The organism is Caproiciproducens sp., from assembly GCF_053840905.1.
On sequence record NZ_JBNLXQ010000008.1, the window covers coordinates 1 to 57671 of the forward strand.

At 44.0% G+C, this 57671-nt stretch carries 47 protein-coding genes and 1 pseudogene (1 of these 48 running past the window's edge); 22 read left to right on the forward strand and 26 right to left on the reverse strand.

Translation table 11 applies throughout. The annotated features are described in order from the left end of the window. The first annotated feature begins 41 nt into the window (after positions 1 to 41). From ACQGQ5_RS09625 to ACQGQ5_RS09645, 5 genes are all read left to right on the forward strand, one after another. A complete protein-coding gene (locus ACQGQ5_RS09625) occupies positions 42 to 2102 on the forward strand; it encodes a DNA topoisomerase 3 (protein ID WP_455736311.1) in 2061 nt (686 codons plus the stop codon). Beyond that, positions 2099 to 2401, forward strand: a complete 303-nt coding sequence (locus ACQGQ5_RS09630; protein ID WP_455736312.1) for an immunoglobulin — start codon at positions 2099 to 2101, stop codon at positions 2399 to 2401. The genes ACQGQ5_RS09625 and ACQGQ5_RS09630 overlap by 4 nt, the downstream gene beginning before the upstream one ends. Positions 2402 to 2484: 83 nt before the next feature. Beyond that, positions 2485 to 4932 carry a YodL domain-containing protein gene (locus ACQGQ5_RS09635; protein WP_455736313.1) on the forward strand — a complete coding sequence of 816 codons (2448 nt, stop codon included), beginning with the start codon at positions 2485 to 2487 and terminating at the stop codon, positions 4930 to 4932. A gap of 1 nt (position 4933) precedes the next feature. Next, positions 4934 to 5143 (forward strand): transposon-transfer assisting family protein, encoded by a 210-nt coding sequence (locus tag ACQGQ5_RS09640; protein WP_455736314.1) that lies wholly within the window; start codon positions 4934 to 4936, stop codon positions 5141 to 5143. Positions 5144 to 5267: 124 nt separating this feature from the next. Further along, positions 5268 to 6119, forward strand: coding sequence for a MerR family transcriptional regulator (locus tag ACQGQ5_RS09645; RefSeq protein WP_455736315.1), 852 nt, complete (start codon positions 5268 to 5270; stop codon positions 6117 to 6119). On the opposite strand, the gene ACQGQ5_RS09650 is transcribed toward ACQGQ5_RS09645, so the two are convergent. Further along, on the reverse strand, positions 6096 to 6686 hold the full coding sequence (locus ACQGQ5_RS09650) for a hypothetical protein (RefSeq protein ID WP_455736316.1): 591 nt from the start codon (positions 6684 to 6686) through the stop codon (positions 6096 to 6098). The two genes, ACQGQ5_RS09645 and ACQGQ5_RS09650, sit on opposite strands and share 24 nt — an antisense overlap. A gap of 18 nt (positions 6687 to 6704) precedes the next feature. Next, positions 6705 to 6953 (reverse strand): hypothetical protein, encoded by a 249-nt coding sequence (locus ACQGQ5_RS09655; protein WP_455736317.1) that lies wholly within the window; start codon positions 6951 to 6953, stop codon positions 6705 to 6707. A 22-nt stretch (positions 6954 to 6975) separates the two neighbouring features. Here ACQGQ5_RS09655 and ACQGQ5_RS09660 point away from each other — a divergent pair, with 22 nt between their 5' ends. From ACQGQ5_RS09660 to ACQGQ5_RS09680, 5 genes are all read left to right on the forward strand, one after another. Continuing rightward, positions 6976 to 7329, forward strand: coding sequence for a TnpV protein (locus ACQGQ5_RS09660; protein ID WP_455736318.1), 354 nt, complete (start codon positions 6976 to 6978; stop codon positions 7327 to 7329). Positions 7330 to 7514: 185 nt separating this feature from the next. Further along, positions 7515 to 13592 carry a DEAD/DEAH box helicase family protein gene (locus tag ACQGQ5_RS09665; RefSeq protein ID WP_455736419.1) on the forward strand — a complete coding sequence of 2026 codons (6078 nt, stop codon included), beginning with the start codon at positions 7515 to 7517 and terminating at the stop codon, positions 13590 to 13592. A gap of 3 nt (positions 13593 to 13595) precedes the next feature. Then, positions 13596 to 14357 (forward strand): DUF3849 domain-containing protein, encoded by a 762-nt coding sequence (locus tag ACQGQ5_RS09670; RefSeq protein WP_455736319.1) that lies wholly within the window; start codon positions 13596 to 13598, stop codon positions 14355 to 14357. 2 nt (positions 14358 to 14359) lie between these two features. Beyond that, positions 14360 to 14698 (forward strand): plasmid mobilization protein, encoded by a 339-nt coding sequence (locus ACQGQ5_RS09675; protein ID WP_455736320.1) that lies wholly within the window; start codon positions 14360 to 14362, stop codon positions 14696 to 14698. Between the two features lie 128 nt (positions 14699 to 14826). After that, positions 14827 to 15129 (forward strand): CD1845 family protein, encoded by a 303-nt coding sequence (locus ACQGQ5_RS09680; protein WP_455736321.1) that lies wholly within the window; start codon positions 14827 to 14829, stop codon positions 15127 to 15129. 122 nt (positions 15130 to 15251) lie between these two features. On the opposite strand, the gene ACQGQ5_RS09685 is transcribed toward ACQGQ5_RS09680, so the two are convergent. From ACQGQ5_RS09685 to ACQGQ5_RS09760, 16 genes are all read right to left on the reverse strand, one after another. After that, the gene (locus ACQGQ5_RS09685; protein ID WP_455736322.1) at positions 15252 to 15926 is read right to left on the reverse strand and encodes a class I SAM-dependent methyltransferase; all 675 of its coding nucleotides are present in this window, start codon (positions 15924 to 15926) and stop codon (positions 15252 to 15254) included. A 13-nt stretch (positions 15927 to 15939) separates the two neighbouring features. Further along, positions 15940 to 16482 carry an HNH endonuclease domain-containing protein gene (locus ACQGQ5_RS09690; protein WP_455736323.1) on the reverse strand — a complete coding sequence of 181 codons (543 nt, stop codon included), beginning with the start codon at positions 16480 to 16482 and terminating at the stop codon, positions 15940 to 15942. Positions 16483 to 16640: 158 nt separating this feature from the next. After that, entirely contained in the window at positions 16641 to 17840 is a 1200-nt protein-coding gene (locus ACQGQ5_RS09695) for an IS110 family RNA-guided transposase (protein WP_455736324.1), read from the reverse strand. 231 nt (positions 17841 to 18071) lie between these two features. Next, complete coding sequence (locus tag ACQGQ5_RS09700; protein WP_455736325.1) at positions 18072 to 18677, reverse strand: hypothetical protein; 606 nt, start codon at positions 18675 to 18677, stop codon at positions 18072 to 18074. A gap of 14 nt (positions 18678 to 18691) precedes the next feature. Further along, positions 18692 to 19843 (reverse strand): cysteine desulfurase family protein, encoded by a 1152-nt coding sequence (locus ACQGQ5_RS09705; RefSeq protein ID WP_455736326.1) that lies wholly within the window; start codon positions 19841 to 19843, stop codon positions 18692 to 18694. A 1-nt stretch (position 19844) separates the two neighbouring features. Next, positions 19845 to 20225 carry a DNA sulfur modification protein DndE gene (gene dndE / locus ACQGQ5_RS09710; RefSeq protein ID WP_455736327.1) on the reverse strand — a complete coding sequence of 127 codons (381 nt, stop codon included), beginning with the start codon at positions 20223 to 20225 and terminating at the stop codon, positions 19845 to 19847. Continuing rightward, the gene (gene dndD / locus ACQGQ5_RS09715) at positions 20222 to 22168 is read right to left on the reverse strand and encodes a DNA sulfur modification protein DndD (RefSeq protein ID WP_455736328.1); all 1947 of its coding nucleotides are present in this window, start codon (positions 22166 to 22168) and stop codon (positions 20222 to 20224) included. Before dndD ends, dndE begins: the two co-directional genes overlap by 4 nt. Next, positions 22168 to 23676, reverse strand: a complete 1509-nt coding sequence (gene dndC / locus ACQGQ5_RS09720) for a DNA phosphorothioation system sulfurtransferase DndC (RefSeq protein WP_455736329.1) — start codon at positions 23674 to 23676, stop codon at positions 22168 to 22170. The genes dndD and dndC overlap by 1 nt, the downstream gene beginning before the upstream one ends. A 13-nt stretch (positions 23677 to 23689) precedes the next feature. Beyond that, positions 23690 to 24760: a DNA sulfur modification protein DndB gene (gene dndB, locus ACQGQ5_RS09725; protein ID WP_455736330.1), complete on the reverse strand. Its 1071-nt coding sequence runs from the start codon at positions 24758 to 24760 to the stop codon at positions 23690 to 23692. 96 nt (positions 24761 to 24856) lie between these two features. Continuing rightward, on the reverse strand, positions 24857 to 25513 hold the full coding sequence (locus ACQGQ5_RS09730) for a hypothetical protein (protein ID WP_455736331.1): 657 nt from the start codon (positions 25511 to 25513) through the stop codon (positions 24857 to 24859). Positions 25514 to 25518: 5 nt separating this feature from the next. Then, the gene (locus ACQGQ5_RS09735; RefSeq protein WP_455736332.1) at positions 25519 to 28602 is read right to left on the reverse strand and encodes an ATP-binding protein; all 3084 of its coding nucleotides are present in this window, start codon (positions 28600 to 28602) and stop codon (positions 25519 to 25521) included. Between the two features lie 10 nt (positions 28603 to 28612). Continuing rightward, positions 28613 to 29392 (reverse strand): hypothetical protein, encoded by a 780-nt coding sequence (locus tag ACQGQ5_RS09740; RefSeq protein WP_455736333.1) that lies wholly within the window; start codon positions 29390 to 29392, stop codon positions 28613 to 28615. 9 nt (positions 29393 to 29401) lie between these two features. Further along, positions 29402 to 31879 carry a DEAD/DEAH box helicase gene (locus ACQGQ5_RS09745; RefSeq protein ID WP_455736334.1) on the reverse strand — a complete coding sequence of 826 codons (2478 nt, stop codon included), beginning with the start codon at positions 31877 to 31879 and terminating at the stop codon, positions 29402 to 29404. Continuing rightward, the gene (locus tag ACQGQ5_RS09750; protein ID WP_455736335.1) at positions 31860 to 35237 is read right to left on the reverse strand and encodes an SNF2-related protein; all 3378 of its coding nucleotides are present in this window, start codon (positions 35235 to 35237) and stop codon (positions 31860 to 31862) included. Before ACQGQ5_RS09750 ends, ACQGQ5_RS09745 begins: the two co-directional genes overlap by 20 nt. 10 nt (positions 35238 to 35247) lie before the next feature. After that, the gene (locus ACQGQ5_RS09755; protein ID WP_455736336.1) at positions 35248 to 37911 is read right to left on the reverse strand and encodes a hypothetical protein; all 2664 of its coding nucleotides are present in this window, start codon (positions 37909 to 37911) and stop codon (positions 35248 to 35250) included. Position 37912: 1 nt separating this feature from the next. After that, the gene (locus tag ACQGQ5_RS09760) at positions 37913 to 41041 is read right to left on the reverse strand and encodes a UvrD-helicase domain-containing protein (RefSeq protein WP_455736337.1); all 3129 of its coding nucleotides are present in this window, start codon (positions 41039 to 41041) and stop codon (positions 37913 to 37915) included. Positions 41042 to 41316: 275 nt separating this feature from the next. Here ACQGQ5_RS09760 and ACQGQ5_RS09765 point away from each other — a divergent pair, with 275 nt between their 5' ends. After that, complete coding sequence (locus ACQGQ5_RS09765) at positions 41317 to 42723, forward strand: relaxase/mobilization nuclease domain-containing protein (protein ID WP_455736338.1); 1407 nt, start codon at positions 41317 to 41319, stop codon at positions 42721 to 42723. A gap of 368 nt (positions 42724 to 43091) precedes the next feature. After that, a pseudogene (locus ACQGQ5_RS09770) lies at positions 43092 to 43253 on the forward strand (transposase); the annotation flags it as partial. Between the two features lie 328 nt (positions 43254 to 43581). On the opposite strand, the gene ACQGQ5_RS09775 reads toward ACQGQ5_RS09770, so the two are convergent. Next, the gene (locus tag ACQGQ5_RS09775) at positions 43582 to 43851 is read right to left on the reverse strand and encodes a TIGR04076 family protein (protein ID WP_195464795.1); all 270 of its coding nucleotides are present in this window, start codon (positions 43849 to 43851) and stop codon (positions 43582 to 43584) included. A gap of 160 nt (positions 43852 to 44011) precedes the next feature. Here ACQGQ5_RS09775 and ACQGQ5_RS09780 point away from each other — a divergent pair, with 160 nt between their 5' ends. Together ACQGQ5_RS09780 and ACQGQ5_RS09785 are read left to right on the forward strand one after the other, a co-directional pair. Continuing rightward, on the forward strand, positions 44012 to 44626 hold the full coding sequence (locus ACQGQ5_RS09780; protein ID WP_266161651.1) for a pyridoxamine 5'-phosphate oxidase family protein: 615 nt from the start codon (positions 44012 to 44014) through the stop codon (positions 44624 to 44626). A 171-nt stretch (positions 44627 to 44797) separates the two neighbouring features. Next, positions 44798 to 45466, forward strand: a complete 669-nt coding sequence (locus tag ACQGQ5_RS09785) for a Crp/Fnr family transcriptional regulator (protein WP_195464790.1) — start codon at positions 44798 to 44800, stop codon at positions 45464 to 45466. A 56-nt stretch (positions 45467 to 45522) separates the two neighbouring features. On the opposite strand, the gene ACQGQ5_RS09790 is transcribed toward ACQGQ5_RS09785, so the two are convergent. Further along, positions 45523 to 46038 (reverse strand): hypothetical protein, encoded by a 516-nt coding sequence (locus ACQGQ5_RS09790; protein ID WP_266161649.1) that lies wholly within the window; start codon positions 46036 to 46038, stop codon positions 45523 to 45525. A 165-nt stretch (positions 46039 to 46203) separates the two neighbouring features. Between ACQGQ5_RS09790 and asrA the strand changes: the two genes are divergently transcribed. The 6 genes from asrA to ACQGQ5_RS09820 all read left to right on the forward strand — a co-directional run bounded on the left by asrA (position 46204) and on the right by ACQGQ5_RS09820 (position 51475). After that, a complete protein-coding gene (gene asrA, locus ACQGQ5_RS09795) occupies positions 46204 to 47073 on the forward strand; it encodes an anaerobic sulfite reductase subunit AsrA (RefSeq protein ID WP_455736339.1) in 870 nt (289 codons plus the stop codon). 72 nt (positions 47074 to 47145) lie between these two features. After that, on the forward strand, positions 47146 to 47589 hold the full coding sequence (locus tag ACQGQ5_RS09800) for a DUF488 family protein, N3 subclade (protein WP_266161644.1): 444 nt from the start codon (positions 47146 to 47148) through the stop codon (positions 47587 to 47589). A 62-nt stretch (positions 47590 to 47651) separates the two neighbouring features. Beyond that, complete coding sequence (gene hcp / locus ACQGQ5_RS09805) at positions 47652 to 49499, forward strand: hydroxylamine reductase (RefSeq protein ID WP_326975662.1); 1848 nt, start codon at positions 47652 to 47654, stop codon at positions 49497 to 49499. A 57-nt stretch (positions 49500 to 49556) separates the two neighbouring features. Beyond that, positions 49557 to 50171 carry a hypothetical protein gene (locus tag ACQGQ5_RS09810; protein ID WP_326975376.1) on the forward strand — a complete coding sequence of 205 codons (615 nt, stop codon included), beginning with the start codon at positions 49557 to 49559 and terminating at the stop codon, positions 50169 to 50171. 1 nt (position 50172) lies between these two features. Next, positions 50173 to 50709, forward strand: coding sequence for a hemerythrin domain-containing protein (locus ACQGQ5_RS09815; protein WP_326975375.1), 537 nt, complete (start codon positions 50173 to 50175; stop codon positions 50707 to 50709). 67 nt (positions 50710 to 50776) lie between these two features. After that, positions 50777 to 51475 (forward strand): FprA family A-type flavoprotein, encoded by a 699-nt coding sequence (locus ACQGQ5_RS09820; protein ID WP_195464773.1) that lies wholly within the window; start codon positions 50777 to 50779, stop codon positions 51473 to 51475. A gap of 143 nt (positions 51476 to 51618) precedes the next feature. Here ACQGQ5_RS09820 and ACQGQ5_RS09825 read toward each other — a convergent pair whose 3' ends face one another. From ACQGQ5_RS09825 to ACQGQ5_RS09850, 6 genes are all read right to left on the reverse strand, one after another. After that, positions 51619 to 52029: a hemerythrin domain-containing protein gene (locus tag ACQGQ5_RS09825; protein ID WP_195464771.1), complete on the reverse strand. Its 411-nt coding sequence runs from the start codon at positions 52027 to 52029 to the stop codon at positions 51619 to 51621. A gap of 188 nt (positions 52030 to 52217) precedes the next feature. Next, a complete protein-coding gene (locus tag ACQGQ5_RS09830) occupies positions 52218 to 52406 on the reverse strand; it encodes a ferredoxin (protein ID WP_195464769.1) in 189 nt (62 codons plus the stop codon). Positions 52407 to 52459: 53 nt separating this feature from the next. Further along, positions 52460 to 52801: a cupin domain-containing protein gene (locus tag ACQGQ5_RS09835; protein ID WP_326975373.1), complete on the reverse strand. Its 342-nt coding sequence runs from the start codon at positions 52799 to 52801 to the stop codon at positions 52460 to 52462. A 33-nt stretch (positions 52802 to 52834) separates the two neighbouring features. Continuing rightward, the gene (locus ACQGQ5_RS09840; RefSeq protein WP_326975372.1) at positions 52835 to 54028 is read right to left on the reverse strand and encodes a DUF438 domain-containing protein; all 1194 of its coding nucleotides are present in this window, start codon (positions 54026 to 54028) and stop codon (positions 52835 to 52837) included. A gap of 327 nt (positions 54029 to 54355) precedes the next feature. Next, the gene (locus ACQGQ5_RS09845; RefSeq protein ID WP_455736340.1) at positions 54356 to 55084 is read right to left on the reverse strand and encodes a Crp/Fnr family transcriptional regulator; all 729 of its coding nucleotides are present in this window, start codon (positions 55082 to 55084) and stop codon (positions 54356 to 54358) included. A gap of 40 nt (positions 55085 to 55124) precedes the next feature. Then, on the reverse strand, positions 55125 to 55805 hold the full coding sequence (locus ACQGQ5_RS09850) for a Crp/Fnr family transcriptional regulator (protein ID WP_455736341.1): 681 nt from the start codon (positions 55803 to 55805) through the stop codon (positions 55125 to 55127). Between the two features lie 200 nt (positions 55806 to 56005). Here ACQGQ5_RS09850 and ACQGQ5_RS09855 point away from each other — a divergent pair, with 200 nt between their 5' ends. Both ACQGQ5_RS09855 and ACQGQ5_RS09860 read left to right on the forward strand, forming a co-directional pair. Beyond that, complete coding sequence (locus ACQGQ5_RS09855) at positions 56006 to 56707, forward strand: ABC transporter ATP-binding protein (RefSeq protein ID WP_455736342.1); 702 nt, start codon at positions 56006 to 56008, stop codon at positions 56705 to 56707. Then, positions 56701 to 57671, forward strand: the start of a protein-coding gene (locus ACQGQ5_RS09860) for an ABC transporter permease (RefSeq protein WP_455736343.1). Its footprint extends 1348 nt past the window's final position; 971 of the gene's 2319 nt are visible here — the first part of the coding sequence; the start codon lies at positions 56701 to 56703; the stop codon falls past the right edge of the window. The genes ACQGQ5_RS09855 and ACQGQ5_RS09860 overlap by 7 nt, the downstream gene beginning before the upstream one ends.

Below are 57671 nucleotides of genomic sequence, written 5' to 3' on the forward strand. Positions count from 1 at the left end.
ATCGGTTGTCCTTTTTCTATGTCCGATGAAAGGAGAAAAAATTGAAACTTGTAATCAGTGAAAAGCCATCGGTTGCTCAAAGTATTGCCGCCGTGATCGGCGCGAAACAGCGCGGCGACGGGTTCCTGGAGGGCAGCGGCTATCTTGTTTCATGGTGCCTCGGCCACCTCGCGGAGCTGGCAAGCGCCGACGTCTATGATGAGAAATATGCGAAATGGCGGCGCGAAGATTTACCCATTCTGCCGAATAACTGGCGTTTTATCATAAGCAGAGACAAACACAAACAGTTCGATATTCTCCGCGCCCTGATGCGCCGCGACGATGTAGACGAGGTAATCAATGCCTGCGACGCCGGACGCGAGGGCGAACTGATCTTCCGCACCGTGTATGACATGACAGGCTGCGCAAAGCCAATGAAACGGCTCTGGATTTCTTCTATGGAAGACGAGGCTATCCGGCAGGGCTTTGCCAACCTGAAACCGGGCCGGGATTACGACGGGCTGCATCAGTCCGCACTCTGCCGCTCTAAGGCCGACTGGCTAGTGGGCATCAACGCGACGCGCTTGTTCAGTGTCCTTTACCACCGAACCCTGAACGTCGGGCGCGTCATGTCCCCGACGCTTGCCCTCATCGTGCAGCGGGAAGCTGAAATTTCCGCATTCCAGCCGGAGCCGTTCTATACGGTCAGCCTCGATTGCGGCGGCTTCACCGCCACCGGCGACAAGTTCAAACAGAAACCGGAGGCCGAAGCCATTGCCGCCGCCTGCAAAGGGAAAACGGCAACAGTCAGGACCGTGGAGCGGAAAGAAAAAGCCGAGAAAACTCCCGCCCTCTACGACCTGACCACCCTCCAGCGCGACGCCAACCGTCTGCTCGGCTACACGGCCCAGCAGACGCTCGACTATCTGCAATCGCTTTACGAAAAGAAGCTCTGCACCTATCCGCGCACCGACAGCCGGTTCCTGACAAACGATATGGAGGGAACCGTCCCGGCACTTGTCTCCGTCGCCGCCGGTATTTGCGGCGCGGATGTTCCTGAAAAGCTCAACGCCGGTCAGGTCTGCGACAGCGCGAAGGTCAGCGACCACCACGCCGTCGTTCCCACCTCCGTCGCGGGTAAAGCGGACATTTCCGCGCTGCCCGCCGGAGAACGGGAAATTCTGCGTCTCGTCTCCCGACAGCTTCTCTGCGCAGTCAGTGAGCCGCACCGATACGACGAAACTGCCGTCACGCTGGACTGTGCAGGGTATGGATTTACTGCCAAGGGCAAAACGATCCTCGTTCCGGGCTGGAAAACCTATTTGCAGGAACAGTCCGACAAACCTTTGCCTGAGTTAAAAGAAGGACAGGACATCCCTATTTCCGCTTTTTCAGTCAAAGAGGGAAAAACCTCGCCGCCCAAACACTACACGGAGGACACCCTGCTTTCCGCGATGGAGACGGCGGGCGCGAAGGATATGCCGGATGATGCGGAACGCAAGGGCCTCGGCACCCCCGCCACCCGCGCGGCCATTCTGGAAAAGCTCGTTACTACCGGATTCGTGGAACGGAAAAAGGCCAAGAAAACCGTCAACCTCATCCCGTCTCAGGTCGGCGTGTCGCTCGTCACCGTTCTGCCGGAACAGCTTCAATCCCCGCTGCTGACCGCCGAATGGGAAAACCGGCTCAAACAGGTAGAACGTAGCGAACTGGGACCGAACGCTTTTATGAACGGCATCGCCGGGATGCTCCGGGAGCTTATACAAACCTATACGCCGGTCAAGGGCGCGGAGGTGCTGTTCCCATCCGGGCGCGAGGTAATCGGCAAATGCCCACGCTGCGGCGGCAGCGTGAACGAGAGCAAGAAAGGCTTTTTCTGCGAAAACGACGGTTGCCGGTTCGGGCTTTGGAAAGACAACCGATTTTTCGCCGCCAAGAAAAAGACGCTGACAAAAGCTGTTGCCGCCGCGCTTCTGAAGGACGGGCGCGCGAGGCTCACCGGATGCTATTCCGAGAAAACCGGCAAGACTTACGACGCGACGGTGATTTTGGAGGATACCGGCGAACGCGTCAATTTCAGGCTGGAATTTGATTCGGAGGCGAAAAGGCGGGACGGATCATGAAACTTTCAAAATATGAGCGGGAGACGATTATCTGCTATAACGAGGAAGAAGCGACGGCCAGCGTTTACACGCATAATAAGAAACTTATCCAAAAACTCAAACGGCTTTCGGAGAAATATCCCGATAAAGTGAAGCCGGAGCGCTCGGAGCATTGCGGGGCCGTCAGCTATTTTGTCCCCAAACGCTGTGTTTCCGTCCGGGAACCGTACAGCGACCGACGTCGTGAAACCGACAGTTTGCGGGCTAAAACAGCGAAAATACGCCCTCCAGACAGGGGCATACGATCCGAAAATGAATAACGGGCGCGCTCCCGCATAGGTTTATCCTAGCCTGTGCGGGGGCGCGCTTTTTTCGATTTTACGAGCCGCGAAAGGAGCATACTATGGCTGAAAAAAACAAGGAACGCTTGAAAGAAATCACCGACAGCATTGAACAGGGCATCCAAGACCTGTTCCAGAGCGACCGATACGCGCAGTACCTCCGCACCATGTCTCGTTTTCACCGCTACTCCGTCAACAATACCATGCTCATCTACATGCAGAAGCCGGGCGCTACCCTTGTAGCTGGGTTCAACAAGTGGCACGATCAATTCAGCCGGAACGTGATGAGGGGCGAAAAGGGTATCAAAATCATCGCGCCCACGCCGTTCAAAAAGAAAATTGAGGAAGAAAAGCTCGATCCCGATACCAAAATTCCCATGCGGGACGCGGACGGCAGCATCATCATGGAGGAAAAGGAAATCAAAATCCCCATGTACAAGGTGGTATCGGTGTTCGACGTGTCGCAGACCGAGGGGAAGCCGCTGCCGACGCTGGTAAACGGTCTTACCGGGAATGTGAAGCAATATGAGATTTTCATGGAGGCGCTGAAGCGCTCGTCCCCCGTTCCGCTTGCTTTTGAGGGGATGGAACCGAGTACGGACAGCTATTTCAGCGAAAAAAACCAGCGTATCGCCATCCGGTCCGACATGAGCGAGGTGCAGACCGTCTCCGCTGCCGTCCACGAAATCACTCACGCCACGCTACACAACTATGAGCAGGCCCGCCTTGCCGCCGCCAAGGGCGACGAAACCGCCGAGCCGCCCAAACCGAAGGACCGGCGCACCGAGGAAGTGGAGGCCGAAAGCGTGTCCTACGCTGTCTGCCAGTATTACGGCATCCAGACCGGCGAAAACAGCTTCGGCTATATTGCGTCGTGGAGCAAGGACAAGGAACTGCCGGAATTGCGGGCTTCTCTGGAAACCATCAACAAGACTGCTTCCGGCCTGATTTCCGACATTGACCAAAACTTCCGCGAAGTGCTGAAAGAATATGACAGCGTACTGGAACAGTTCGCCGGGGACGCATACCGGTACACGGCTTCCGTCATGAAACCGCCGTTTCCTCTGAATTCCATTGAGGAAGAAATCCCGGCCACCGTGGAAGATTTGAAAAGCGGTTACGGAAAGGACACCCGCGACGCCATCCGGAGCGCCGCGAAGGTTGAGGGCGTTGCCTCCCCGGACGAGCTTCTGCGGCGGCTGGACGAAATCGAGAAAATCTACCCGCCGAGGGAAACCGAGGCGATGTATCTGCTGGATAACTCCGCCTATCTTTATTTGAAGGAAAATGAGGACGGATATGGCTATACCTTTTACGATAAGGAAAATCTGCGGGAAACGGTAAGCGGGTTTGCCGATGAGGGCGTCAGTTCTATTCCAACCGCTTACGAACAGGCGCTTTCCCTTGAACATCTGACCCCTGCGACCTCGGAAAAGGTGCCGCTTGACATTTTAAGCAAGATTGCCGCCGTGCGTGAACAGGATGTACAGGAATATATCCGTGAAAATAATTTGAGCAATCATGAGCAAATTGAGCCGGAAGTGCAAACAGCGCCCGACCAGCCAAAAGCGCCGGATATGCTGCCGGAGGCCCCGGAACAGGCGCTCGACGAATATCCCATGCCGGATTCGGACCTGACCGTGGCCGATCTGAAAGCCTGCGGGTATCTGGACGGCGATCTGCTGCCCCTCTCCAAAGAACGTGCGCTGGAGCTTTTTGAGCAGGACTTCACCGTTTACATGATTGAGGACGGCGGCGCAAGCATGGCTTTCGACCCGGATGAGATTCAGGCCCACAGTGGCCTGTTCGCCGTGAGCCGCGAGGAATGGGAGGAAAACCGGGAGTTCTCCGCAGCCATAGAGGATCGGATGAAGCATCAGGAGCAGCGGGAAGCCGCTTTTCTGAAAACCTCTCAGGACGCTTTCGCCATCTATCAGGTGAAGGACAACGATGAGTTGCGGGACATCCATTTCGAGCCGCTAAGTTGGCTGGAATCCAAAGGCATTTCCGTGGATCACGGCAATTATGATCTTGCCTATACCGCTCCGCTTACCGATACCGGCAATACGGAGGAAAAACTGGCCGTTTTGTGGGATAGGTTTAACAACGACCATCCCGCCGACTATCACAGGCCGAGCCTGTCCGTCAGCGACATCGTTGCGCTCAAACAGAACGGCGTTGTATCCTGTCATTACGTGGACAGCTTCGGTTTTAAGGAGATTCCGGCCTTTCTGAAACCGGAAAACTACCTGAAAAGCGCGGAAATGTCGGTAGAGGACGATTACGACATGATCGACGGCATCATCGACAACGGAAAAAATCCCACCGTCGCGGATCTGGAGCAGCAAGCCAAAACCGGCCAGCCGATTTCCCTTCTGGAGCTTGCCGAGGCGTCGCGGCGGGAAAGCGACGAAAAGAAAAAATCCGTCGTGGAACAGCTCCGAAACCAGCCGGTCAGCCGGGAACACAAAAAAGCAGCGCCCGACAGGAGCGCGGAAATGGAGAGATAATATGTTTACCAACGATGAAATCAACCTGATGTGCATTTACAACACCGGGACGCGGGAGGGCCTGATCGCGGAGCTGACGCAAATGCGCGGCTATCTCGGCGCGGAAGAAACGGAACTTCTGGCCCTGACGGATTCCGCGCTGGGAAAACTCCGGAATATGAGTGATGAGGAATACGCCTCGCTTGACCTGTTTCCGGACTTTGATACGTAGACAGAATCATAATCCATTCTTTCACTTAATAGCTTTTTTGTGTGCTAAACTATATAAAATGCCATAAAAGCTCTTGACTGTTCCCTTGGGGATTGGTGTATGGTGAGCGCAGGAGGTTGGAATAATGCGTATAAATGAAGTGTGCTCACAAATTGGCACAACGAAAAAAGCTATCAATTGGTATGAAAACCAAGGGTTAATTCACGTCAGAACCGATGAAAACGGATACCGTAATTTCAGTGATGAGGATGTTTCTCGTATCAAAGAAATTCATTTGCTGCGCCTTTTGGATATATCGGCCAAGGACATTAAATCCATTTTGAACAGCAAAGATAAACAAGGGGTTTTGCGTACCATCCGCATAAACAAGCAAATAGAAGCCAAGGAAATGAATGATCGTCTCATGATTTTGGATAAGCTGATTGCAAATTACGATTTAACGATTTTGGATTCACCGGAGGCCACACAATTGGTCAGCCCTGTAGAAGAAAAACTGATTTTAGCATTCCCCGGTTTTTGGGGAGAGTATCTGGCCAGACATTTTGGCCCATATTTGCAGGAAGTTATTAAGACCCCACAACAAGCTGAAGCTTACGAGTGCATGGTACAATGGTTAGATAATGCAGAAGTAAAACTGCCGCTATTCCTGAGACTTATGCAACGTTTTTCCAAGAGCACTTTTCCTGTGGGAACTGTTGACCCGGATCAAGGCATCAACAAAATTGTAAATGCGGACGAACATGAAATCAAACAATTTATTGAAACTGTTCGTCTCCAGCAGGAGCAACAAAAGAAATGGCGTGTACGGTTGAATCCTGTAGTTGCATTTGTTAGGCACAATAATCGGGTAATGCGTGAGCGTCTAACAAAAACGGGTTATTACGACACGTTTATTCCGGCATTGCGTCGGCTTAGCTCGGCATACAACGCCTATTGCTCCCGACTGGAAGAACTAGATAAGCTGGTTAAGGCATAATTGTTTTATAGCTTTTATTGAGAGGACAGCCTTGGGGCTGTCCTCTTTTTTACCCAAAAGACCGAAAGGAGGATTTTCAATATGCCAAGTAATGTGCAGGCTCTGGCTCAGATGGCCGACCACGCGGCGACGCAGATCACTGCCAGTCATGAAAGCTGGACGGATTTTCTGAAAACCGTCGCGCGGCTCTACAAGTACCCCTATCATGAGCAGCTCATGATTCATGTCCAGCGCCCCGACGCGACGGCCTGCGCCGGATATGAGCTTTGGAACGGAAAAATGCACCGGTATATCCGGCGCGGCAGCAAAGGGATTGCGCTCATCGACGCATCCGGTGACAAGCCGAGAATCCGGTACGTCTTTGATATTTCCGACACAGGAGACAGTGAGAATTCCCGCCGTCCTTATCTTTGGCAATATCGCCCGGAACATGAGGACGCGGTTACGGCAGCGCTGGAACGGGAGTATGCCGTTTCCGGCGAAAAAGGTCTTGCCTACCAGTTGGAGCAGATCGCCGGACAGTTGGCAAACGAATATTGGCAGGACCATCAGTACGATATTCTCCATACCGTTGACGGCAGCTTTTTAGAAGAATATGATGAATTCAACATCGGAGCGCAGTTGCGAAGCGCCGCAGCCGTCAGCATCACCTACGCGGTTCTGTTCCGCTGTGGGCTGGAACCTGACAAATACTTTGAGCATGAGGATTTTCTGAGCATCTTTGATTTCAACACGCCGGATACCGTCGCCGCCCTCGGCACGGTGGTCAGCGAACAGTCGGAACGGGTACTGCGGCAGATTGAAGTTACCGTCAAAAAATACGAACGCGAACATCTCGCGGAAAGGAGCGCCTCACATGGAGAACAACCTGACCTACATGAAGAACGGGGATTACCTGATTCCCGACCTGACAATTACGGAACCGACGGAGAGCATCGGCAAGTACGGGAGGATGCGGAAGAATTACCTGAAGGAGCACCGTCCGGTCCTGTACAGCAGCCTGCTGCTGTCGGAGAAGCTGTACCCGCACCTGCTGGAGACCGAACGGACGGCGACGGCGCGGCTGGAACGCATGATGCCGGAACTGATGAAATCGGCGGGCGTGACGGAGAACCTGAAGGTCTCCGACCCGATGCGCTGGGTGGGTCTCATGAACAGCCTGAAAGCCCAGGCAGAGGAAACGATTCTGACGGAGCTTATCTACAGCTAAGTTTTTTCCCGTCGGAACAGGAGCAAATACAGCGGATTAACGAAGCGGAGAGCGAAAAGCCCTCCGCTTTTTCCATGCCCGCGCCGCAGAAGCCGGAAACAAGCGGCCCGATACAACCTGACATTGACGCCGCCCTTCAGGAGTGGAACGGCAATATCGAAAGTAAACGCGCCGTTGTCCTCTACATGCGGGAACATGCCCGCGACAAGGATACGGCGGCGTTTCTGCGCAACGAGTATGGCGACGATCTCCCAGCTTTTCCCGTAACCGTTGGCCACACATCGACGGATTTACCTTGGCCGAAGGTGCAGCGGCGCATCGCCCAGATCATCCGGGAGAATCGGTTTTACACACAGGAAGAACAGGCAGCGCCCGATCTGAGCGGTCAGCCGATTACCCACACCGGCAACACCATTGAGAACGGCATCACTTTCCATAATGTGGTCTTGACGCTTTCCGGCGAGCAGAGGGAAGATGCCAAGCGAGCGATTCCAGACAGCAACGAAATTCCGCTCCCCTACAAGGTGGGCGACATGGTATATCTGGACAATAAGCCCTTTGAAATCACGGATATCGGCAGTTCGGACGTCCAGCTCCGTGACCCGGCACTTGCCTATCCCATCTTCCGCGCCGAAAGCCGGGAAAACTTTGAAAATCTGCTGCGCCGGGATTCACGGAACGGCCCCATCACGGAGTTTCTGGCTGTGGACTTGGAACACACGGACGCGGATCTGCGGGAGGCCCTGACCTCCGGCCTGCTGGAACAGCGGGACAAAGAGCATATCGCGGGATATTTCCGTAAAAACGAGGGCAACACCCGCGTGGCCCAGCGCCTTTCCGATACCTATGCCGGGACTTCCGAAACGATGGATCTGGCCACCGGCGATACGGCAGATTTTTTTGCCACCACCACGGGGGTCGAGGTCGATATCCACGACAAATACAACAGCAAGCGGAGCGCTCAGTGGGGAGAAATTGCTCCTATCCTCCGCGCCCTGTACCAACGGGAGCAGGACGGATTTTCCCATGAACTGGTTCTGAGGGAGTCTGCCAATCTGGACGGTAAGCCGTCCTATGAAGTTGGCGATCAGGCGGTGCTGGATTACGGCGGGCAGGAACTGTCCAGCACCGTGGGCTATGTCGGGGAAAAAGACGTGCGCATCGACACCGGCCCCTATTCGTGGAGCCATGAAGTGATCAGCCGCGACGCCTTTGAAAGCGGCATCCGGCAGGACGAACGCAACGCCGCTCTGTTTACGCCGGAGCAGCCTGCCGCCGAAAACTTCCGCATCACCGACGATCATTTGGGAGAGGGCGGCGCGAAAACCAAGTACGGGTACAATATCGCCGCCATCCATACCCTGAAAAACATCGAGGCCGAGGGCCGCACGGCAACGCCGGAGGAACAGGAAACGCTCTCCCGGTATGTGGGATGGGGCGGCATTCCGCAGACGTTCGACCCGGACAACACTTCGTGGTCAAAGGAATACACCGAATTGGTCGGTGCGCTGAACGCCAAAGAATACGAAATGGCGCGGGCTTCCACCCTGAACGCCCATTACACCAGCCCCACGGTGATCCGGGCTATCTATGAGGCTATCGGCAACATGGGCTTTCAGACCGGCAACATTCTGGAACCGGCCTGCGGCGTCGGCAATTTCTTCGGCCTGCTGCCGGAGAGCATGGCGGCGTCCCGGCTCTATGGTGTGGAACTGGACAATATTACGGGCCGGATTGCCAAACAACTTTACCCGAACGCCAACATCACCGTGGCGGGATTTGAAACCACCGACCGGAAAGACTTTTTCGACCTTGCCGTTGGCAACGTGCCGTTCGGCAGCTACAAGGTTTCCGACCGTGCTTACGACAAACTCGGTTTCCCCATCCACGATTACTTTTTCGCCAAAACGCTCGATCAGGTGCGTCCGGGTGGTGTGATCGCGTTCGTAACCAGCCGCTACACGATGGACAAACAATCGCCGGAAGTGCGGCGGTACATCGCGCAGCGCGCGGATTTACTCGGCGCAATTCGTCTGCCCAGCAATGCTTTCAAGGCCAACGCCGGAACGGAAGTCACCACCGACATCGTCTTTCTCCAAAAGCGCGACCGCCCCATCGTCATCGAACCGGATTGGGTGCATCTCGGTCAGACCGGGGACGGCATTCCCGTCAACAGCTATTTTGCCGATCATCCCGAAATGGTGCTGGGGACGATCAAGTGGGACGATAAAATGCACGGCGATAAAAAGGAAACGACCTGTGAGCCGTTTTCCGACGCCGATCTTGCCCAACAGCTCCATGAGGCGGTTTCTCATATTCAGGGACAGATTGCCGAAACGGAGCTGCCCGATCTCGGTGAAGATGAGGAAATCGACGATTCCATCCCGGCAGACCCCGATGTAAAAAACTATTCCTATACCGTCGTGGACGGCGAGGTGTACTACCGGGAAAACTCCCGCATGGTGCGGCCGGAGTTGAACGAAACCGCCAAAGCCCGCGTCATGGGCATGGTGGGACTACGGGACTGTGTGCAAAAGCTTATCAGCCAACAGCTCGACGAATCTGCTTCCGATGCGGAAATCAAAAACACACAAACGGAATTGAACCAACTCTATGACGTTTTTTCCGCCAAATACGGTCTCATCAACTCGCGCGGCAACAGCCTCGCGTTCGCGGAGGATTCTTCGTACTATTTGCTCTGCTCTCTGGAAGTCATCGACGAGGACGGCAATCTGGAACGCAAGGCCGATATGTTCACCAAACGTACCATCCGGCAGAGGAAAATCGTCACTTCTGTGGACACGGCGTCGGAAGCCCTCGCGCTCTCCATTGCGGAAAAAGCGCGGGTGGACATGGACTACATGGCTTCCCTCACCGGAAAAACACCAGAGGCGCTGGCCGACGAATTGCGGGGCGTCATTTTCCGCGATTTGGGCGAACAGGACCCGGCAAGCGTTCCGAAAGCCTTTTACAAGCTGGACAATATCCCGTTTGTCACCGCCGACAAGTACCTTTCCGGCAACGTGCGCCGCAAGCTGCAGCTGGCAAAAGCTTTGGCGGAAATGCGGCCCGACCTTGCCGAAAAAATCGCCCCCAATATTGCGGCGCTGGAAGCCGCCCAGCCGAAAGACCTCGACGCCTCGGAAATTGAAGTGCGCCTTGGCGCGACCTGGATTGATAAGGAGTACATTCAACAGTTCATGGAGGAACTGTTGAACCCGCCGTCCGGTGTGCGCGGCGGCATCCGGGTAAACTATTCCTCATTCACGGCAGAGTGGGCTATCTCGGGCAAAAACAGCGTCGGCTACAATAACGTGGCGGCTTTCGTCACCTACGGCACCGACCGGGCCAACGCTTACCGGATTTTGGAGGATACACTCAATCTCCGGGATACGAGGATTTATGATACCGTGACCGACCCGGACGGCAAGGAGCGCCGCGTCCTCAATTCCAAGGAAACGACTCTTGCCCAGCAGAAACAGCAGTCCATTAAGGACGCTTTCCGCGACTGGATATGGAAAGACCCGGAGCGCCGTCAGACCCTGACGAAAAAATACAACGAGCTGTTTAATTCCAGCCGCCCGCGTGAATACGACGGGCGGCATCTTGTATTCCCCGGCATGAACCCCGAAATCAAGCTGCGGGAGCATCAGCTCAACGCCGTGGCGCACCAGCTTTACGGCGGGAACACCCTGCTGGCGCATGTCGTGGGCGCGGGCAAAACCTATGAAATGATCGCCGCCGCGATGGAAGGCAAGCGGTTGGGGCTGTGCCAAAAATCTCTGTTTGCCGTCCCGAACCATCTGACGGAGCAGTGGGCTTCCGAATTCCTGCGGCTATATCCCTCTGCCAACATTCTGGTCACCACCAAAAAGGATTTTGAGAAGCGCAACCGCAAGAAGTTCTGCGCCCGCATCGCTACCGGCGATTATGACGCGATTATCATGGGCCACAGCCAATTTGAAAAAATCCCGGTGTCTCTGGAACGGCAGAAAAGGCTGATTCAGGAACAGATATGGGAAATTGAAAACGGGCTGGAAGAACTCAAAGACAGCGGAGCGGAGCAGTTTACCATCAAACAGTTGGAGCGCACCAAAAAGGGACTTGAGGCCCGGCTGAAACGGCTGAACGATAACTCCCGCAAGGATGATGTCGTCACTTTCGAACAGCTCGGCGTGGACCGCCTGTTCGTGGATGAGGCGCACAACTACAAAAATCTGTTTCTCTACACCAAAATGCGCAACGTGGCGGGCCTCTCCACCACCGACGCGCAGAAGTCCAGCGACATGTTTCTGAAATGCCGGTATCTCGACGAAATCACGCACAGCCGGGGTATTGTGTTCGCCACCGGGACGCCGGTCAGCAATTCAATGACCGAGCTTTACACGATGATGCGCTACCTCCAGTACGAAACCCTGAAAGAGCAGAACCTCGTCCATTTCGACTGCTGGGCATCCACCTTTGGGGAAACCGTGACGGCTATTGAGCTGGCCCCGGAGGGGACCGGCTACCGGGCGCGGACGCGCTTTGCCCGCTTCTACAATCTGCCGGAGCTGATGCTGCTGTTCAAGGAGGCAGCGGATATCAAGACCGCCGACCAACTCAACCTTCCCACACCGAAAGCCGTGTACCACAACGAAGTTGCGCAGCCCTCTGAGATTCAAAAGGAAATGGTGAAAAAACTCTCTGAGCGAGCCGCCGCCGTCCATTCCGGTTCCGTCGATCCAACCGTGGACAACATGCTGAAGATTACATCGGACGGGCGCAAGCTCGGCCTCGATCAGCGCGTCATCAACCCCATGCTTCCCGACAATCCCGGCAGCAAGGTCAACATGTGCGTCAACAACGTTTTTCAATTCTGGCATGACGGACAGGACAAGAAACTCACGCAGCTTGTTTTCTGCGATATTTCCACTCCAAAGGGCCGCACCGCCGCCAAAGAAGAACGGGCGATTCGGGCCGGTGGAAAGCTCACGGGCGGCACAGAGCTTCACGCTTTGCAGGACACTACAACGGAGGCCGACGCGCCGGAAGCGTTCAGCGTCTACTCGGACATCCGCGATAAGCTCATCGCGCGGGGCGTCCCCGCCAGTGAGATTGCGTTCATTCACGACGCCGATACCGAAGTCAAGAAAAAAGAGTTGTTCGCCAAGGTCCGCACCGGACAGGTGCGCGTCCTGATGGGCAGCACCGCCAAAATGGGAGCCGGGATGAACGTACAGGATCTTCTGATTGCCTCCCACGATCTCGATTGCCCGTGGAGGCCGGGAGATTTGGAGCAAAGATCAGGCCGTATCATCCGGCAGTACAACACCAACCCCGAAGGACACATTTTCCGTTATGTCACCGAAGGGACATTTGACAGCTATTTGTGGCAGACCGTGGAAAATAAGCAAAAATTTATTTCGCAGATCATGACCAGCACAAGCCCTGTCCGCTCCTGTGAGGACATCGACGAGACGGCGCTCTCCTACGCCGAAATCAAGGCCCTGTGCGCCGGGGACGAGCGGATCAAGGAGAAGATGGACCTAGATATGGATGTGGCCAAGCTGAAACTCATGAAAGCCAACCATCAGAGTCAACAATTCCGGTTAGAGGATAACCTACTTAAATATTTCCCGGAGGAAATCGAGCGAAACAAAGGCTTCATCAAGGGTCTGGAAACGGATATGGCGACGCTGGAAACACACCCGCACCCCAAGGACGGGTTCGCCGGAATGGTGGTGCGGGGCGATTCCCTCACCGACAAAGACAACGCCGGTGCTGCCATTCTGGAAGCCTGCAAAGAAGTCAAGGGGCTGGACCCTCTGGGGATCGGCAGTTACCGGGGCTTTACCATGTCGCTGTCGGTAGAAGGGTTCGGAACGGAGTTCGTTCTGACGCTCAAAGGGCAGATGGCACACCGCGTCACGCTCGGCACGGACGCGCGCGGCAATCTGATTCGCATCGACAACGCCCTTGCCGATATGCCGAAGCGGTTGCAGAATGTCCACGCACAGCTTGATAATCTCCATTTGCAGATGGATGCGGCAAAAGCCGAGATCGGCAAGCCGTTCCCGCAGGAAGCGGAACTTGAGCAAAAGAGCGCCCGCCTCGCAGAGCTGAACGCGCTGCTGGACATTGACAGCCGCGCCCCCGCCCAGCGGCAGGCATCGGAGGTTCTGGAGAAAAGCGAAAGGTCCTCCGTACTGGAGAGCCTGAAAACGCCCTGCGTTTGTGGGACGCAGGGCAGAAAACCAAAGCATGAATTGGAGGTAAGATAATTAATGGACAAAACACCGTTATACAAATATCCCGCCGCCTATGCGCGGGAAAACAATGAGCTGGAGCAATACCGCGCGTCCTATAAAGCAAACGTAGCCTGCAAAAGCGCAATCGAAACAGCCATCCGGGACAATTACCGCGATAACCGTCTCGGAAAAGAAGCCGTAAAACAGGTGGCCGATCAGTTCGGCTATGAACGGATGTTTTATGTGTTGGCAAATACGGTACAGCGAAAGGATTTCGACGGGCGTATTTCCCGCGATAACAAGGATTGGGCGAAAACCATTCCCGTCCTTGAAGATAAGAATTATTTCGGGGATGATCGGCGTTCATCGTTTGAAGTGGATTCGTGTAACCCCGGCCTCACGGATATTTTCATCAATCAGACGCGGCGCGAATATCTGCTGGCCCAGCCTCTGACCAAGCAGGACATTCAGGCGGAGGCCGCACGGCTGCTCGGGCGGCTGCAATCCGAGCGTGAACCGAACAGTCCCGGCGGTACGCATTTCATGGCGCAGATTTCGCCGGATTTTCTGATCCGTGCTTCCACCAAAGACCAAGACCGTCTGTTCGCGTTGCTGCCTTTCAAGTCCCTGTCATTTTCCACACTCAAGGATCGGAAAGGGATTTTCGCGTTCATCCAGAAGGATGAAAACCGCGATCAGCCGCTTCGCCAGCGCAAGCCGTCCGTCCGAAAAAAGCTGGAGAACATCAAGACGGTAGATACGTCGTCCCCTGTGAAGCGGGATGTGCCGGAGCGTTGACGATGGCAAAACGAGAACGGGAAATTCAGCTCAAGTTCCGCGTTACCCCGCAGGAGCGTGAAATGATCGAACAGAAGATGGCGCAGCTCGGCACGAAAAATATGGCGGCGTATCTCCGCAAAATCTCCATTGACGGCTATGTCATCAGACTGGAACTGCCGGAGCTGAAGGAGACGATTTCCCTCCTGCGCCGGTCCAGCAACAACTTAAACCAGCTTACAAAGCGGGTGCATGAAACGGGGCGCGTTTACGGCGCGGATTTGGAGGATATTGTCCAGAATCAGGAACGACTGTGGCAGGCGGCAAATGATATTCTCGCCGTACTTGCGAAATTAAAATAGGGGCGTATGCCCCGAAAAGTGAGGCGGTTTACGACGTGTAAGCCGCCCCACCATTTTTTGCCGCATCCTTGCAAAAAACGGCATAGGCGTTATAGTTATATTAGAAATTGTAAAGGGGGGCCGATACTATGAGACTGATACTGAAAATGCTCGTCGCTCCGATCATTATGGCTCTGACCGTTTTCGTCTGGATCTGCTCCGGTCTGCTGTACTGCTCGGCGTGGGTGTTCGGCCTTGCTGGAACGGTCCTCGGCATCTTCGGTGTGCTGGCGCTGATTAATCATCAGGTAACGAACGGGATCATTCTGCTGGTGATGGCGTTCCTCGTCAGTCCGTATGGAATCCCGATGGCGGCGGCGTGGCTGATCGGCAAGATACAGGATTTGCGGTATGCGATTCAGGACTGGGTTTACGGTAAACAGATCATTTAAGGATCTATGCCCATAAATTAACCCAAAATTCCTTACAAGTAGATACAGAAAATAAATAGTCTGTTATGAACAATATAATCTGCCATATATTTAAAGTCCTTTGTGACCTCCTAGTTTCCAGGTTAATGGCTATCATTTGGCTTCCCATTACAATCTAGCAAATGATAAACTTTTTTATCCACTGTTTTCTGGTTTGCCTTTCGAATAATAACATTCAACCATTTCTGAGAATACATACTCTCTCGAACATCTTGAGATATCCAAATTTCCTCCATAACAATTCCGTCAATCCGGCTTAAACACCTTTTTAGGCGGTATTCATTCATATCGCAAAAGAAACGGTCATTATCGCATCTTTCACTATCTCCATATTTCCAAGAAGCATAGAGTATACCATCATGTTTAAGAGCTGCAATTAATTTCAACAACACGGTAGAAAGAGTTTCTTCTGATACATGCACAAGAGAAGCGCAAGCCCATATTCCATCAAATTGATCATCAAATGTCATTTGATCAAACGTCAGGTGAAGGACTTCAGTATTTAAAAGTTTCTGTGCCAATATACATAAATTTTCCGATGCATCCATAGATATAACCTGGAAACCAAGTTCAGAAAACTTTAAACTATCACGTCCACTTCCGCATCCTGCGTCCAATATCATGCCGCCGACAGGCAACTTATTTACAAAATGGGAATAAGCATGACTCATGTTTACTGATAATGTGCTAGATACAAATTCATCAGCATGCGCATCATAATAAGCTATGGTTTTATCCTCATTCAACCCTTTTTCCAAACCGCTCACTCCATTAAATAGCTAAAGATTCTGGCAGTTTCCATAAGCCATATCCCTGTAAATATGCAGAATCGTATAATGGCTTTAAATTATGTTCCAGAATATTCTTAAACTGTTCTTCTGAATTACCCCCAACATACAGTGTTTCTGCAGCCCATATTGCATTTAAATTATCTCGTCTACAATTTTCGAATTTTCTGCGGACTTCTGGAAACGCAAATACTGTTCGGTACAGTGCATATTGTGTAGATGCCATACTATTAAAATAGATATTCCAATCAGGCAATCGATTACTCTTACTTGAATTAAGCCGTTTCTCCATTGGAATAAGATTCCACAGTTCGTCATTTGCAATATATGACCATGGGACGAAATGATCCAATTCAAACTTTTGTATATTCAACTCCGTCCCAGAATATATATCTCGAAAAGGAACTTCGCCAGTTTTTGCTGCACACTTCCATAAATCTCGGGCATTTGATAGTTTACGAACATTTTCATTCTCTTGAGATAACTTATAGATAACTCCGGGGACGCCAGGGTTACGATCCTGCAAAAAACGTATTTTCTTAAGTTGAATCCAACTAATGATAATCCTGCTAATAAAAGTCAAGAAGAAATTTTCAGTATAGCAACCATATATCCGTAGTGAAAATGGGTACAGCAAAGCTGACCGGCAGCGATCCAGCTTCTGGCCTTTGCAGCAAGTTATTCTTAGCAATATAGCTCTTTTACTCTAGCATAGTAGATTCTTAGAAACTTGTTGAGCGCAGCAATCTTGGCGACGCGAGGTGGTTTCCCCTCAGCTTCCTTCTTCAATAAATAATCGTACACAGCAGTATCGGTTGTGGGCTTAGAGCATTTCACAAATCGAATAATTTCGTAGCCTGTTTTTCTCAAAGTAGAAGATCCTCTTTTTGAGATATGCCTGTTGGTTCCTGTGAATGTACCGGATTGATACGGCGGTGCGTCTAACCCCGCATATGCAACCAGTGCACTTGCACTATGGAAGCGCCTTACATCGCCAATCTCGGCTATAATTCTGGGTCCGAGAATATTCCCCACTCCTGGCATTGCCATAACTGTTTCATACTCTTTAAGTTCACTTGCAAGGCCTCGCATCTGCGCTAAAATGGCAGCTAGAGTCGTGTCAATCATTTGTAAGACTCTAACGGATTCCAAAACAAGCATTTTGGTCGATGACGTTTTGGAGGACATGGTTGGGATACCGTCCAGAGCCATGGCATAGATCACTTTCGCTTTTTGCGTACTGGCGCGGTATCCCTTCTTTTTAGCCCATCTGTTGTAATGAGAGACAAACCGATCCTCGGACATTTTGGTAATGTTATCATAATGCCAGTACTCACGGAGAAAGTCACATAGCTTATCTTTTTCTGGCACATCTGAACGATTCCATAGCACCGTTTTAATTCCAGGCATTGTTCTGTCAATCAGATTTGTCATCGCCTGTTTCGCCTTCACTCTCATTGATAAGTAGGTCAGATATTGCCGATTCAAATCTTTTAGCTGCTGATAGATCTCCTCTGCGGGTTTAAAATCGACTAACCTGTACCAATAATCAATGCCGTAATTAGCAATTTTTATTGAGTCAAGTGGATCTGTTTTTCCTTTACGAATTGCTACCGTAGAATACTTTTTCATGAGGTATGCATTCACAACGCAAACATATACTCCATGCTCCTTCAAAAATGCTAGTATTGGAAAATGATATGCACCTGTTGACTCCATGACGACTCGGACCTCGTCATTCAGCTTATGTATCTGCTCAACCAGCTGGCTCAATTCATTTTCACAATGCTGCACTTCATATGGAGAAATCAGGATTTCACCATATGGCTTCACAAAACAAACTGTACTTTTCCCTTTGGAAACGTCGACTCCAACACTTATCATAGAATTCCTCCTTGGTATTTCATGGCGTCCATCCTTGCTTATTACCATTCAGATTGGTTTGTGACACGAAAGCCATAGGGTTTCAACCTGCTAAATCGAATGCTCATAACAAGGGGATGGCTGGCAGATTATTGCACGGATGCGAAATCCAATGGGAAGTACGCCAGACCATGTTTCCCCTTATTATAAAGAATAAGCACAAACACCACCAGTTCAGGCGAATGTCTGTGCTTATATAGTACCAACTGGGAAGTTATCCATTATCAATTGCTTCCAATATTTGTTTATATGTATTTTTTTGTTTATGCCCCGTCCATCGACAATAGTATATGGGAGGTTTTGTTGCTCATTAATTTTTTCAATATAAGCAATTAACCTGCGGTGCTGATCCCACATATGATCTCCGCCGCTGAGTTCATCTAAAAAAGAAGATATCAATCTGTACGGAACATATATTGTCAGATTATTCTTATCACTTTTTAGTTTCGCTTCTTTTCGAGCAATCGCCGCTAGTATGTCAATTTTGGTTGCCGATTGTGGTAAATCGGCATCACTTTCGACAACTTTAACGGCATGCTCCAAGAAATTTTCAGATTTACCTTTAATTGCTGGACCGAGATGTAAATGATATCGTGTTACAGAGTACCAGGCCTCGAAAATCATTTCATTAATGATTTGATCAAAACAAAGGTCATTATCTGTTGTTGTGATCAGGTTGATAATAGCCTCTAGCCAATAAAACTTATAGCACTGAGATGGATCATCCAGCATCCGAGCAAACTTATCAGTGTCTAAGTTATTTGTGTAGATTAAATCAGAGCAAAGATCTAATTTCAAGCCAACAACCCCTTTTACTGTGCTAGTCTTTTCGCTACATTTAAAAGGTTTGTAAATTCTATTTGAAATTGTTCTAAATCCGTCTCTGGTCCCCAGCTAATACGGATCGAGTTTTCAATATTTTCTACCGGAATATTCATAGCCATAAGTACATAACTGGGAGAATAGCTTTTCGATGTACAAGCCGACCCATTTGAAAGGCTACAATAACGCTTAGTAGAAATCATTAATGCTTCTGAAGAAACTCCATGTAAGCACAGATTCAACGTATTATCCAAACAATAATTTTGGTCCCCATTACATGAGTAAGTAATCCCGGATTTATCAAGCAACTCAAGTAACTTTTTCTTGATTGAGCGCAGTTTCTTTTCATTGCTTTGATATTCAAGTTCAGCAATCTGACAGGCTTTACCGCACCCACCTACGAGAGCAACCGGAATAGTTCCCGGGCGAATGCCATGTTCTTGTTGTCCGCCATACATGATTGCTTTAGCTGGCGGATACTTGTAATTTTTCTTTCTTAAAACCAAAACGCCAATTCCTTGTGGGCCCCGCAATTTGTGGGCACTAAAAGAAAGCATCGTATATTTTAGGGAACGAAGCTCATCTACCAGTTTTCCGCAACTTTGTGTAGCATCGACATGAAAAAAGACGTTCCGTTCTTCTAGAGCAGTTCCTAATTCTTGAACCGGTTGGATTATTCCTGTCTCGTTATTCACATGCATCAAACTGACTAAAAGAGTATTGTCTTTTACTTTCTCAAGTATTTTCTTTGCATCTACTCTACCAGAAGACTCCGGATCCACAATATCAACTTCAAACCCTCTATGCTGCATTGCTTTAACGGTTTCCAGGACAGCTTTATGTTCTATAGATGATGTAATAATATGATTTCGCCCACTCTCCTTGGCATAAGCCTCTAGTCCTTGGATAGCAATATTGTTACTTTCAGTGGCCCCACTGGTGAAAAATACTTCAGATGAAGTTATACCCAGCAACGAAGCAACTTGCTTTCTGGCATTCTCAACTATATTTCGTGCTTGGTCTCCGTAATCATGTGTCCTACTGTCTGCATTTCCAATGTAATTCTGATAAATGTCGATCATACATTCTAATACTCTAGGTTCTATTGGTGCAGACGCATTGTAATCCAAATAAATACTCATGTTATTTCTTCACCGCTAAATATAATAAGTCATCGATGCTTTTGATAAATCCTGTGCCGCAAAGATGAGCAATTCCTCGCTCTAGGTTTAGGCGGAAGTACTTTGCGACTGTATCATCATCTGTTGGTAAGTTCATATTTAGACACCATGCCTTAACAAGCGCCATATATATTTCATAATAGTCACCGCCAAAAGTATACCACGACATCTCTAAATTGCTGTCAGTTACTAATGGAATATCTGTTGGTATGGTTTTTTCAGCCAAGGAATAAGATAATGCCCATCTACACAGAATATTCCAGTTTCTAATCCCAGTTTTTGCTTTTAGCCTGGAAAGTTGATCTTTCGCCTGTTGAGACAGACGTACTTGCTTAATAGTCATTTTTCCTGAAAATATCCTTTCAAAATAGTGGTACTCTTTGTTTCCTCGCAATAATTCAAAGTGAACTCATCACCAACAGAATCCTTCATCATGTCATAGTATTTATGATCAATTTCAGAGTCTGTTGATAAGATAATGGTCTGATCGCTGGCTTGAGGGAAATAAGTAGTTACCAATGAAGTTCTGTGCATCGAATCCAAACGTGACAATGGCGTGTCTATTATCACGGGCAATTTTTTCTTTGAGCATATTGCTAACGCCCATAGAATTGCAATTACCATGAGCTGCTTCTCACCAGCAGATAAAGAATCCTTGGATACTTCAACGCCATTTTCATCAAGATAGGTAATATCCAAAGTTCTGGAATTCATGACAATGTGCTGAATCAAATTTTTTTTATTTGCTAACTTCTTGTAACAAGACGTAATTGTTTCTCCAAGGACTCCTGTTTTACGTTTTTGGAGCTCCGTAGAATATTCCTCTACAATTCGAAGGGCCATGTTTGAATATTTGACCATTCGATCTGAGTCATCATGCATCTCAGCCTCGTGCAAGTAAGCCTCAACAGTCCTGTTGAACTCTGATGTTTTGGAGATTAGCTCCGCATTTACAGAGCTGCGTTCCTGCTGCATGGCAGTAAGTTCAACTTTTAACTGCACTAATGTATCTTCTTGCTCGCGTATTGCTGCAAAGATATTGCTCAGTTCTCTTTCATTTATATCAAGAGAAAGGTAGCTGTCTACTTCATCCAATTTTTTCTGTAGTTCTACTTTTTGCAAGAGAATTTTTCTTGCGTTTTCCTTACTCTGGGCTAAAAGACTGTCCAGCAAAGCATTTAATTGAAACAACGCATGATCTGAAACTTGATAAATTACTTCTGTAGACTCGCTAAGGGCCTTTTCTTTTACGAACTCAACAAAACCTTGGTTAGCACTGGATGCTTCCCTATGACTCACAGAATATTCTTCAAGCAAAAATTCAATTTGCTCCATTGCCTGTTGCATGATGAAATCATTGTGTTCATCTTCAGCCTGGAGTTTTATTTTGCTGATCAAATCTCTTACTAATACTAAAGGTAGCTCTCCAGACGCAATTTCTATTAATGCATTTTGATTCTGGTCAATTTCCGCTAAAAGATTGGATCGCTGTTGAATTAACGACTGTCGCTGCTCTACAACATCGCCACCCTTAATTTCATATTGATGGTGAAGTTCGTCAATATTGGCTTGCTTGCCAGCTATAAATTCGTTGTACTCAGCTATTTTATTGTCAATCATTGACAGATGGTCTGTTAAATCATCCCGTTCCTGTCGAGTTATTTGTAAAGTTTCTGCAGAATGATTCTCATTCGCTATTTTTGAGTTTCTTTTTAAGCTTCTGCCTAAATCATTTTTCAATACATCCAGTACACTAATGCCAAGCATCGAACGAATTGATTCTTTCATCTGCGCATTAGTTTTATCAACCGCAAGCTCAGCAATTTTTTCGCCGTCAAAGAAATAAAAGCTGGAGAGAGCACTCGGTAAAATGTTTTCTACAAACATTGCCCAGTTCTTAGTTAAGAAATCACTATAGATTCCATTTTCTTTAACTGTAATGCTTTCTATTGTTCTTTTTGAGAGAGCATCCCATTCCCTACGAACTAAGTATTCATTGCATGAACTTTCATTCATTATGAATTCAAGTTCAACAAAGGTAGGCTGGCTCCAGTTTCCTTTGTTCACATAAGAACGCAGATATTTTCCATATGTATTACAGTTACTTTCATTGTAGGCGCTAGAATTTTCCCCATACAATGCCAATAAAATTGCTTCAAGAAAAGTCGTCTTTCCTCGGCCGTTCATTCCGCCTATTAAAACAATTGGATGCGTATGGGAGAATTCAAAAGTATTTTCTCCAGCATAAACTCCAAAATTATTCATTGTGAGTCGTTTAATTATCATTAACCTTCGCCCTCAGCATCTCCATCATCCTCGGAGTCCTCTACGGCATAATCCAAGAATTTTTCATTGTACCGGCCACCCAGTTCTTTTTTTCGAATCATTTTATCCGAATAGTACTGTGTAGCGTCTGCCTCATTCCGATAAAAAGTTCTGGTAATAGCTGCTTCCAAATCATCAATAATCCCTTTTCGATCATTCAATCCGGCAGAATGATTTTCTATATCTACAAGGTTGTACATCATTTCAAATGCCAGTTCTTCGTCTCCGTAAAGTCTTCTGCAAACAGATTGCAAGATATCCCATTCTTCCTGTCCAAAGTTTTCAGAGTGGATCCATTCCGGATCCGAGAATGGAATACCCATAACTTCTTCATAAATACGAGGAACGGAGTCGTCAAACTCATGCTTTCCCTGAACCCAAACTCTTCGAATTGCACGCAGTTCCTCAATCCTGATCAATTCAAGGCCATGGAAATCTTCTGGGCCGGTTTCATTAATATTCTTTTGAATTTGTAGTAGCTTTCGTAACCATTCCTCGCGAACTTCCTTTTTATATGGACCATGAAATAGCTTTCCATAATTGCCCTGAAGGTTACCGTGCATCCTTCTAAAACTTCTTCGCTCTCGGTCACCCTCTTCATTGCCAAATTCATTTCGAAATTCAAGAAGAGGAGTCATCCATTCCTTTTCTTCATCATTTGCTATCATGGCTTCCATTGATTTGTCTTTTTCAACCATGGTACAAACCCAACAACCAAAACGACTCTTTCCACAAGAAGGCAAGCTTTTATCCACCATTAATGGGCATTCATTATCAGCGGTTGCTCCACGATACATTGTTAGTAAATCCATGTTTGAATAACCCCATGGATTTTTATACTGCATCAAAAACACCCACACATCATCGTCGGACCAAGCCTCTAATGGAGAGAATACCAATTCATTTTCCAATGTTGGATTCGGACTCAAAAGTTCTCGAACACGCTTTTTTTCCAAATTGGTCATTGTTCTATTTCGGCGGGTACTCTCTTGTTTTCTCGTTCCTAAGACAAGTATGATTTCACCATGTTCCGCAATTTTACTCTTTATAAAATTGTTCACTGGTTGAATCTTCAGGCGATCTGTGCACCAACGATATTTCATTCTGGGGAAGGGGTAGCCCCGTCCAATTAGATTCACCCAAAAAGTATTATTATAGTCAGGGGTTAACCTTTCTGGAATAAACGGCAATTGTTTCTCAGCTGCTGCCATACGCATTGAATCTAAAGACTTTTCCACCCATTTTGATACCACAGGAGATTCTACCAAGGTATCAGTATTCATGATATGTATTGGCTTTTTTCGTTGATCACCCGGCAATCTTTCAATCGCCATCCACACTAATTGAACTGCGGCGGTACTGTCTTTTCCTCCAGAATAACCAATCATCCATGGAATATCATCTGATAAATATAAGTTTTGAACCGTAGTTATCAGTCCATTGATGCTGACTTTCGTTATATTACTCATGCATGATATCTTCCTATTCTGTTAATGACCTTGATAATTGATCTTCAGCTGCAAATTCATCCGCTGTCAAAGGCAATCCAAGTTCTTTCTTTATTACATTTGAAATCAGTAGTGATGCTTTCTTATTGGTAATAATACGCCCGTTTTGATTAATTGCTCGTAAATACCATTTCCTAGAATTACGATTCCAATTTACTTTTTCCAAATTCACCAGGCACTGTTCCGGACTAATATCTTCATGCATATGCAAATAGTTTCCAATCCTTCCAAATGATTGAATTACTATGCTTTGAGTCGCAATGTAGTTTTCTCTCAAATCGACTTTCGTTATTTCTTTATGTTCGAGCTCCTGCCACTGTAACATATGCACCGAAACATTATTCCAAAATTTATATAGGAAATCATCGATACCAGCATCTAGGCTACGTCCAACAATTACTTTATTAGCTGTGTAGAAGGTGTTTAATGTAAACAAACTAGATGAGAATTTTCCTAGAATATCTTTTTCTTTGTCAGTATATGTATTTAAAAAGTCAATTCTTTGAATAACATCCCTAGTAATAACTGCCATTCGGTCTCGCGAATCGTATAACTCTGATATTGAATTCGACGTTTTTACTGCGTTCTTATTCAGATCTGTAAAAATCTGCTGGCTTCTTTCTAGCCCTTTATCTGCGAAAAACACAATAGGAATAGTTTCATCACCTAAGGACGGATCTTCTTGCAGTGCCTCCAATATGGCGGATTTTCTATGTTGACCATCATTAATTAAAAATATAGCATCCATGGCAACCTCAAGGACCCCAACATCCGGAATTCCTTCAGCTTGGCAAAATTGAAAATTTCCGTCTATAGAAGCTGCCAAAGCAGAAAAAACATATGAGTTTCTATTATCTAGAATATATTTGCTGATAATTGGAATTCGTGCCCCATTTAATTTCCTTTGAGCACGATACTCAGGTAAAACATATTCGTCATCTGAAGGGAATAAACGTGACAACATTTTTAAAGGGACCATTGCTATGTAATAGTCTCTTGAAGCCTGTATGCCTTTTACAACCGGGAATTTATACACATAATCCATTTTTTACTCCTCATAAAAAGGATATACTTAAGTACATACTTAAGTATATCCAATGCAGTACGTAAAGTCAATCTCGAGAAGAAAAATTTTAGTTTTTTAACGAGAGCTGAATAAGAGCTTGATTTTTCCTTCTAAAGACTCCTTATGGATCCATGCCAATACATTCTCATTCAGATCCGCAATTGTTGCTTTTCCTACCGTCATACTTGTTAAAAACTGTATTATTTCTTGATCAAGGCTCAAACTTTGAATTAAAGAATCCGCATTATCCAACGCTGATTTTAAGCTAACAAAGGTATTTTTGTCTGTTACCCAAACTTCTGCAGCTTTAATGTCTGCTAAGCAATTCGCAACTTTCTCTGTGCCAATACCGCTAATTACCTTTAACGTGTCGGTTATGGTTGAAGTTAAAGCGACAAAGTGCTTTGTCCAGTCTTTCTTTACTGCTGTCTGTATTGACTTAAAATCTGTATCAGTGGAAGAGACTGTATCTTTATCAGCATATCCGGTTTTAACAGTATCCTGAAGTTTTATCAACAGCGCTTCCAAATCAGCCTTTATAGTATCCGCCAAGGCAAACTGTAGATGGTCTTGAACATAATCCAATACTTCAATATAACCACTTACCTGATTTACGAGGATTCGATACTTGTTATCTGTTGCCTCTTGCTGAGCTCGATTTGCTTTAATTCCTTCAAGGCGATGCAGCTCTTTCATTTCTTTGATTCGACGATCTATCTTATCAAAAATCATAAAAATTACTGCCTCCCTTCAAGGGATGTACTGATTGCCATAAGAGTTTTTAATTCATCTGCATAACGTGAGCTAGACTGTTCATTCCCAACTACATCGCCCAACGCGCTCTTCCTAGTAACTAACTGCTTATCGACTTTATCAATATCAGCATCGATCTGTTTTAAGAAGTCAATCAATGGCTGTAAGTCGGAAAGAGGATCTCCTGAAAAAGTCATAAGAATAGTTAAAGGGTCATCCTCATCCAAGACCTCGCCTATGTCACTAATTGCTTTAGCAATTTGCTTTGCATTTCTCTTTACTGTGTCAGATGATACAACAGCAACGTTAATTTGTGCATTGTTAATCTCAGTATAAAACGTTTTACTCTTCGTCACTAGTTCAAGAATATCGTCTTCATCAATCTCATCACTATCAAAATAGTCATAAATGCATTGAACAACAGTCCGCGCAGCGGCGACTTCTGCCCTAGTTACACTACCAATTCGATCAACAATATCCTTAAGGTAAGCAAAAACATTTCGTCTAAGTGTTACTGCATCTTGTGATTGTAAATCTTCTTCTGGGATAGCAAGCTTATTCGTTTTAACCTTGCGGAAAACATGCATTAAGTTAGGCTCATCAAGAACAATTACAGAACTGCCGCCACCTTGGGGTAAATTAAAATACTGTCGAATGGTTTCTCTATTGGTATTATCAGCACCTTTCTGAGAAAGAAGAGAAACTATGGAATTCCATTCTGGAGAATGATTTGTTTTACCTGATTTTGCAGTTTTAGCCTGAAATAGGTACTTAACAGTTAAGTTCTTTAGACTTCGCTCTCTGAATTCCCCACACAATATCATACGATACATTTCAGCAGCAATTGCAGCTTCAATATAACTGGTTTTTGAGGGAACATTTTCACTTACTACCTTGACAAGATCATTCTTTATCCTTGATGACCATGCAGTAACAAGGTATGCATCCAAATCAGAATCGGGATAGTTCCAACTTTGATTTCCATATTCTCGCCAACGTATAAAGGCACAAATTACGTTCATTGAATCCCAGTTCGCAGGCATTGTATAAAAGCCAGTACCTTTAGTCTGATTTTCAAACATAATTAGCGTAGCCCTTGCAGATTTTAACTTGGATATATTATCCATAGAGATTCCTTCTGCCTGCCAGTTTATCGACGAAAACAAATATGAACACATATCTCCTTGTGCTGCACGAAGTATACCGCTTGTACCAACATTTGCTGAAATATCAATTACTTGTCCACTAGACCAGTTCGTTAATACCGCATTCGCCTTACTCATACGTTCTTGTATTTTTACTGGAATAGGAGACGGATTTGTAGCCGAGTTCGGAACCAGAACCGGATCCGGTTCTGGATTCGGATTAACTACTGAGTTAGGATTCGGCGGCTGAACTTCAGACAGGCTTAATGAGGGGAGTCCAAGTTCTTCAATAATATTTTTCTTTACTGCGGCAATATAAGTTACACCATCTTTAGTATATTGATCAGGATTACCATCGCCCCAAATACTCAAGAATCTCAACAGACGATCTGCCTGAGATTCATCTTTGATCTGATTATGAATACGATAGCTTAATGTAGTATTCACATTTACAATATTGTACTTTAAGCTCGGAAAATTATCTTTATTACTCAAAATATCATTCACGACTGGTTCAATAATATCTCGAAGAATATATCTAGGCGTTTGATGTCCCTTTGTTAATTCATATTTGTAAAGATAGCGGATGCTATTTTTAGTAAAGGGATACAAACATAATTGCTTGCCAGATTCAATAGAAACAAATTCCCAGTTCGCACCTTCTTTGACTTCGTGAACAGGATAATCTGATGCAGCTGCGTGATTGTCTAACCACGTAGTAATTGTTGAGTTAGGGAGAGACATGGTATTTATATATCTTCCTATGAACTCAAAAATTCCATCCTCATCAAAGACATCACTTGGAATATATACATACTGTGTAATACGATCCTTATGATTATCCCTAAAATTATTTTGGAGATAGCTGCTGGTGGTGCCAACAATAGAAGAGATTCGACAAATTTTGTCGACCGCATTCATACCTGTATGTTCAACGATCAATGCATCAAGCAAAGCATTATCAATACCAGTAAAGGAAGTAACATCTTCGATAAATAGAGTCAGATTCTTCCCAATGCGATACAGCTCTTTTCGAATATCCTGGATGATCTGCCTAATATCACCTGGCTCAATTCCGGCACACCGCTGAATAACATCATTTACAAACTGATTTAAATAATTTGCTATTTTTTTTGCATCTTCTGCGCCACTCTCGTCTGCCATTAATTCGCGAGCCATCTTTTCAGCTTTTGGATCAGCGCCCGCTCTATGAATATCCTCAAACAAATCGGTGGAAATTATGAAATCATCGGCAACAAATTGAGCAACCGTATCTCGGTCAACAAGGGTATGTTCTGCAATTTTTGAATACATGCGTTCAATAGGTCCTGTTGCAGACATCAAATAGTCATGAACTACTTCATTGTTTAAAAATGCTTCCAGACGTTTTCTTTTTACATTGGTTATTCTTATAGAATGGCTTTCATCATCATGCTCAATTTCGATAATGAAATTATGGTAGATCATGTCCTTAAGCTTGTCTTCGTCTACGAAAACAGAGGCACGCATCAATCTTTCATATATATCTTTATTGGCTATACCCTGAACTTCCGGCATCTCAAGGAGCTGGCAGATTGTACCTTTTAATGTGTTATCGCTACGTCTGATAAAAAAAACGACTTCATTTTCCGGTTTCTCTTGCTCGAAGCGGGTCTCAAACCATCTAATCAAGTGAGACTTGCCGGTGCCACTCTGCCCATAAATAGCAATAAATTGGTGCTTATTCTCAGGATTTAAGATGAACCTTTTGTAGACAGACTCCTCAGAATAATCTCTACCACCTGATGGCTGAATATCAAACTTGTTAAGTAAATGAAGGCGTCTAATTGCTACATGCGTTGCTAAAAAGTCGCCTTGTGAAACAGAGATTATATCCGGCTTTACAACGTAGGAAAGTCGTTCTCTTGCTACACTTGAATCCATATTACGCCTCCTATTTACAAATGGTTATGTTGGTCACGGTGCTGCTTATAGCATGAGCTTTAAGCGTATAAAGATTCCATATATCCTCTTGGTCCAAAATATGCTCCAATGTAATAATGCCTGCATCGTGAAGAACACGAAGTCCGTTAGAAACGCCGTAGTTCAGCTTACGGTTTGCAGGATTCGGGTCGATTATCATATGACAATATGGCATGATTCGAGATATAAACTCTCCAAAAGAATATCTTCTGTTCTTTTCAAGCCCAACGATTTCAATTATATCTTTTAGGAAAACATCAGCATTGGGAATAACAAACATTTCTTGTAAATATCCAAGGCCAAGAAATGATACCCAGAAACGCCATGCACGCATAGCCATTGCATCGACCGGACGATTAATCATTTGGCTCAATTTTGGGGCTATATTTGCTACATTTTTCTCGCCCTTAAGAATTGCACTATCGAGAGAATAGTATGCTTTTGTAACTTGATAGAATTGCCCCGCACTAAATTGTTCCAGCATGCCATTTGCATATTTCCTCATGGAACCCATGGATTTTAGTACACTCGAATATACTGCTAACGAAACCATATTATCTGAAATAGTAATCAATTTAAGCTCTTCTGCGGCATTACGGTAATCCGAATAATATACAGATCCATTATTCAAAAAGTCTGGTTCCATTTTGTCCTTCAGGTCCGAGTTTGAGATAGGACCTTTTTCTACTATCTTGCAAAGCGTATAAACCCTTTCTGGAATGGCGGTTGTAACCATCTTATCTTGGAACATATTGCCTCCTTACACTTGTGGACAAATTGAATTGACCGGTATTACTGGCCCATCAACTAAATCTGAAAAAGCTTTGTTTACCCATTCAAAAAATATATTTTCTCTCAGAATATGAACCACTTTAATCCCAGGTCGTTTACTCAAGTTATTTGTAATATAGATTAGTTGATCATATATCTCTTTCGGCGTCCCACTATAAACTACAGCAACCATACCTGAAATATAATAGTAACTTTTTTTCTTTATAAGTTCTCTTAAAGAATAGCCATTCAAGATCAATAGATTGTTGTTGCTGGTAATTGAATCCAAATAATGATCTGTATCTTTATCACTAGATGCAACCAAAACAGCTAATCGTTTTTCCATGAGATGATTGACCAATTGGTCTTCCTGGGACTCTGTAGGTATTAATACAATATCGCTAGATCCGCCAAAAATGGCTAACTGATCTTGAGCCAAGTCTTTCATTGGCAGTTTTACTGGCACCTTGAGAGGGAACTCGAGGAAGTCGCCTTCATTAGCATTGCTATGAGCATTACATCCTGCACAGTATTCTGAAACTTTATCATATGTTTCATAAAACATTTCAGACCAGCATACTTTTTCGCTATTTCTTATCGCATATTTCATCCAATGAAATGCTTCAACATAATAATCCCATTCAGTTGTATGTATTTGATCTATCACTTGAAACTGATGACTATCATTAACACGTAATGCATCTTCAATGATCTCAATCACAAACACATACTTTCCCGATTGTGGTAAAACTTCACGAATACAAATTAGGCCATATCGTCTTAAGAATAAGATTACATAGATATTCCAGTTCATATCTGCATCAGAAGTGGGGGAATCATCAAAAACATCTGCCGCACTACTGTAGCTTGGCTTTATTGAAGTATTTATATAATTTAAATTGCCAACTCGTTGCGAATTCTTATTGTTGTACATGCTATTCCATCGGCCAATAATCTTTTCCGTCGTCATTACCTTTTTGGAAATGCGCTGAAAAGAAATATTAATATCACCTGGATGAATACACATGATACTCAGACAGGGCAATTTGTCCCGGCCACCACGGCCAAGCTCTTGATAGTATGCATTTGGGTTCTGCGGAATGTACATATGCAAAACAGTGCGAACATCGCTCTTGTCTACGCCCACACCAAAAGCAGATGTTGCGATCATTATTTCAAATTGGTCATCAGCCCAAGCATCTATCAGCTCTTTTCTTTGGGATCCGGTAGTTAAACCGGTAAATGTTTTTACATTCAATATTCCATTTTCATTAAGAAGATTTTTAATCTCGGATGCATCATCTGGACGCGCAACATAAATAATCATCGGATGTGGCATCTTCCGCACCAGTTCAAGCATCTTCTTATTCTTGTCAGTATATGACCTGGCCCTGATTAGCATATAATGTGGTTCATGCCTTAAAGAATCACATCTAATTTCAATCCATTTGCCATCCTGTGAGAAAAAATCTTTCAGAACAGAAACACAATGCCGTTCATAAGTTGCGGAAAGCAGTATGGTTCGAATTGATGGATTGCCAAGAAGTAGCTTCTTGCGCCATGATTCCAAGCACTGATAGTCTATTCGGAATGAAGCACCCCAATCAACGACAATATGAGCCTCATCTATAACTATATTTTTTAGATATCGAGTAGTGTTTGCCTCTTTAATGACATCTGCAAAACCCTGATTGTTTATTAATGCTTCGGGTGAAATAAAAAGCATTCGTGCCGTTTTTTGCTTAATTGCCTTAAGAATAGGAGCAGCATCAACACCACTACTGTAAGAGAAAACCTCGTTTTCAATATTGCTGGACTTTATTATTTGCTTAGCTACACGAACCTGATCTATAGCTAAAGATACCGTTGGAACGATTATAACTGTCAAACCATCTTTCTGATATGACAACGTTTGTGTTATAAGGCTCTTTCCACCACCTGTAGGAAGCGACACTAATGTTGTAAATCCATCAGGAGTGTTTAATGCACCATAAACCGCCAGTTTCTGATCCATTGATTTAAAAAGCGAAAAACCTGTGATTGTTCGAATCGATGGGTCAGTATGCAAATCATACACTTTTGAAGAACTCTTCTCAGCATGTTCCGTTTTCAAGAAGGCATATTCTGCAAAGGTTTGATTTGTATAATCCGGAAATTGAAAGGCAGCAAAATACCTCCCACTTTGAGGATCTCGGGATATCGCAAATAAGTTATCGTTCGGGATTTCGATATTATCCAGGCGAATATCCGTTTGTAAGGTTAACAAATAATCCCTCAATGCAATCAAGAAATCATTAAAGCCGCAACCATTACAACTAAAAAAATCAAAAGCAACTTTTAAGCGCTTAATTGTATGTAACTTGAATTGTTCAAAAGAGTCTTTGCCTTCATCAAACGCAATAGGCAGTTCGTCAATTCTATTATTCAAATAATCTTCTACAAGAGATTCAACCTTCGATTTGCTCATTTGTTGCTTCCACCATCCATACAAAAGCTGCAGAATCCAAGGTAACTTTGGGGTGTTTAATTGCTTCCAAAATTACTTCTTGCTCATGCTTAAGTTCTTCCAGCTTGTCATCACTAATACCATAGAACTCACTGTTCGCAACTCTAGCTGATAAAGTACGTTCCATTTCTTCCCTAGCACCGCGAATATTTGATCTACGTTTAAACTGCTCAATAGCTTTTTCAGAAGCGGTTTTCCGTGCAGTCGTTATCATTTCAGTCCAAGATTCTTCAGAATATTCTTCTTTGAACCAAGCGATATTCGACGATTCACTGATAATATCTTTTAAGTAACCAGCCGAATGACTTCTCTTTCCAAGATGGATTGTTTTTGCTTTGTTAAATCCCGCATTTATAACCTGAATATATTCGCGAATAATTTTTTCATCCCCATAAGATTCTATGTTTTCTATGCTGATTGGAACAACGACTTGTTCAGACATCAGATAATTTCTATATGGACTAAGTGCATAAATTGAAATTTCATGATCCAAAAGATAGGCTTCATTCTGCGCTAATGACCAAGTGAAAATCAAGCCTTTCCAGTTTATACTCGCAGGAATAGCAAACGCACTTGCTCTTCCTTTGCATGAATTCATAGCGTTGTTAACAATGCAATCGAAAACGTCATCGCCTGGAGCAAAAAAATGTAAATAGTCATTTTCTATGGCTTGTTTTCGTATAAAAGTTCCCTTTATGGAACTACCTTGACTCTTTATTGCCTTACTCTTGTTGTAAGCATCCTGAACATCATTTACAAATTTGTTTTGCTTAGAATTCAAGTAATCGTTCCAATGGGGCGGAATCAGCTGCGAGTTTATTGCAGACTTAGGAGAAAAGGAAGCAGCAGTATATGTAATCACCCCAGACTTACTTCCAAAACCATGGAAGCCAGCCAAACTAGCCCAATTTGTCATTGTGCTTGCAAACAGCTCGTTTTCATTACGCGCATAATAATCAATTAAGCGCTTTAATTCAGCATACATAGGCCGGAACATAAAACCTGCTGCATCATAATTTTGTTCTTTTCGGACGGTTTCTCGCATAGAATCTGCCAGTTCAATAATTTTTGGAATCCGTTCAAACAGTCCATATTTGAAATCTTCCTGAACGGCGGTAATGATCTCCTGGTTTATATCCTTCATGATAATTTCCATACCACTTAAGGATTGAGTAAAGATTTTTAGCCCTTTACTCCAGAAACCAAACAAAGCATCTTCAAAAGAATCTTCAGTGTGAACCACAACAGAATACACAACCGACCTTGACTGGTCACGCTCAAGACGATCCAAACGGCCAATTCGCTGTTCGATCATATTAGCATCCCAAGGAAGATCAATATGAACAATATAATCTGCGCACTGGAAGTTTCTGCCTTCGCCTCCTGTATAGTCACAAAGCATAATTCGACATGTTGACTCATTCTGGAAGCGGTATGCGTTTATTTCTATTTCCTCTGCAGATATATCTGCGCCAAAGAAACTGATTTCTTCAGCAGGAAATACTTTTCCGAGCGCACTCCTGTAAGCTTCAAAAGTCTCTTTATAGTTTGTAAACAGGACTATCTTCTTATCATACAACTCATCATACAAAAGATTCATTACGGATACTATTCTAGTACAATAATCATCTTCATATGTATCAGGGTCATTTAAAACATCCGAAATATTATTTAAGAGATGATCCTCTGTATGCAACCAGTTTTCAGCATTGCTAAATAAATCCGGGTCTAATCCAACGCCTTTCTTTTTAAGCGATTTAAGCTGAAACGAAAAAGCCCAAGGCGAACTAAAGAACGCTCCCAATAATGGGCGTACTATGCCTTCAATATCAATTGAACCAGCATTTTCTGTCAGCCAATCCGATATAATCTGATAGCAAACAGACTCATACGTATTCTTATCTTTATCTAATTGATATGTTACTGTCGAGAGTTCACGAGTCGGAAGCAGACGCTCTCCATCTTCACTGGCCTCAAGAATTTTACGCCGATTTCGAATAATATTACTTTCGACTTGGTAATTACTACAGATATAAGAAATAATCACCTTGATTAGATATACGCCTAAATCTTCATCTTCAAAGCGAATATCATTTAATAATGCTGTTAATTTATCATCATTAAGTTCGTCACATATTTTTTCCAGATCATCATGAATTTCCTCATACAGTTCTTCACAGTCTTCTGAACTATGGGGATCATCTCCATTGTCTCTTGCATTACCTATTTCTTCTTCAAAGTCGCCCAAATCATCAAGTATCAACGCAGTTTTTTGAATAATTCGGCTTTGCTTTCCGACTAAGAAACTGAAATGATCCAAATCATATAAATCATATTTTTGCGGTTGTAATAAACGAAGTAAGTCTAAATATTCTTCACGCCGCTGCTGAACCGGTGTAGCACTTAATAGCAAGATATTCTTTGCAGACAGACTAATAGAGTGTAGCAAAGAGTAGTAGTCTTTAATAGCGAGGTATCTATGAACTTCATCAATTATAACGAAATCCCATTTCATATCAACAGCATCAATTTCAGAAATGGATTTAATGGTTACGGAGTTGTTGTCTTTCCCGAGGCCTGTCGGAATATTAAATTTTAACAGAAGTTCAGTTTCCCATTGTTTTCTCAAAGTCTCCGGGACAATAATCAGGACATTTATGTTTGCTCGATTTTTCATAAATATCTTGAGAACAGAAATTGCCTCAATGGTTTTTCCCATACCAACTTCATCAGCCAACATATACCGACAGGGGCTTTCTTGTAGGCAACGCATAATTGAATTCACCTGATGAGGCAGAAGATATATCTTTGAACCTGCTAGCTCTTTAAACCCATAAATAGAGTTTTCCAGAACATTCATACTCCTGGAAACAACTGCATGTCCCATATACCAGCACGGATTTTGGAATTCGTATTTCCGAAGCTGAACAGACGGATCCACCTTTCCATTTGTGAAAGATGCAATAATATCTTTTTCGGAAACCCTAAATACTGTTTTTGATTTTACGGTCTGGACATAGTAATAGTAAAAGGCGTCTCTAGACTGTTGCTCCGATAAAACTTTACAGATTTCACCCTTTACCACTACCTCTGAACCGATAAACATACTGCAGTGGTCAACCAAACTGATTGGCACTTCAATCGTTCCATGAGGAAAATCTTCAAAAAACAGTAAGAACTTGAACGGGTCATGAATCTTAACAGCTAATGTTTGTTTGAATTCATCAATTTTTGTAATCTGTCCGCAAACAAAAACTCGAGGATCTGTCATGCTTTCCAGATCTGCAGGGCATCTTACATACATCTTTTCACTAAGCATAAGCCACTCCTTAGGAATTCGCTCTAGCATAGTAGGCTGCGCAAAACTCTCTATTTGAGCAGTATTGGCACCACAAATCGACATCCTTTCGGAATTTGAGCTTCTGTAATATTTTTTCAGACAATTCCTCAGCTATCTTTTCATCTGTAATGGAAGGAAATTCATCCTGTAAAATGTTCTTTCTAAATGTTCTAGGGTCTGCAAGTTGTTTATGGATGAATAACTCTCGAATCATCATATACTGTCTCTGCTCTCCAGAAAGGACGGGAAATTTTTTTGCCTTACTATCCAACATACGATTTCTTATATTGTTAATCACATCTATGCGATTTACATTTAGGACAAACGGGAAGTATTTTTTTAACTCATCAAATGCATCGTTCAATTTCTCAATCAATACGATTTCACTGATTGGCAGTCCTTGAAGTTCCTCTTTCACCTGGTTCTCTAGCAAAACCTCTAAATATTTTATAAGCAAAAAGTTATCTTTGTATATGGTAGTTCCCTCGGTGATTGACTCTAACAAGAAACGATATTTGCAAATACGATATCGGAAGTAATCGTACTCAGTATATTTCCCGTCCGGACTACCAGAAACCGCTATATCTGATACATCGGTAAGAAAGCGGCCAACTCTAGTTTCCTCATAAGGTTTCTTTTTTACTCCGAGAATCTTTAACAAGTAATAAGGATCACGTTCTTTATCACCATTCCGTTTTACATAGCTCAGCTTAAACTTGGCCCGATTGAACTCGAGTCCATATAGCAATGCATATCGTTTGAAATTTTTGTATTCTTTTCGAGCTTTAACAAATACCTGATACTTCCAATCAACTGGTTCCTGCGCAACTTCGAAAAAATCATCATCTAATGGCCACGGGAAAACGGACTTTTTAACAGAATCAATATCCTCATCCGATAAGCATGCAAAGTGATATGTTATTGCGTCGTTCTCGACTTTCTCATCTGGGCTACGCATTATATCGCCATCAATCTGTTCAAAATTCCTAACAATCCAGTTAGCACTTTTTCCTAGTTTTGTTTCCTGAACAAGATAAATGGACATAGTCGCTTTTAAGCACTCAAACGAAGCAGACGCATCAATGTTTTCTACCTCTTCAAGTCGCTCAAGAACCCGGCGAATAATATCTATAAACTCGTCGCTCAAATCATGAGCATCTAAAATATCATCCTGCAAGTAGTTCTTAAGCCTCTTATAAAACTTTCGGAAATTATGCGATTGATTTTCAAAATCCTCATAGAAATATGCTGCTAGTTCATCCAAATCAGTTAAAGCCTGTTCCAGTTTTGCGAGATCTTCCTTTGAAACGGTGTAGTATGAGATGTGACTTACATATTCCTTTTTTGTTGAATCAGTCAAATGTGTCTGATTCTTTCTCAGCTTTTTGAGACGGGATACCATCTCATCAATAGATGCACAACCTTCAAACAGAGCAGATGTTCTTCCAAAAATAGTAGCTAATTGTCCTAAATAATCTTCCTTAAGAATCCCTGCCTCTAAACATTCCTTGATATCATTAATGTCTGTAATAAGAATTTCATTGCTAGCTGCATCCCACATGTTAGCAATTGCCAGGAAGAAGTGCCCTAAGGGATAATCTAAAAACTGTCTCTCTCCAAATTGTTCCGGGAAATAGATCTTGAGAATATTATTAGCAGAACTATCTGCAGCATATATCTGTTCCCGCATTCTACTCATGGGATTAGCTGGATCTGCTTTTTCTGCAGCTTCAAATACATCCGCAACGTAATTTGCGAATTCTGTTATATTGTCAAATTCTATGATTTCATAAGAGCTATCGTGAACAACGCCGTCTGTCCGACCATCTATTAACTTTCCCAAATTATCTGCCAGCATATTTCCTTTATAACTTACAGGGTATTGCAGACTTGGCCTGAATTCTGTCCCGCCAAAATCTGTAATTGGGCAGTCAAATGCAGTATAGATATCAATCCAGGTTTGATATGCGTTCTTGTACTGCGCTTGATAGTTGAACAGGAGGATAACTTTCTTACATTCCGACAGCTTTTCTATTGCACGAAGCATAATAGGCGAAAACTGATGTACACCATGTATTACAATCCGGTCCGTTTGAACAGAGAATGGATCAAAGTCTTTACGTGCTTTGGCCATAGTTTTTCCAATCGCTTCATCAATGGATACCTCATCGAAGTCGCTTCTTAATATAAAATCTTTTTTCTTCTCTGTTGACAGGATCTTTTTAAATACTTCGACAATAAAAGTCTGTTCAGGCGTAAGTTTGTCTACAAGAATATCCTGAACATTCATGTTTAATTCAAACATTACCCGGATACTTTCAAAAACCTCTTCGCGATTAAAAAGAAAAGCTCTCGCAATATTCTCTTGCATAGTCGTACCTAACACAGGGGGGAGACCATTGGCGATAATATTATCAATATCTGTATGTTGCTTTACAATACACGCAGTACTTTCCCAATACTCAAAAAGAGTTTCTACTAAGTTTTGTACCGTTGTAACTCGGCCCTGCTGGAAGTCTTTTTTATATATGTTCTTTAAACCATTTACTAAAGTCTGAGAAGCACAGAAATAAGGGCATAATTTAATCTCATCCCAGTATGGCTCAGCATCTAGCTTATATGGGTCTCGGTATGTGTAAATTACAATCGACATCTTATTCCTCCAGTAGGGATCCCCAGCTTATGCTTGGATTCCGGTCCAGATTCTTAATCCAAACGCAGTTTCTAATCGCTCTTGTTAATGCAACGTACAGAATCCTTGATTCCTCTGATATCTGTTCATCAACTTCGATTGTTTCATCGTAATTTGAATTACGTTCTCTGACTTTGTTCTCAAACAATACTGTATATGCGAGTTTTGCTCCAGAATAATTTGCATCCAGCTTAACCTTTCGAATATCGCTAATATCCTCATCTGTATACGGCAAAATAACGGTTCCATACTCCAATCCTTTTGATTTATGAATTGTCGTGCACAAAACCTGTATGCCATTATCATCCACTTCAATCTCTCTCGATAACTGTTGTTGCCCCGTTAGAATATTAATTTTTAGGCATTCAACTATTTGGTTGAGCGTAAGCGTATCTACACGAGAATATTTAATGATTCGTTCCATTAAGTATTCATAATTTGCCATGTAGTATTTCTGATCTTGTGGCTGATAGCTATATTGTTTCCAAGGTTGAAGAGCATCATATAGCTGCTTTAAGACAAAAAGGATTGGTTGTGTATAGGCTTCGTTGATTACCTGCTGCCATGTCTTTTCCATACGCACTTTAAAGAATTCGTCCAACACACGGGTCAAATCCTTGATGCAGTCTTCTTCGGACATCCCATGGTATTTCTGATAGTCGAGTGACAGGCTTGTATAGTTGGATTCAATAAAGTTAATCAGGTATATTGAATTCGCAGAGTTATTTAATGCCAACACCAGCTTGTAAAAATCTTGCGAAGATTCTAACTGAAACAAATCGCCACCAGATTTAGTATCTATTTTTATTCCTTCCTTTTTGGCTGCGGTTACCAGCTTATCCACTTGCCAATTATTGCGAACTAAAATGGCAATTGTGCGTTCTTCTTTGCTCAAAGGATCTTGATGATTTTCCTCTCTTTTTTGCATCATATTTGCAAGAATTGACTTTTGTTTGCAGAGGATATCGATAAAAGTTTCAAAGAACTTATTTTCATCTTTTGCGTGACAGGGGATCGATATTAGTAGTTCATCATCTCCAATATCAGTAATAACGCTACTAGAAAGCTGATCTTCTTTAGCCGCATATGGAAGATATTTCCGAGAACCCATGCCGCTAAAAATATCATCATATAATTCTAGTAAACGATTGTCGGATCTATAATTGATTGTTAAATGATAAGTATCCCAGTCAAACAGACTATTATTCATCAATTGCGTAAACGCACTGAGTCTGGCTCCCCTGAATCGGTAAATGCTCTGTTTTAAATCTCCCACAACAAACATTCGGCAATCCGCATTGATTACCTTTTGCAATTTTTGAAACACAAGAATTTGTACATCATCAGTGTCCTGAAATTCATCTACAAAAAAATATTTCAATCTAAGAGCTTCCAATTTTCCAGGGAGCTGATTTAAGACCTTGTCAAGCAAAATAATACATTCATTGAGATCCATATCATTTGTAATATGTGTTTTTTCAGAATACTCTGTCTCGGCAGGAATGATTACCTTTTCAATCATTTCATTAAAATATGGAATCACATTTTCAACAGTAACTCCCATTTCTGAAGGTTTGATTTGCTTTAAGTCAATACTTTTTACCAAAAGACGATCCGCAATTCCAATCACTTTCTTTTTTAAATCGTAGATTGGTACCGGTATTTCATTGATGAAATTGGGGTTGTTCGTTTCCATCTCATCAAGAAAGTTGCTTAAATATATATCGTATATTTTGCCGCGAAGATATTCATCAGATGAAATTCGGAAATTTGTACCGAGTCCGGTGTAGAGAGATTCACCTCGTAAAATATCTAATGCAAAACTATGAATTGTGGATATATGAGCGTGATCAGTGTCTTCGACAAACTTCAAATAACGCGGATCACTTGTAAGCACGAAGTAATTCACAAACATTTGCTTGAGACGGACTTTCATATTGATGGCAGCATCGTTCGTAAATGTCACCATTGCAATTTCATCAGCAATATTAGCAACCGCGCCGATTTTCTTATTACACAGGAAAGCCACACGGGAGACCATAGAGAAAGTTTTTCCAGTACCAGCACCAGCTTCGACCAACGTATTATGTTCAGTAGAAGCATGCTCTACGCTATACTGTTGCTGATTGAATGTTGTGACATCAGACAGTTTCTGCACTATTTCTAAATCGCCCGCATTAAAGAAGCCTTCTTCAACGTGTACAGGAGATGGAGTTATACTAGAAAGGTTACCTACACAATAAATTTCAAGATTAAACGCTCTTGATGAGGTGCTCCCAATTTTAAGTCCAGTTTTATAACTCACACTCAATGCATTACCGCTAGGCTGAATATTATGTGCTTTAAAACTTGTATTGAATGCATTTGTTAGAGCTGAGTAATCTGATTCATTAGCCACAAATACAATATTTTTTATGCCACTAAAATATTCCAAAATAATCCGATCAATATCTGATGCCTGCAAATGATTCGGAAAAGCTGACAATATGGAATATGGTTTCGCCTTAATATCAGTAGGATGGGAATGCTGAATAAAATCCGGTTCCCAATCCTGACGCAGCTTTAGAATTAAATCATAGGAAAAATCGGCATGCGGAATGCTCTTTGCCGAATCGTAAGCACTCTGAATTTTCTTTACCAATTGTTCCTGACTTTCCAAATCTTCCTTGAAAATTGTAAACTGCTCCTCTGATACAATGTCCAAGTGAGAAGTTTTATATTCTGATTCGGAAATGAAAGGATAGCATACCATATCAAAAACAAGCGGACTAGTGTTATACTTCTCGACTATCTTATTAAGTAATGCAAACCTGTAAGCCCTCGCTTGCTTTTTTGGTGAACGCTGAGGTTTTTCATAACCTTCAACAATAATATTATCGATCCCCTGAACATTAATTTTGTCGCTAAGCCATCCTTTGACTTCGATGATCAACGCTCCGACATTTTCCATGAATAAACAGTAATCAAATTCACGACCGTTAATCTCACGATTATTGTACACGACAACATTGCTTGGAAGAAATGCTTTCAAGCTTTCCCACACTCTTGCCTCTCCATGATATGTGGGCTTTCGGTCGATCATTTTTGCCATAAGAATTCTCCCAACTTTCAGCTAACATTTGCAATTAATCATATTTTCACTAACGTTTCTATTGGTTCAGTTTTTAGGTCAGAACTTCTTATTGTTACAACTATATAGAAGCACAGTTTTTATGATGGTTATTTTTATTCGGCAAATTATTACATACATTATAGCATATTATAGCAAAAATAATAACAATTTATAATTCATCCACATGTTTTTGCTAGGAATAAATAATTGGAGAAGCTTGCTAGCTTCCCATTATTCTATAAGGGGGAGTGTATATGGCAACGACGCGGCTAATGCCGCTACATACCGGCAAGGGCCGTGATGTCGGCACGGCAATCAGTGACATTATTGAATATGCAGAAAATCCGGAGAAAACAGATTACGGCAGGCTTATCACCGGCTATGGATGCGACAGCCGGACAGCCGACGCCGAGTTTCTTTTTTCCAAGCAACAGTATGCCACACTAACCGGCAGGACGCGCGGCTCTGACGATGTGATCGCCTATCATCTCCGGCAGTCTTTCGTCCCCGGCGAGGTCACGCCGGAGGCAGCAAACCGGATCGGCTGTGAGCTTGCCAAACGCTTTACAAACGGGGACCATGCTTTCGTTGTCTGTACCCACATCGATAAACACCACATTCATAATCATATCATCTGGAATTCCACGTCACTCGACTGCACACGGAAGTTCCGAAACTTTTGGGGCAGCACCAGAGCCGTGCGGCGGCTCAATGATACGCTGTGCATTGAGAACGATTTGTCCATCGTGGAGAATCCGCATCGGCACGGCAAGAGCTATAACAAGTGGTTGGGCGAACAGGAAAAGCCCTCAAATCGGGAACTTCTGCGTATGGCAATAGACGCGGCTTTGGTTCAAAAGCCCGCCGATTTTGACGCGCTCCTGAAGCTCTTGCGAGACACCGGATATGAAGCCAAAACGGGAAAAGTCCTTGCCCTGCGCGGGAAAAATCAAAAGCGGTTTATCCGGCTGGATACGCTGGGCATCGGCTACAGTGAAGCGGAGCTTCGGGCCGTCCTCTCCGGCGAAAAAATACACACACCGCGCAAAAAAATCATCCGGCCTGCGCCGGATAAAAAGATCAATCTGTTGGTGGATATTCAGGCCAAACTCCGCGCAGGAAAAGGCGTCGGTTACGAACGCTGGGCCAAGGTGTTCAACCTCAAGCAGATGGCGCAGACGGTTAATTACCTGACCGAACATGGCCTGCTGGAGTACGGTGCGTTGGCCGCTAAAACTGCGTCGGCAACCGCCCGGTACAACGAGCTTTCCGCACAGATCAAGGCGACTGAAAAGCGGCTGGCCGAAATTGCCGTTTTGAAAACACAGATCGTGAATTACGCCAAAACCCGCGATACCTATGTTGCCTATCGCAAGGCGGGGTATTCAAAAAAGTTTCTTTCAGAGCATAAGAGCGATATCCTGTTGCACAAGGCGGCAAAGAAAGCGTTCGACGATCTGGGCGTGAAAAAGCTTCCCACCGTCAAGTGCTTACAGGCCGAATACGCGGCGCTTCTGGCAGAGAAAAAAGCGGCTTACGCTGATTATCGCAAGGCCCGTGACGAGACGAAAGAGCTGTTGACTGTGAAAGCAAACGTCGATCATCTGCTTGGCCCCGACAGGCGCGAAGCGGAGAAAGAAAAAGAGCATGAGCAGCGATGAGCTGTCCATGCTTCCGGAAGCGTCCGTAGGACGCGCAGCCGCACAATTTATTGTGCGATCAGAGGGGATTGGGGGCCTGCCACCAACAAGCAATTTCCCGGTTTTCGCGGCAGCGAAAAATCGGGAAATGGGCATCGTGGGTACCACGATGCATTGCTTGCCACTATTATCAACAATTAGTGATAACTACCATGAGTTTGACCCCATACAGCGTAAAAGTCGCGCTGTACGGTTGGCGGCAGACAGTTTAAACGCTGCCTATGATACCCTAAATACTATCGCGCGGAGATGATACGGTTAGCTTCCTTGCTGCCTGAACCTGATATTGTAATGTCAATGCAAGGTGCAGAAGAAACACGAGGCCAAAACTCATGACTGAAATCGGCGACGTGCGGCGCTTTACCAGCAAGGCGGCACTGGTGGCGTTTGACGGTGTTGATGCCTCTCCGTTTCAGTCAAGAATATTCGGCTCCAAATCGAGACATGTATCCAAGCGCGCTTACTCGCAGCTTCAAAGAACGCTATTTTAAGTTATAGTCAGCATGGTTAGAGAGGATAAACAATGCAGGCTTATCCTGACCGCTGATCAGAATATATCTATAATCTGAGCCACTACTGGCTTAAAGCCGGTAGGCGATTGGCGGCTGGAAGCCGCCTAAGACATAGAGAACGGATGCCTTTTATATCAATCTTACGCAGGGCTATGGCAAGCTTTCTAATCTTTCTCGATTTCTGCGGAGTGGGTTGATTTAAAGGTTTCGCCCGAAGGCAAGGGTCCTAACAACATGTTGGCAGACAATAAATTGTATATCAAAACGCTTAACAAGTTCATCAATGCGTTTTCAACTGAATTTGTAATTAATTTGAGATAACATCAATCTCAAACACATTAATAACGTCTGCATCGGGGCAGCAGAAAGCAATTTTCCCATAGTCCTCGCTGTTTGGAACATTCCCACCATAACGCAAGATATCTACGTATGGAAATGCAGTATGCATGGCCATTGGGCATAGTTTCCCTCTATCAGCGTCAAAATCAAATTCATCACCAATACTATGACCATGATGGCATTTATGATTGCCTCTTTGATCAATCAGTTTCAAAATAATTCTTGGATGTCCTGACATTGTATACTCCTTACGTTGCGATTGCAACATGACTTTGTATATGCTATGATCATAAATGGGGGTGAGTATATACCAAACGAAATTGTAAAATTAAAGATTCATGCTTGTTTGAAAACATTCAGGAAAGCAAAAATAAAATAAGTGTAAAGGAAGCAAAATTATGGTTCGATATGAGAGATATGTTTACGATCACGACATTATCACTGCAATTCTTGATTTATGTGAGATTGTTCATGTTGGGTTCATGGACAAAAATAACGCTTACGTTGTTCCCATGAATTACGGATATGGTGTTACAAAAGATAAGCTTTTGATTTTTGTTCATACAGGTAAAGAAGGTTATAAGTTAAAATTGATTAAAAATAATCCAAATGTCTGTTTGTCATTTGCAGCATGGAGAAATTATCCTGATCATCCTTATAAAGGACATGTCCATGATTTTCGGTCTGTTATGGCTTTTGGAAAAATTCACATGATAGAATTGGATAAGGAACCTGAATACTGTAAAACTGCACTTCAGGCTCTATTTAAAAAGACACACCGTAGCGGATGTAAAAATCCTAAAGGTATCAAGGCTATCAATATGTATGTTATTGAGTGTAATTGGGAGGATGTGTCGGGAAAGACCGAAATTCCCGTTCGCAGACCTGAAGATGTTCCGTTTGTAGATGTCTACAATGTGCCAGAAGATAACGAACCCTATGATGATACTGATTTATATCTCACAAGGGAAGATAATATTAAAAACAAAAATTTTCTGGGATTTATTGACTAAAACAAAGATTAAGAAGCTATGTAAAAGCGAAATGGATGGTTGATTTCCTGTCGCCTGTGCATAAGAATCAGTTTCAAAATAATCCTTGGATATTTTAACATAGTATACTCCTTACGTTGCGATTGCAACATGACTTTGTGTATGCTATGATCGTAAATGGGGTGAGAGTGTATGCCAAACGAAATTATAAAAATTAAAGGCTCGCGCTTGTTCGAAAATATTCAGGAAACCGAGCTGACCGCCATGTTAAATTGTCTGGGGGCAGTAACCAGAAGTTTCCAAAAATCAGAGTTTATTTTTATAGAAGGTTCGGAACTCAAACAAATCGGTGTGGTGATTGAGGGAACCGTTCATATGGTCAAAGAAGATATATGGGGTGAAAAGACAATTTTTGCCACCATGACATCTGGGGAAATCTTTGGAGAAAGTTTCGTATGCGGAGATTACAGTAGCAGCGCCGTATCCTTTCAGGCGGCAACTGATTGCAAAATACTATGTCTGTCATTCCATCGCGTACTTTGTTCATGCAATAAATCCTGCGTTTATCATCATAAGCTTATTGAAAATATGGTGACTTTAATCGCACGAAAAAACGTGAAGCTGATGGAAAAGATGGATATTCTGTCTAAAAAGTCCATACGGGAACGTGTTTTAACATGGCTTTCTCAGCAGGTACAGATAAACCAAAGTGATAAATTCGAGTCGCCGTTGGGACGTATTGAGCTGGCTGATTATTTATGTGTAGACCGCAGCGCCTTAACTAGGGAACTATCCCGAATGAAAACTGACGGGTTGCTGGATTACGATAAAAATACATTTTCCATGGAAAGGCTAACATAATAGAATCTTTCTTTAAAATGGTTCCCGCTATTGCCGGGAACCATTTTTTTTGCAAATCATTCGTCAGAGTCCATCTGGAAAGAGAGTTTGTATTGCCATTCTCCAAGCTCATTAATAAACAAGATTAGGTCTTTTTCATCACAATCGTAACCGATGAAGAAAAAAGCCCTATAAAAAAATCCCATTATTTTGTGATCCTTCAAGAGCTTTACATCAGAAATTGACGAAGAAGCCATAAAAAGCAAACCTGAGAGAAGCACGTATCTCAATTGCGCATTTTTCATTCCATTTAACCCTGCAATATCACAATCATTATTACGTCCGCAAGGCGAGGCACATTCCAGACACCGGGGCACCAGTTTCCACTTTTCTTCATGAATCACCTCAATTTGATCGTGAATCTGCTGGCAGGATTCCTCCCAATGTGGGAAGCACATCTGCATTCCTTTGAGAAAAGCCCTATCTGTTTCTTCCGTTGGTCTGTTTACGTTTCCATCTGTTGCGCGTGCAAGTCCAATTAGAGCTCCTATCAATTGCCCTTTCGCAATTTGAGGATTTTCTTCTTTATACATTTGATTGCCCCCTATAGCAGTCGAAGGAAGTAATATTCATTATAAATTTGAAATTCACTTCTGTATGTTGCGATTGCAACGTCATTGTGGAAACTGAACATTATAATAAAAAGTTGAGATATTAAAAAGATTGCGGACAAGTGCTTTATTAAGGAGGAAAAATAGATGGGCTTTTATCTCAACGAGAATGGCCTGAATGCTATCTTGGAATGCTTAGGAAAAGAATATAAGATTTATGGGCCAATCCGAATCACCGGTGGCAATACTTTTTCTGACGTGGATTGTATTCGGTACGGGGTTATTAAAAAAGCCAGGGATATTGTGTTTGACCAAAAATCAAATTATTCATTCAAAGAAGTGCTGTTTCCTGTCTCTCAGACACTTCTGTCTTTTACGGACGAGCGGATATGTGAAGCGGAACCGGAGGAAAAAGGTAGTATCGTTTTCCTTCGCAGTTGCGACCTGCATGCAGTCAAGCGGCTGGATGGAATCTTCCTTCAAAATGGCCGCAATGAAGATTATTATTACAAAAGGCTACGGGAAAGAACAAAATTTATTTTAATGGGTTGCAGGAAAGCATTTGACAGCTGCTTTTGCGTCGATATGGGAACTAACCAAACGAACGAATATGATATGAGCCTTGAGCCAACAGACGGAGGTTTCCTCGTAGACAATCGTTGTGACGAATGGAGCAGGCTTTTGAAAGAGCATTGTATGGATCAGAGGGTAGTGATCCCTTCTCATGTTTCGGAGACGAAAAATCATGTTTTGATACCAAATGAGCTTTCCCCCGAAGTAGGCAAATCGAAAATATGGGATGAGTATGACAGTCGGTGCATTAACTGCGGCCGCTGCAATTTTGTTTGTCCGACCTGTACGTGTTTCACGATGCAGGATATTTCGGAAAGTCGAGTTGTTGGAGAGCGTCGGCGTGTACACGCATCCTGCATGGTCAATGGTTTTACCGACATTGCGGGCGGCGGGAGCTTCCGAAAGAAAAACGGTGAGCGGATGCGATATAGTATATATAAATAAAAATTATGATGATGTTGCATTTGCAACATCATCATACCCCAAAATCCTGTACAATCGAGAACAGAAACGGGGGTGAGAGAGATAAGCAGCATATTTGAAATCAGTGCTTATCAGACATCGGCATCCGAATTTTTTGATAAAATTCTGCAAAATCACGCGGATCTTGTGCTGGATGTACGGTTGAAAAACGATTCACAGCTTTGCGGGTTTACAAAGAAAAAAGATTTAACTTTCTTTGTCCCCAAAATCTGTCATGCTGCTTATGTCCACGACCGCTTTTTCACGCCGGAACCGCAGCTTCTAGACCGTTATCTTCATCATTGGATTCAGTGGGATCAATATTCTGCAGAGTATCGGTCTGCTATGGAAGCCCGAAACGCCATCAGTTACTTTCAGGAGCATTACGGGAACTACTCCTGTGTATGCCTGATCGGTACAGCCACTAAAAGACGTCGTTCCCACAGCGAGGTCCTTCGGGGGCTTCTTGCAGACTCAAAAAGACTGGCAGGTGAGTGATTATGAATTTGTATCATAAAATCAAAAAATATTTTTTGAATGAAGAACAGGAGGAACAAGAAATGGGAAACAAAATGTTTTGCTATCAATGTCAGGAAACAGCCGGATGCTCCGGCTGCACGCAAACGGGTGTTTGTGGAAAGACACCCGAAACGGCTAATTTGCAGGATCTGCTTATCTATGTAACAAAAGGTCTGTCCGAAGTAACTACACAGCTTCGCACAGAGAAAAAAACGATTTCTACGGACATTAATCATCTTATTACGGAAAATCTTTTTGTGACCATCACCAACGCGAACTTTGACCCTGATTTTATTACTGACCGCATTCAGACTACGCTAAACCATAAAAGAGAGTTGCTGGGCCAGTTAAATAACCGCGAGAGTCTCTCTGAAGCAGCATTATGGGATGCGCAGAAAGTGGAATACGCGGCGAAAGCTTCTTTGGTCGGCGTTCTTGCCACTGAAGACGAGGATATCCGCAGCCTGCGTGAACTGATCCTCTACGGTCTCAAGGGCATGGCGGCTTATTTAAAGCATGCGAACGCGCTTGGCAAGGAAAATGAAGCAGTTGACGCATTCCTGCAGAGTGCGCTTGCCAAAACAATGGACAGTTCTCTTGGTGTCAATGAGCTGGTGGCTCTAACGCTGGAAACCGGAAAATATGGTGTTGATGCGCTGGCACTGTTGGATGACGCAAATACATCCGCTTACGGAAAACCGGAAATCACAAAGGTAAAGCTTGGCGTCGGTAAAAATCCTGCCATTCTGATTTCAGGCCATGATCTGCGCGATCTTGAAATGCTTCTTAAGCAGACAGAGGGCACCGGCGTCGATGTCTACACCCATTCCGAAATGCTGCCTGCACATTATTACCCTGCATTCAAAAAATACTCCCATTTTGTCGGCAATTACGGCAACGCATGGTGGAAGCAGAAGGAAGAGTTTGAAGCCTTTAACGGCCCAATTCTTATGACAACGAACTGCCTTGTTCCGCCAAAGGACAGCTACAAAGACCGGGTTTACACAACAGGCACTGTAAGCTACCCCGGATGCCCTCACATTTCAGGCGGACCCGGTGAAGAAAAGGATTTTTCTGCACTGATTGCCCATGCTAAACGCTGCGCTCCGCCGACTGAACTTGAAACCGGTGAAATTGTCGGAGGCTTCGCACACGACCAGGTCCTCGCACTCGCGGATCAGATTGTGGCTGCGGTAAAATCCGGCGCTATCAAGAAATTCGTTGTCATGGCCGGATGCGACGGGCGGGCGAAATCCAGAAATTACTATACCGATTTTGCGAAGGCACTTCCGAAAGACGCGGTTATTTTGACGGCTGGTTGCGCCAAATACAAGTACAATAAGCTGAACCTAGGCGATATCGGCGGTATTCCGCGCGTGCTTGATGCCGGTCAGTGTAATGACAGCTATTCTCTGGCGGTGATTGCCCTCAAGCTCAAGGAAGTGTTCGGGCTTGACGACATTAACGACCTGCCGATTGTCTACAACATTGCATGGTATGAGCAGAAAGCGGTCATCGTACTGCTGGCGCTTCTGGCCCTCGGTGTAAAAAACATTCATCTTGGCCCGACGCTGCCCGCATTTCTGTCTCCTAATGTTGCGAAAGTCCTGGTGGAAAACTTCGGAATTGCAGGGGTCTCGACCGTGGATGATGATATTCAGAACTTCTTTGGTCCGCAGGAAAAGGAGCCGGAAGCAAAGGTGACAGGCGATACGCTCATTGGCGATATTCTTAGTTTCAATCCGGAAGCGGAGCGAATTTTAACAGGCTGCGGGATGCATTGCCTCGGTTGCCCCGCCTCTCAGATGGAATCTCTGAATGACGCATGCGCGGTTCACGGAATCAACGTAGACGAAGTTTTGCACAGATTGAATCAATTTTTGAAATAATGAACGGCAGAACCGGTGCGACTTTGCCGCACCGGTTCCTTTTAGGAGGATAATTTCATGAGTGCATTTTTAGGTCCTGTTCATGAGTGGATGTATCAAAAAATAAAAGGACAGGAATTTCTCGTTCAGGCCATTCTCTCACTTTCAGAGTCAGAGGGTTGGAGTAGCGGTCTTCGGCAGGAAATCAATCAAAAGTACGGAGAGCTTGAGCAAGGTCCGCTGGAAGGAATTATTGACGGGAACAATATCCACGGTTGGCTCTATGAGCGTGTTGCATGTGTTGAAAACCGTTTGGCATATGCCGTCACTCAGCTGTTGAGCGGCCATGAAGAAAGACTTAAGAGCATTTTATCTGTATTTTATCAGGATGGGCAGGAAAAAGGAACATCGTCCTCCTCCAATTTTGACTGTATGCAAATTTACACCGAAATCACCGATTTTCTTTTAGACGGAATGCCCTGCGACAGCGCAGTAGAGGTTCAGACCGAAAGTCAGGATGAAGTTATCTGGAGTTATGTCGGGGGTATCCACGAAGAATATTGGAAAGCACTCGGCGCAGATGCAGCCGTTTTTTATCGTTTACGTGCTGAATGGATCAAAGGATTCTTATTTCAAAAGTCATTTGCATTTGAGCAACTGAACGGCCTCACCTTCCGAATTTCAAGAGGGTAATATGAATACAACAATTTTTGAAACATTAAAAGAAGAACATGACCGCATCTTGACATTCTGCGGTTATGTTCGGAATACGTGCGCAAATTGCATTGAGAGCCAAAGCGTTCATGTTGCAGAGTTCCGTAGTATGGTTCAATTTATCCGCGATTACGCGGACGGACATCACCACCGAAAAGAAGAGAAAATTCTGTTTCAAGAAATGCTTGACCGTTTGGGCAGCGTTGCGGTCAATCTGGTCCAGCATGGCATGTTGGTGGAACACGATTGGGCAAGACTTCTGGTGTCTGATTTGGAGAAAGCACTGGATGCATATGAAAAAAACAGATCCACCAAGAACATGCTTGATATCATAGCCAACGCCGTCGGTTACTGCAATTTGCTGGAGCGCCATATGGAAAAAGAGAACACAGTCGTATATCCCTATGCGCAAAGGAATCTTGATCCCGGTGTGGTTCAGAGGATGACCGAGTTGGCGGAAAAAATGAATCGGGAAGATTTCTTTATGGAACGGTATTCGGACACTGTTCGAAAATAGCTTTCCGGAAAAATGGTTCATGGAAGCGATGAAGTGTTTTTGCATCCGTTTAGAAAGAAGGAGAACCATGAAATATCAACTATCCGAACAATGTTATGCTATCGGAAAGACGATCATAAAGCCGGATAAGGAATTTTCTTTTCTGGCTTACCTCATCACTGGGAAAGCAAACATCTTGATTGACACTCTCCCCGACAGAACTGCTTCCATGCTAACGGATGAAATCGTTTCTGTCATTGGAGAAAAGCCGCTGGATGCCATCATCCTGAACCATTCCGAAGAAGACCACAGCGGTGCTCTTCCAATGGTGCTGCAGCAATACCCGGACGTTCCCGTCTTGTGCACGGAAGCCTGTAAGAAACGTCTTATGAGCGCACTCCCGAAAGCCAATTTTCATGCGGTTAAAACCGGTGATGCTGTTGAATATGGGGAATACAAGTTCACGTTTTATGAGACTCCGGGATTGCACTGGGATGATAACATGGTAACTTTCTGGAACAGGAACAATATCCTTTTCTCTAACGATTTGTTTGGACAATATGCGGCGGCGGAACCTCCGATAGACCTTGATTACCCAGTAGACACGCTTTTAAAAGCGGCAGAGCGTTACTACGAAAAAGTATTCGGGTCCGCGTCACAATCAGAAAAAGAAGTGGTTTTAAAACTGGCGGACCTGCCAATCCGGCTAATTGCTCCGGGGCATGGGCTGATTATTGAAAATGAATTCTCCGCTGTAATGGAGCTTTATAGAAACAAAATAGAATAATAGAATTGGCAAAACGACAGCCATTGCTGAGAAAGGATTCATCCCTCTTGCGGCAATGGCTGTCTCCTTATAGTTCTGGGCAGGAGCGTTCTCCACGGAAATGTCCAAAGCATTTGTTTTGGGTTCACTCTTTTTCCTGCTCGCTAATCTTCTGCCAACGGATACAAGATTCCGTCCTCGCGGCGAATTCTTTCTTCAATCAGACTGAACATTTTTTTGCTGTCTGTAAGGAAAGGATCCTTGCTTTGAAGAATTTTAAAGGGCGTATTATACTGTTGGACAAACGCTCCAAACTGTTCCGCAAGGCTACCCATCTCATGATTGAATTCTTTCGCTTTATCCTTTACTTCCTGACGGTTGCTATGCATAAGTGAGGGGTACAGAAATTTGTCTTCCGACATCAGATGCATTTTTAGTTTTCCAGACAGGGCATTGATCTGAAAAGCAATATCATTTATGTTTGACTCAAGGTTAGCGGAAACCAAAGCGTTTATATTTTTGATGAGTTCATAAATCTCCCCGTGCTGCTTCTTTAACATCTCCAGATTGTTCATGATTTTGTTCTCCTTTTTACTTGTGGTGATATTAACAGTATACTGTGTCGTTCATGAAAACTATGTTGCATATGCAACGAAAAGCATATTTTTACTTTGGTATGGCCAATATTAGCCGATACAGAAGAGATGAGCGACGCTCCTTTACATGAAGGCTATCGCTCATTTTTTCATTCAGCAAAGAAAGGTTATTCAACCGTAATTACAGAAACGGGGCATCCATCCCGTGCTTCCACGGCTTTGTCTTCGGCTTCTGTAGGAACGTTTTCCTGATGAACTTCAGCCACTCCATCGTCAGCTATCCGGAAAACATCTGGGCAGGTTTCCGCGCAGAGTCCGCAGGAGATGCATCCGCTTCTGTCAAGTTTTGCTTTCATAAAGTTCTCATCCTTTCAAACTATAACAAATAATTGATATAAGAACATGCTTGTTACTGTGGGAATACAACCGTAAGGAGCATCTTGAATTTTCCGTCTGCCGCCACAGCATGAGGAATCCCCGCTGGCATCACAATGGTTTTCCCTTCTGCCAGTGAAAATTCCTGATCCCCAACGGTAATATGCGCCGTTCCTTCAAGAATAGTTAACATTGCGTCACCATCTGATGAGTGCGAGCTAATTTCTTCGTTTTCATCAAATGCAAACAGGGTGATACTCACTGCCTTGTTCTGCGCAAGCGTCCGGCTCACAACCTGTCCCTGCTGGTATTCGACCAGTGAGGGCAACTCCAATGCAGTTTTGAATTCAATGTTCTTTAAATAATGCGTTTCCATACTTTAAATCACCTTTCTTTAATTATCTCAATATTATTCTGAAACCAGACGCTTTTCACCTTTGATTTTCTGAATAGGTTTAATATTTTGGGTCACTTCCAGTACGCCGAGATACTCACCTTTTTCACTGTGTACAGCAAAATACCGAATAAGAATGTATCTTTCACCCATATCAATCCAAAAATCTTCACTCTCTTTGTGTCCGGCTTTGAAATCCTCTACAAGTTTTTCCACGATATGCACGCTTGCCGGTGGATGACAATTGGAAACCTTCCGACCTATAATGGCCTTTGTACGGGGAAAGACGCGCTCTGCACCCTGCGAAAAATACTTTACTGTGTCGTCCTTGTCCACAAAGGTAATGTCAATGGGAAGAGTATCGAGCATCCTCACAAGCTCTTCGGTTTTCAGTACCCCGGTCGGCAGAGTAACGACACCTGGAGCGGCCTCTTCCTGCCGTACGATTTCCTTTTCTTTTCGGACGATCGGCGACCACTCCGGTACGTGATCAATGAAACAATAGCCAAGTTCGCCGCTTTCTTCGGCAATACGCTTCCATTCATCCTGTGTCAGGTTTTCAAGCAGCATCGGAAGCATAATGCTTTCTTCTTTAAAAATCATCTCACTGATTTTCGCAAGGAGTTCTTCAATTTGTCCCTTCAAATGGAATAGATCTGTTGTTTTAAGCTGCATATTGATTTCTTTGAGCTGTGCGCGAATTTCGTCGTCCACACCCCACATTACCTTTGGGGGAACCGTAATACCATACTGTTCCATGTAAGGAAATAGCAGGTTCTCTTTTTTAAGATAATGGCGGTCGATCTCGGCGAGTCGATTGAGAGCGGTTTCCACATCTTTTTTTCCGGATGATTGATCTATTACTTTTCGGATTTCTGCAATCAATTTTTCAATAGCTCTATTTTCACGCTTCATGGTATTAGCTGGATGCCCGGCAATCTCAGACGGGTCTGACGGCTGATGAATTTCTTCAATGGAACCTTTAAACACGGCTGCGTGCACATCACAAAGGCGCTGAATTTCGGATACTGGCAAACCGTTCTTGATAAGAGCCTGTTCGGCCTGCGCAATTTCCTCTGCAGACACTCCTCCGAACACGGCAGCAAATCGTCCCTTGACCTCTTCAACACTTTTGCCGTTATGAAGTTGTGTGATTAATTCCTTCAGAATTTTCTGGCGATATTCCCGGTTATTGATTTCCTCACTCATGTAGATTCCTCCTTTTTGTACTCGTGTTCCACAAAAGCCTGATTTAAGGGACGTAATTTTCTGCTTTTGTACCTTTTGAAATGGTCATAAACTTACCTTCTGATGCGGGCATTCTGGACTTTATAATTTTTAGCACCCAACTGTTTCCAACAATTTAGTGATTCCCGAATCATTGTTGCATCATTCATATTCTCTCTTACTTAAATTCAGAATTTTGTCCTTGAATAGAATATCTCCCGCAGTCTGCTCCTGATTTCATCATCATTGTAACAGGCTGTGGGAGGTATTTCTGTGATCGCACTCAAATTTTTATGCCATGTTGGTAAATTAAAGATCAACGGATTTTCCGGCTGATGACTCAAGCATATTGCGATCCAGCAGCAAAATACTTTTGTTTCCGTGCGAGCGGATAATCCCTTCGTTTTCCAATTGGCCAAGCTTTCGGCTTACCGTTTCACGTGCGACTCCCAGATAGTTTGCCATACCCTCACGACTCAGTGGTAGATGAATCAGTGTTCCATCAGGAACAGACGTTCCATATTTTTCGGCAAAATCGAGGATGAGTGTACTGACACGCTCATCAACACTGCGCACCCCCATGCTTTGCAGGGTACATTCCAAGTGAGAAATTCGTTTTTCCAATTCCTCAATGATCTTTATAGCAATCTCCGGATATGAGTGAAGTAAATCATAAAAACTTTCCTTTGTAAAAGAGCATGTCCTGACCGGTTCCAGGGCTTCCACAGAGTAGGTAGATATCTGTCTGCCAAAAAGATTGCGTTCTCCGAAAAAATCCCCTTCGGAAAACACATACAGGATCTGTTCTCTGCCGTCTGGTGTAAGTTTAAAGGCTTTGGCACTTCCCTCATTGATAATCACAAGGGTGTTCGCTTTACTTCCCTCGGAAAGAAGTGTTTCTTCCTTTCGGTATTCTTTGTGGCGAATAATAGAAGCAATATGGGTCATTTCATCCTGACTTAAGGATGAAAAAATCGGTACTTTGCGCATACAGAGCTTATGTAGGCAGTGCTCGTTGCATATGTTACATTTCTCCATGAAGCGTACCACTCCTTTTTAGCAGTCTGTTCCTCATTTATCAGTCGGTGTGAAGCCTTTTAAGTGCTTTCATATCCCTGATAGTTATACTTTTGGCATCAAAGGTAATCAGGTTTTCATTGCGCATTTTCATCAATTCTCGGGATAGTGATGGCCTTTGGATCCCGAATTTTTCTGCAAGTTCCTTTTTTGATACTTCCAACCGTATCGTTGTGCTTTTTTGTATTCGGTATTCATAAAGCAGGAATTCGATCATGCACTGGCGAATTGTTTTCATGGAAAGAGTATTAATTTTTCCTGCCAGAATCAGTGTTTTGTCGGAGATTGACTGAAGAAAATTTTCCAGAAATCCACTGCTGTTTTGGCACAGCGATAGAATTAACGTTCTGTCAGCGTGGAGAATATCCGTATCAGATTTTGCGGTCATTGTCATAGGATACGGATTATTCCGCGAGAAAAGAAGGTTTTCGCCTATAGAATCACCGGCCATAAAACTGCAAAGAGTAAGCATATCCCCGTTTGAATCAATTTTTTGAACCAAAACCGTCCCATGTAAAACAATGTCAAGACTGACACACTTCTCGTTTTGAAGGTGTATTACAGCGCCTTTGGCATATCGCTTGACATGGTAATGCTCTTTTTTTAAAAGGACTGACAATTCTTCCGTTGAAAAGCACCGAAACAAGTTGGTCAATGCAAGTGTTGGGATCAGGTTCTCCATATTTTTATCATCTTCTTTATAAGGAGTAACATATGTTACTCCTTATTTTATTGCTTTAGATTATAATACAAACGAACTGGAAATGAAAGGAGAAACTATATTGGAAAATTTACGTTTTAAGCAGGTATCAAAGCCAATGCCGATATTAAATAAAAAAATAAGTTTTCAAATGACCTATTTCTCTATGAGGGGGATCCGGGATGAGTTTTATTCAATTTGAAAAAGTAGAACGTGAATACATCGTAGGAGACAGTATCATAAAGGCTGTGAAAGAAATCAGTTTTTCTCTGGAAGAAGGGTCATTTAACGTTGTGCTTGGGCAAAGCGGGGCGGGAAAAACGACGGTGTTGAATATGCTGGGCGGCATGGATTCACCGACGAAAGGGACTATCACAGTAAATGGAGAAGAGATATCAAATTTGGGAGCCAAAGAATTGACTTCATACCGCAGGGACAAAATTGGATTTGTATTTCAGTTTTATAACCTTGTCCCCAACCTAACAGCGCTTGAAAACGTTCAGCTTGCAGAGGAAATTTGCAAAGAGCCACTGAATGCTGTAGAGATGTTGGAGCGGGTAGGTCTGGGAGAACGAAAAAACAATTTTCCAGGCCAGATGTCCGGCGGTGAACAGCAACGGGTATCTATCGCCCGAGCACTGGCAAAAAATCCGCAGATTTTGCTTTGCGACGAGCCCACCGGTGCTTTGGATTCAGGTACTGGCCGAATCGTGCTTAAGCTGATTCGCGACATAGCCCGTGATATGAAAAAAACAGTGATCATGGTCACACATAATGCACCGATCGCCGAAATGGCGGATACTGTAATCCACATGCGCGATGGGCAGATCATCGAAACCCGGCATACCGAGCATCCGCGACCTGTGGAGGAAATTGTATGGTAAAGGGTGCACTCTTTAAAAAATCGATTCAGGATATGAAGAAAAATCGATCTCAATTTCTGTCTATTTTCATTATGGCTGTACTTGCTATCGGTATGTCGGTCGGGCTGGATACCATATGGACCACAGTATATGAACATTCTCAAAGTTTTTACAAAGCTACCGATCTTTCGGATTTTTGGATATCCGCTTCGAATCCCTCCGAATTGAATCTGTGGAGGGTCCGGAATATTAAAGGTGTGCAGAAGGCGGAAAAACGATTTTCGATCAACAATGCCACCGCCGAGATAGACAGAAAACCATCTTTGCAGATTTATGCCGTTCCCTCGGAAAATACGCTTGATATGGCGGAGGTGATGACGGGAAAAAGGGTGAGCAAACGAGGCGCAATCCTTGACCGTTCGTTCGCAGAGGCCAATCATCTTTCTGTTGGAGACTCCCTGACCGTAAAGGTAAACGATCACAAAATCAGGGTCTCGATTGAAGCACTCGCCCTTAGCAGTGAAAATATCTATGCTATTAAAGACACCGCTTCCATGATGCCGGACCCAAAGGGCTATGGGTTTATTGTGATGGATGAAGACCAGATTGCTTCCGCCTACGGCGGCGTGAAACCCTATAACCAAATCGAAGTTCAGCTTACTCCGGGAGCGGATACTGCAGCAGTCCAAAGCCAAATGGATTCCATATTCGGAAAAAAGCTCAACTTTGTGATAACACAAACCGATAATCGAGGCGTCAATTTTGCGAACGCTAAGGTTATCCAATTCCAGTCCCTTGCCACAATTTTTCCTTTTATGTTTTTTCTGGTTACAGCTCTTATAACTTTCAGCACTATGATGAGGCTTACGGAAGACCAACGCAACCAAATAGGAATATTAAAAGCATTGGGCTATAGCAGGAAAAGTATCTTGTGGCATTATACATCCTATGGTGTCTACATTGGTGTAGTGGGTATCCTCGTTGG

What these genes read in the sequence shown, in the direction of transcription:
- asrA (WP_455736339.1), top strand. Translation starts at nt 46,204, where the DNA reads ATGGGCTTTTATCTCAACGAGAATGGCCTGAATGCTATCTTGGAATGC.
- ACQGQ5_RS09835 (WP_326975373.1), bottom strand. Translation starts at nt 52,801, where the DNA reads ATGGAAACGCATTATTTAAAGAACATTGAATTCAAAACTGCATTGGAG.
- ACQGQ5_RS09830 (WP_195464769.1), bottom strand. Translation starts at nt 52,406, where the DNA reads ATGAAAGCAAAACTTGACAGAAGCGGATGCATCTCCTGCGGACTCTGC.
- ACQGQ5_RS09740 (WP_455736333.1), bottom strand. Translation starts at nt 29,392, where the DNA reads ATGTTCCAAGATAAGATGGTTACAACCGCCATTCCAGAAAGGGTTTAT.
- ACQGQ5_RS09705 (WP_455736326.1), bottom strand. Translation starts at nt 19,843, where the DNA reads ATGAGTATTTATTTGGATTACAATGCGTCTGCACCAATAGAACCTAGA.
- ACQGQ5_RS09635 (WP_455736313.1), top strand. Translation starts at nt 2,485, where the DNA reads ATGGCTGAAAAAAACAAGGAACGCTTGAAAGAAATCACCGACAGCATT.
- ACQGQ5_RS09775 (WP_195464795.1), bottom strand. Translation starts at nt 43,851, where the DNA reads ATGTCAGGACATCCAAGAATTATTTTGAAACTGATTGATCAAAGAGGC.
- ACQGQ5_RS09630 (WP_455736312.1), top strand. Translation starts at nt 2,099, where the DNA reads ATGAAACTTTCAAAATATGAGCGGGAGACGATTATCTGCTATAACGAG.
- ACQGQ5_RS09695 (WP_455736324.1), bottom strand. Translation starts at nt 17,840, where the DNA reads ATGATAAGTGTTGGAGTCGACGTTTCCAAAGGGAAAAGTACAGTTTGT.
- ACQGQ5_RS09820 (WP_195464773.1), top strand. Translation starts at nt 50,777, where the DNA reads ATGAAATATCAACTATCCGAACAATGTTATGCTATCGGAAAGACGATC.
- ACQGQ5_RS09790 (WP_266161649.1), bottom strand. Translation starts at nt 46,038, where the DNA reads ATGTATAAAGAAGAAAATCCTCAAATTGCGAAAGGGCAATTGATAGGA.
- ACQGQ5_RS09845 (WP_455736340.1), bottom strand. Translation starts at nt 55,084, where the DNA reads ATGGAGAAATGTAACATATGCAACGAGCACTGCCTACATAAGCTCTGT.
- ACQGQ5_RS09660 (WP_455736318.1), top strand. Translation starts at nt 6,976, where the DNA reads ATGGAGAACAACCTGACCTACATGAAGAACGGGGATTACCTGATTCCC.
- ACQGQ5_RS09755 (WP_455736336.1), bottom strand. Translation starts at nt 37,911, where the DNA reads ATGTCGATTGTAATTTACACATACCGAGACCCATATAAGCTAGATGCT.
- dndC (WP_455736329.1), bottom strand. Translation starts at nt 23,676, where the DNA reads ATGAGTAATATAACGAAAGTCAGCATCAATGGACTGATAACTACGGTT.
- dndD (WP_455736328.1), bottom strand. Translation starts at nt 22,168, where the DNA reads ATGATAATTAAACGACTCACAATGAATAATTTTGGAGTTTATGCTGGA.
- ACQGQ5_RS09850 (WP_455736341.1), bottom strand. Translation starts at nt 55,805, where the DNA reads ATGGAGAACCTGATCCCAACACTTGCATTGACCAACTTGTTTCGGTGC.
- dndE (WP_455736327.1), bottom strand. Translation starts at nt 20,225, where the DNA reads ATGACTATTAAGCAAGTACGTCTGTCTCAACAGGCGAAAGATCAACTT.
- ACQGQ5_RS09750 (WP_455736335.1), bottom strand. Translation starts at nt 35,237, where the DNA reads ATGCTTAGTGAAAAGATGTATGTAAGATGCCCTGCAGATCTGGAAAGC.
- ACQGQ5_RS09745 (WP_455736334.1), bottom strand. Translation starts at nt 31,879, where the DNA reads ATGAGCAAATCGAAGGTTGAATCTCTTGTAGAAGATTATTTGAATAAT.
- ACQGQ5_RS09665 (WP_455736419.1), top strand. Translation starts at nt 7,515, where the DNA reads ATGCGGGAACATGCCCGCGACAAGGATACGGCGGCGTTTCTGCGCAAC.
- ACQGQ5_RS09680 (WP_455736321.1), top strand. Translation starts at nt 14,827, where the DNA reads ATGAGACTGATACTGAAAATGCTCGTCGCTCCGATCATTATGGCTCTG.
- ACQGQ5_RS09765 (WP_455736338.1), top strand. Translation starts at nt 41,317, where the DNA reads ATGGCAACGACGCGGCTAATGCCGCTACATACCGGCAAGGGCCGTGAT.
- ACQGQ5_RS09840 (WP_326975372.1), bottom strand. Translation starts at nt 54,028, where the DNA reads ATGAGTGAGGAAATCAATAACCGGGAATATCGCCAGAAAATTCTGAAG.
- ACQGQ5_RS09645 (WP_455736315.1), top strand. Translation starts at nt 5,268, where the DNA reads ATGCGTATAAATGAAGTGTGCTCACAAATTGGCACAACGAAAAAAGCT.
- ACQGQ5_RS09670 (WP_455736319.1), top strand. Translation starts at nt 13,596, where the DNA reads ATGGACAAAACACCGTTATACAAATATCCCGCCGCCTATGCGCGGGAA.
- ACQGQ5_RS09675 (WP_455736320.1), top strand. Translation starts at nt 14,360, where the DNA reads ATGGCAAAACGAGAACGGGAAATTCAGCTCAAGTTCCGCGTTACCCCG.
- ACQGQ5_RS09650 (WP_455736316.1), bottom strand. Translation starts at nt 6,686, where the DNA reads ATGGAGAATATCGTACTGATGGTCCTGCCAATATTCGTTTGCCAACTG.
- ACQGQ5_RS09785 (WP_195464790.1), top strand. Translation starts at nt 44,798, where the DNA reads ATGCCAAACGAAATTATAAAAATTAAAGGCTCGCGCTTGTTCGAAAAT.
- ACQGQ5_RS09730 (WP_455736331.1), bottom strand. Translation starts at nt 25,513, where the DNA reads ATGATTTTTGATAAGATAGATCGTCGAATCAAAGAAATGAAAGAGCTG.
- ACQGQ5_RS09825 (WP_195464771.1), bottom strand. Translation starts at nt 52,029, where the DNA reads ATGAACAATCTGGAGATGTTAAAGAAGCAGCACGGGGAGATTTATGAA.
- ACQGQ5_RS09810 (WP_326975376.1), top strand. Translation starts at nt 49,557, where the DNA reads ATGAGTGCATTTTTAGGTCCTGTTCATGAGTGGATGTATCAAAAAATA.
- ACQGQ5_RS09780 (WP_266161651.1), top strand. Translation starts at nt 44,012, where the DNA reads ATGGTTCGATATGAGAGATATGTTTACGATCACGACATTATCACTGCA.
- ACQGQ5_RS09640 (WP_455736314.1), top strand. Translation starts at nt 4,934, where the DNA reads ATGTTTACCAACGATGAAATCAACCTGATGTGCATTTACAACACCGGG.
- hcp (WP_326975662.1), top strand. Translation starts at nt 47,652, where the DNA reads ATGGGAAACAAAATGTTTTGCTATCAATGTCAGGAAACAGCCGGATGC.
- ACQGQ5_RS09815 (WP_326975375.1), top strand. Translation starts at nt 50,173, where the DNA reads ATGAATACAACAATTTTTGAAACATTAAAAGAAGAACATGACCGCATC.
- ACQGQ5_RS09760 (WP_455736337.1), bottom strand. Translation starts at nt 41,041, where the DNA reads ATGGCAAAAATGATCGACCGAAAGCCCACATATCATGGAGAGGCAAGA.
- dndB (WP_455736330.1), bottom strand. Translation starts at nt 24,760, where the DNA reads ATGGATTATGTGTATAAATTCCCGGTTGTAAAAGGCATACAGGCTTCA.
- ACQGQ5_RS09655 (WP_455736317.1), bottom strand. Translation starts at nt 6,953, where the DNA reads ATGTTCGCGTTCGTATTTTTTGACGGTAACTTCAATCTGCCGCAGTAC.
- ACQGQ5_RS09855 (WP_455736342.1), top strand. Translation starts at nt 56,006, where the DNA reads ATGAGTTTTATTCAATTTGAAAAAGTAGAACGTGAATACATCGTAGGA.
- ACQGQ5_RS09735 (WP_455736332.1), bottom strand. Translation starts at nt 28,602, where the DNA reads ATGGATTCAAGTGTAGCAAGAGAACGACTTTCCTACGTTGTAAAGCCG.